This is a genomic window from Sinomonas sp. ASV486 (genome assembly GCF_030908215.1).
In the GTDB taxonomy this organism is placed as follows: domain Bacteria; phylum Actinomycetota; class Actinomycetes; order Actinomycetales; family Micrococcaceae; genus Sinomonas; species Sinomonas puerhi.
Window position 1 is genome coordinate 55,918 of sequence record NZ_JAVFJK010000015.1, and the last position, 53,667, is coordinate 109,584.

Below are 53,667 nucleotides of genomic sequence, written 5' to 3' on the forward strand. Positions count from 1 at the left end.
GCCCCACGAGGTGTGGATTGGTGCGGGCCAGCCACCCCATGAACCAGTCGCGGGTTCCTGGCCGCAGGTGCAGCGCCCCGGTCGTCACCCCGGTTGCCCCCGCCGCAGCCAGCTTTCCCATGAGAGCGTCCAGATGCTCCTCCGAGTCCGTGAGCCAGGGCAGGATCGGCATCACCATGACGCCGCAGGGCAGGCCGGCCTCGCGGAGGCGCGAGATGAGCGTGAGGCGCGCGGCGGGGGACGGCGTTCCCGGCTCGATGGCCGCTTGGAGCTCGGGGTCCAGCACTGCGAGGGAGATCCCCGCACCGATCGGCACGTTGGCCCCTGCGGCCTTGAGCAGCGGGATGTCACGTGCGAGGAGGGTGCCCTTGGTCAGGATGGAGAACGGTGTGCCGGAGCCTGCCAATGCCCTGATGATCCCCGGCATGAGTGCGTAGCGGCCCTCGGCCCGCTGGTACGGGTCCGTGTTGGTGCCCAGGGCCACGTGCTCTCGGTCCCACGAGGGCTTCGAAACTTCCGCTCGGAGGACCTCCGCGACGTTGACCTTGACGACGAGCTGCCGGTCGAAGTCGAGGCCGGCGTCGAGGTCGAGATACGTATGGGTATTGCGGGCGAAGCAGTACACGCAGGCGTGGCTGCAGCCACGGTATGGATTGACCGTCCAGCGGAACGGCATCGAGGACGCCGGCGGGACCTTGTTGAGCGCCGATTTCGCGGCGACCTCGTGGAAGGTGATTCCCTGGAACTCCGGCGTCCTCACCGTGCGCAGCGCGCCCGCAAGGGACAGGAGGGGCGGCTGGGCCGGGAGGCCGCTGTCCGACCCGGGGAGCGGTTCGGCCACCGTTTGCGTGTTCCATCGCATAGCGTACATTCGAATCTATCTTCGAATTGATGTCAAGCGCCCTGCGCGGGGATGTCGGGTGCGGGGCCCCAGACGCTGCATCCAGACTCAGGTCTAGGCGAGCGCCCACGCGACGATGAGCGAGGCCGAGACCTCGGTCTCGCCCGCCTCAAGGGGCGCGCTGGCCTCGGCCGCCGCGAAGGCCACCCTGCGCATCGGCACCGGCTGGCCGGGCATGCCCCCCTGGGGCCCCGCGTCGATGCGGACCACGGCGCCGAGCCCGCGTCCTGCGAGCTGTGCGAGCCGCTCGGCGCACGCCTTGGCATCGAGGAAGGCAGCCTCCTGCGCCGAAGCCCGGGCCGCGGATTCATCGGAGATCCCGAGTGCGAGCCCATTGATCCGCACGGCGTCACCGCCCGCCGTCACGACGGCGTCGAGCAGGTCTCCGGTGCGCGCGAGGTCCCTCGCCCGCACGGTCAGCCCGCGGCCCGCCGCGTATCCGACCAACCGCTGCCCGCGCCCCTCCTCCCAGGTCATCTCGGGGGTGACGGTGAGCGAGGTCGAGGCGATGTCGTTGCGGGCGACGCCGGCCCGCAGCGCTGCGGCGACGATCGCCTCGGAGGCGCGCGACGCGCCGTCGTACGCATCCTTCAGGCGCTGCGAGCGGACCTCGGAGCCGAGACGGAGGATCGCGAGGTCCGGCACTGCGATGACGGAACCTGTCCCGGTGACGGTGATGGTGTCGGGGTGGCTCATGGTCTCAGATCCTTACGTGGCAGGTAGCCGCCGTCCTCGAGGCCGGCGAGGCGTTCGAACGGGTTGAAGGAGGCCGGGTCGCCGGGCCGTGCGAGCGTGACGGCGGCGCCAGCGAGGTGGCCGGCGAAGTACAGGGGGAGGAACGGCAGCCCGAGGCAGACCGCGTACTGGGTCGCGTGGCGGGCCTCGTGGGCGAAGAGCTCGCGACGCGAGACGAGCTCGGCGGCGCTGCCTCTCGTGAAGACCACGTTCCCCACCGTGAAGGCGCCAGCCACGGGGAGCCTCGGACGGTAGGACTCGGCGACGAACAGCCCGCCGGGGCCGCGGCGCAGGGGCGTCCGTGCCACTGCGGCCATGAGGAGGCCGAGCAGCGTCGAGAGGTTCAGCGTGTTGAGCACAGCCCGTGCCCGGGTCCCAGCGCGCACAGGTGCATAGTAGCCCGTGAATTAGACTTGGCGGGTGCCCGAGACAACGCCCTCATCAGCCGAGATCGAAGACCCTGTGACTGCCCCGAGCGTCCCTGACCCCGTTGACGAGCGGGCGGTCGGCGCCGCCGTGGACAAGGCGATTGCGGCGGTCGCGGCGGCTGCGGACCTCGACGCCCTCAAGGCCGCCCGCATTGCGCACACCGGTGAGAAGTCGCCGCTTGCGCTCGCGAACCGCGCCATCGGGGCCCTGCCGAAGGAAGCCAAGGCGGCCGCGGGCAAGATCGTGGGGGGCGCCCGCGGGCGGGTCAACAAGGCCATCGCCGAGCGCCAGATGGTGCTCGAAGAGGAGAACGACGCCCGCATCCTCCTCGAGGAGACGGTCGACGTCACGGCGGCCCCGCGCCGTCGTCGTGCAGGAGCCCGGCACCCGCTCTCGACCCTCCAGGAGCGCGTGAGCGAGATCTTCGTGGGCATGGGCTGGGAGATCGCAGAAGGCCCCGAGCTCGAGTCCGAGTGGTTCAACTTCGATGCCCTCAACTTCAAGCCGGACCACCCCGCGCGCGAGATGCAGGACACCTTCTTCATCGACCCCCCCGAGGCACATCTGCTCCTGCGCACGCACACGTCCCCGGTCCAGGTCCGCTCGATGCTCGAGCGCGAGGTGCCGATCTATGTGCTGTGCCCCGGCAAGGTCTTCCGCACCGACGAGCTCGACGCGACCCACACGCCCGTGTTCCACCAGTTCGAGGGCCTCGCCATCGACAAGGGCCTGTCGATGGCAGACCTGCGCGGCACGCTCGAGCACTTCGCCCGGCTGATGTTCGGTGCCGACGCCAAGATCCGCCTGCGCCCCAACTACTTTCCCTTCACCGAGCCCAGCGCTGAGCTGGACATCTGGCACCCGGGCGCCAAGGGTGGCCCGGCGTGGATCGAATGGGGCGGCTGCGGCATGGTCAACCCCAATGTCCTCCGCGCCGCGGGTATCGACCCCGACCAGTACTCAGGCTTCGCGTTCGGCATGGGCATCGAGCGCACCCTCATGTTCCGCAACGACGTCACCGACATGCACGACATGATCGAGGGCGACGTCCGGTTCAGCCAGCACTTCGGGATGGAGATCTAGTCACATGCGAATCCCCCTTTCGTGGCTGCGCGAGTACACGCAGCTTCCTGCCGACGCGACGGCAGAAGACCTCATGGCCGACCTGGTGAGGGTTGGCCTCGAGGAAGAAGACGTCCACCGCCCCTCGGACTCGATCCGCGGGCCGATCGTCGTCGGGCAGGTGCTCAGCGCCGAGAAGGAGCCGCAGAGCAACGGCAAGACGATCAACTGGTGTCAGGTCCGGGTAGTCCCGGAGGGCCAGGAGCAGACGCTCACGGGCAAGGGCATCGAGCCCTCCGGCGTCCAGGGCATCGTGTGCGGCGCGCACAACTTCGAAGCGGGGGACAAGGTCGTCGTGACCCTCCCCGGCGCGACGCTGCCCGGGGACTTCCACATTGCGGCCCGCAAGACGTACGGCCACGTCTCCGCGGGCATGATCGCGTCCGTCCGAGAGCTCGGGATCGGTGACGACCACGACGGCATCCTCGTGCTCTCGCGCATCGGGCTCGACCCCGAGATCGGCACGGACGCGCTCGAGCTCCTCGGCCTGACCGACGAGGCCGCCGAGATCAACGTGACCCCCGACCGGGCCTACTGCTTCTCGATCCGAGGTATCGCCCGCGAGTACTCGCACGCGACGGGCACCGCGTTCACCGATCCGGCCGAGCTCGTCAAGGCGCCCGAGACGCTCGGGGGCGGCTACGGCGTCGTGCTCGACGACCAGACGCCCATCTACGGCGTCCCCGGCTGTGACCGCTTCGTGGCGCGCACCGTGCGCGGCATCGACCCGACGCGCCCCACGCCGCCGTGGATGGTCTCGCGCCTGCGTCTGGCGGGCGTGCGCTCGATCTCGCTGCCCGTGGACATCTCGAACTACGTCATGTTCGAGCTCGGCCAGCCGACCCACTGCTACGACCTCGACAAGCTCACGGGACCCATCACGGTTCGCCGAGCCGCCGCGGGGGAGAGGATCACGACCCTCGACGAGAAGGTCCGCTCCCTCGATCCCGAGGACCTCCTCATCACCGACGAGTCGGGTCCGATCGGCATCGCCGGCGTCATGGGCGGTGCCTCGACCGAGTGCTCCGATGACACAGTGAACGTCCTCGTCGAGGCCGCGCACTTCGATACCGTGAGCATCGCCCGCTCGCGCCGACGCCACAGGCTCCCGTCCGAGGCGTCCAAGCGCTTCGAGCGCGGCGTCGACTGGAATGTCGCGCACGTCGCAGCGCAGCGCGTCGTCGACCTCCTGGTCGAACTGGGCGGCGGCACCGCCGACGAGTCCGGGACCGACGTCGGGACGGCGCCGGAGCCCGTGCGGATCGAGCTGCCCGCTGGATTCGCGTCGGGGCGGATCGGCATGGAGTTCAGCGACGAGCTCATCACGCGCAGCCTCGGCGACCTCGGCGCCGACGTTGAGCGGGCCGGCGCAGACTTCGTCGTCACTCCGCCGAGCTGGCGCAATGACCTGGAGACGAAGGAGGACCTGTCCGAGGAGATCGCACGCCTCGTCGGCTACGACAAGATCCCCTCGAGACTTCCGACCGCGCCTCCGGGCCGCGGCTTCACGCGTACGCAGCAGCAGCGCCGGCGCCTCGTCCAGGGGCTCGCCGATGCGGGCCTCACCGAAATCCTCGCGTACCCGTTCGCCACGAAGGTGCAGAATGAGACGTTCGGCGTCGCCGAGGCCGGCGCGCCGCGCAGGGCGGTCAAGCTCGCGAACCCGCTGAGCGAGGAGCACGGCTGGCTCCGCACGTCGCTGCTCCCGGGCCTCATCGACACGGCCAAGCGCAATCACTCCCGCGGCTTCCGCGACCTCGCGATCTACGAGGCGGGCCTGGTGTTCCTGCCCGGCGACGGGGTGCTCGGCACCCCGAGCATCCCGCCGCTCGGCGTCCGCCCGCCCGAGGACGTCCTCGACGCGCTCTACGACGGGCTCCCGGACCAGCCGCTGCACATCGGTGCGGTGTTCACGGGCAGGGAGACCCCGGAGTCGCCCGGCAACGCTCCCCGCGCTTGGGACTGGGCTGACGCGCTCGACGTCGCCCGGCTCGCCGGCGAGGTTCTCGGCGTCGAGCTCGTGGTCGCGCAGGGATCGCATCAGGCGTTCCACCCCGGCCGCGCTGCCCAGCTCTCGCTCTTCTCCGGCGAGGTCGTCGGATACGCGGGCGAGCTGCACCCCAAGCTGCTCGCGGAGCTCGACATGCCGGCGCGCTCCGCCGCGTTCGAGCTTGACGCCGACGTGCTCTTCGAGGCGGCCCCGGACGTTGTCGTGGCGAAGCACCTCTCTGCGTTCCCGGTCGCGACGCAGGACGTCGCCCTCATCGTCGACGCCTCCGTGCCCGCTGACGAGATCCTGGGGTCGCTGCGGGAGGGCGCTGGCGAGCTCCTCGAGGATATCCACCTGTTCGACGTCTACACGGGCAAGGGCATCGACGAGGGCAAGAAGTCGCTTGCCTTCGGGCTCCGCTTCCGCGCCGCCGACCGCACCCTCACCGCCGACGAGGCATCCGAGGCGCGCGCCGCTGCCGTGGCGCTCGCGGCCGAGCGGTTCGGCGCGGTCCAGCGCTGACGGCGTCCCGTCCGCTCGGGAGGTGAGCCTCGGTGCCGGGGATCTCGTGCTGAGGGCCGTGCCCCTCGGCCCCCCGGGCTCGCCGCTTCCGGACGGCGCTCCGACCCTCGGTGAGCTCGAGCGAGCCGCTGCACTGGTCGACGCCGTGCAGCGGCACCGCTTCCTCGCCGGGCGTCTCGCGCTCCGGGCGCTCGTCGCGGGCCTTCTCGGGGTTGACCCGTACGAGGTGCGGCCCGCGTACATGTGCCTCGAGTGCGGGGTCGGTGAGCACGGTCGGCCGGGCTTCGTCCTCGCGCACGACGGCGCCCCGCTTGGTGCGCTGGGCAGGTCCCGTCGGCTTCCCATCGCCGCGAGCATGTCCCGCGCTGGGGGGTGGGCCCTCGTCGCGGCCGACACCTCCCGCTCTGAGCGCACGCTCGTTCCCTTGGACCTCGAGATAAGGCCCGGCGACGCGGAGGTCGGGCGGGGGATGGGGATCGGCGTCGATCTGGTCCGTGTCGCCGACGTCCGCGGCGCGATCCCGGATGCCGCCCTCACCCCGGCCGAGCGGCGTCGGGTGTCGGCGGCCGCTGACCCCGCGGCGGAGGCGGCGCGGCTCTGGGCCCGCAAAGAGGCCCTCCTCAAGGCACTCGGCACAGGACTGCGGACCGATCCGGCATCTGTCGAGGCCCTCGGCGACTGCCGCGTGAGCGACATCGACGCCCGCTCTCTCAAGCTCCCGGAGGGCTTTGTCGCGGCCCTCGCCAGACCCACGCTCTGAGGGTCGCGTTCTGGCTCCCAGAACGGGCGCGGGGGCTAGGTCGGCATGGCAGGGAGCTTGCGCTCGAAGAGCCAGGGGCGCAGGAGCTCGGCGGGCCGGAACCTCCGAGCGCCGGCCCCGACGCGTTCCAGGAGCTCCACGAAATCAGAGGTCGAGGCGTTCCCGTGGCGGTTCTCCTCGCCGAAGGCCTTGAGGGCACGGAGGAACCGGTCGTCGCCGACGGCGCACCGCACGGCATGCAGGGCGAGGGCCCCGCGCTTGTACACGCGGTCATCGAACATGAGGTCGGGCCCCGGATCGCCGATGAGGAAGTCCTGCTTCTGTGCGGCGACGAGCTTCCAGGCGGAGGCCGCCCGGGAGCGCACCGAGCCCTGCCCGGCGTGCTCGCTCCATAGCCACTCGGCGTAGCACGCGAATCCCTCATGCAGCCAGATGTCCTCCCACCGCCGCACCGTCACGGAGTTGCCGAACCACTGGTGCGCGAGCTCGTGGGCGATGAGCCGCTGGGACTCCCAGGACCGGGTGATGTGGTTGCGCCCCAGGATCGAGAGTGTCTGCGCCTCGAGTGGAATCTCGAGGGGGTCCTCGGTGACCACGACCGTGTAGTCGCGGAACGGATACGGACCGAACAGGTCCGAGAACAGCTCGACCATGGCCCGCTGGTCCCGAAGTCCCGCCAGGGCCGCCTGCTTCAGATCGGGAGGAACCGCCGCATACACGCCGACGCCGGGCGAGGCCCGGTGAGGGATGTGCCCGAGCTCGAGGAGCTGGTATCGGCCGATGAGGAGCGTCGCAAGGTAGGGCGCCATGGGCTCGTGGACCTCGTACACCCACGTCTCCCGGCTCGCCTTGCGGCGGTGGCCCACAAGGAGGCCGTTCGAGACGACTCGGTAGCCGGCGTCCGCGGTGGCGGAGATGCGGAACGTGGCCTTCTGGCTCGGATGGTCGTTGCAGGGGAACCAGGTGGGCGCACCGACCGGCTGACCCGCTACGATCACGCCGTCCGAAAGCTCCTCCCAGCCCACCTCGCCCCACTGCCCGTCCGCGGGCCCCGGATTGCCCTCGTAGCGCACCTCGAGGGTGAAGTCCTTGCCCTTCGCGAGCGGGGACGCGGGGGTGATGCGGAGTTCGTTGCCGCGTTGGACCGTCCGTGCGGGCTTGGCGCCGTCCACCTGGGCCTTGAGCGCGCGCATGCCGGTGAGGCTCAGGGTGATCGTCTCCAGCCGCTCCTTCGCGGTGGCGCGGATCCGTGCGCGCCCGGCGAGGCGGTTGCTCGCGAGGCGGATGTCGAGCTCGAGGTCGTAGTGCCGCACGCGGTAGGCGCCGCTCCCGTGGCCGGGCGTGTACTGGTCCGGGAGGGCGCCGTTCTTGGACTTCTTCTTCGGCAGGATGTGCTTGTAGGGGCTCACCGGATGGGTGCCTCCGGCTCCTTCCACGGCACCACGGGATTGCCTCGCCAGTATGAGGCAGCAGGAACATGCTCGCCGCGCATGACGAGCGACGCCGGGCCGACCGTCGCGCCGTCGGAGATCTCCGCGCCGGGCAGGACCACGCCGTGCGGACCGAGGGTGGCACCCTCGCCGAGCACCACAGTATCGATGCTCATGATGCGGTCGTGGAAGAGGTGGGTCTGCACGACGCAGCCCCGGTTGACGGTTGAGCTGGGGCCGAGCGTCACGAGGTCGGCCTCGGGCAGCCAGTAGCTCTCGCACCATGCTCCCGAACCGATCTTCGCGCCCAGGGACCTCAGCCACCACACGAGAGCGGGGGTGCCGGCCGCCGCGCGCGCGAACCACGGCGCCGCGACCATCTCCACGAACGTGTCCTGGACCTCGTTGCGCCAGACGAACGAGCTCCACAGTGGATGCTCGCCGGCGCGGATCCGCCCCACGAACAGCCACTTCGCCACGGTCGCGGACGCCGCCGCGACGCCGCCGGCCACGAGCATGACGGCCCCGCACACGAGGGCGGCAGCCAGATAGCCCCAGGCGGCGGCGAGCCAGTCGAGGGACACGAGGACAGCGACGGCGATCGCCACAGTGAGCACGACCGGCAGCGCACGGCACAGCTCCCACAACGCTCGCGCGACCTTGAGCCGCGACGTCGGGCGGAAGGTCCGCTCGGTGTCGACCGTGATAGCGGTGCGCCGGAGGCGGACGGGCGGGCTCCCGAGCCACGACGAGCCGGACTTGGCCTTCTTGGGGGTGGCGGAGAGGACCGCGACGAGGCCGTCCTTCGGCACCGAGCGGCCCGCCGCGGTCATGCCCGAGTTGCCCAGGAAGGCGCGCTTGCCCACCTTGGCCGGCGCGATTCTCACCCAGCCGCCGCCGAGCTCGTAGCTGGCGACCATCGTGTCGTCGGCGAGGAACGCGCCGTCGGCCACCGTGGTCATCTTGGGCAGGAGCAGCACCGTTGACGCCTCGACGTCCTTGCCGATCTTCGCGCCCAGGATCCTCAGCCACACCGGCGTGAAGAGGCTCGCGTAGATCGGGAAGAGGACGTCGCGGGCCATGTCCAGCACCCGTTCTGTGGCCCAGACCTGCCAGCCTGTGCGGGACCGGATGCGGTGGTAGCCCTCCGTCAGGCCGAGGCCGAGCAGGCGGGTGACCCCGGCGATGAGCAGAAGGTTGAGCGCGAACCACGCGGCGGCCGCGAGGGGCGTCGCCGCGAGGAGCGGCCCCACGGCCTCGTGGAGTGAATGGTGCCCACGGGCCAAACCCACGAGGACGAGAGCGGCCGCTGCGGCCGAGACGAACGGAATGAGGGCCAGGAGCGTCGAGCCCGCGGCGAACGCGCCGATCCACGCACCCTCCCGCATCCGGGACCGCCTCACGGTGGCCTCGGGCCAGCTCGGTTTCGCCTTGCCCACGCGGGTCGCGGGCGACCCGGCGACGCGCAGGCCCTCCTTGACCCTCCCCGAGACGGCCGAGCCGGGGTCGACGACGGCTCCCGCGCCGATGCGCGCCCCGGGCAGGAGTGTGCTGCGGGCGCCGATCGTCGCGCCGGAGCCGATGCTGATGCCCCCGATGTGGACCCAGTCGCCGTCGATCCACCAGCCCGAGAGGTCAACTTCGGGCTCCACCGACGCGCCGGATCCGACGGACAGCATGCCGGTGACCGGCGGTACGGAATGGAGCACGGCGTCCCGGCCGATCTTCGCGCCCAGGGCCCGTGCGTAGTAGGGGACCCACGGCGCGCTCGCGAGGCTCACGGCCTGCGCGAGATCCGCGATCTGCTCTGCGAGCCACAGCCTCAGGTGCACGCTGCCCGAGCGCGGGTAGCGCCCGGGAGCGACTCCCCGCAGCAGCAGGCGCGCGGCCACCACCGAGATGCCCATGCGGCCCCACGGACTCACGAACACGATCCATGACGCCGCGACCCACCACCACGAGAGCGTCGGGGCTGCGGAGAACCCGGAGCCGGTGGCAATCGCGGCGGCTCCCGACAGCAGATTGTTCCCGGCCGCGAGGTACGTGAGCCAGCGCATGCCGACGAGGATGAAGAGTGGGATCCCCATGAGCGTCTGGACCAGCTGGGTCCTGCGGGACGTGGGCCGCACGGTGCGCTCGCGGGGTTCCGTGGACCCCGCTGGCGCGGAGCCGAGCACCGCCTCGACGAGGGCGCCGACGCGGGGGTGGGCGTAGATGTCGGCGACCGTCACCGTGGGGTAGCGCCGCCGCAGCGCCGAGACGAGCTGGGCCGCGGCGAGGGACCCGCCGCCGTGGGCGAAGAAGTCGGCGTCGAGCCCAGGCGCCCTCGTGCCGAGGACAGCGCCCCACTGCTCGACGATCCACGCGGCGTCCTCGGGAAGCTCGAGGTCCGGGCCCTCGTCGTTGTCCTGGCCGGGCAGCGGCCAGGGGAGCGCGTTGCGGTCCACCTTGCCGCTCGTCTTGGTCGGGAGGGTGTCGACGACGGCGAGCACCGGCACGAGCGCCGCCGGCAGCTCGCGCCTGAGGTGCCTGCGGGACGCGGCGAGGTCCGGTGCAGTGCCCTCGACCGGCGCAAGGTAGCCGACGAGGATCTGGTTCCCGGCCGCCGTCGTGCGCACGGCGGCAGCCGCGCCGGCGATGCCGGGGAGCGACTGGAGTGCGGCGTCGACCTCTCCGAGCTCGATCCGGCGGCCGCCGAGCTTGACCTGCTCGTCGGCGCGGCCCTGGAAGAGGAGGCCCGCGGACTCGAACTTGACGAGGTCGCCCGAGCGGTAGGCGCGCTCCCAGCCGAGCGTGGGCATGGGGGCGTACTTCTCGGCGTCCTTGGCCGGGTCGAGGTAACGGGCCAGACCGATGCCGCCGATGATGAGCTCGCCGATGCCGCCCTCCGCGACGGGCAAGCCTGCGGCGTCGACGATCGCGAGGTCCCAACCGTCGAGGGGGAGCCCGATCCGCACGGGGCCGACGCCGTCCATCGGCGCAGCGCACGCCACGACGGTCGCCTCGGTGGGTCCGTAGGTGTTCCAGACCTCGCGGCCGTCCACGGCGAGCCGCGCCGCAAGCTCCGGCGGGCAGGCCTCGCCGCCGAAGATGAGCAGGCGGACGTTCTCGAGCGCCTCGGCGGGCCAGAGCGCGGCGAGGGTCGGAACCGTCGAGACGATCGTGATGCCCCGCTGCACGAGCCACGGGCCCAGATCCATCCCGGTCCGCACGAGGGCCCGCGGTGCCGGCACGAGGCATGCGCCGTGGCGCCAGGCAAGCCACATCTCCTCGCACGAGGCGTCGAAGGCGACTGAGAGCCCGGCGAGGACCCGGTCCTCGGGGCCGATCGGCTCGTCCTGGAGGAACAGCCTGGCCTCGGCATCCACGAATGCAGCGGCAGAGCGGTGCGCCACGGCCACGCCCTTGGGCGTCCCGGTGGACCCCGACGTGAAGATGATCCAGCAGTCGTCCTCGGGGGCCGCCGGGCGCGGTGCGGGGAACGGCTTGGGTCGCTTCTGGTCCACGACCATCGTCCCGCCGCCCCGCAGGATCCCGGCAACCGTCGCCTCGCTGAACACGAGCTTGGCACGCTCGTCCGGGTCGTCGGCGTCCACCGGGACGTACGCGGCCCCCACGAGCATGGTTGCGAGGATGGCCACGTACAGCTCGGTGGTTCCGGAGGGGATGCGGATCCCCAGACGGTCCCCGGCCCCGAGGCCCGCGGCGTGCAGCCTGCGGCCCATCGCACGGACCTCCTCGAGGAGCTCCGTGTAGGAGAGCGCGCGCGTTCCGTCGTCGAGAGCGGGCGCCTCGGGAAAGGCCTCGGCGGTCGCGGTCAGGACGTCGATGAGGGTCCGCGGGTCCGGGGTGCGGTCGGACCCCGGCAGCTGGGGCGGATACGGCTGCCCGGTCTCGAGGGGGCGCGGGGTCTCTGAGGCCTGATCGTCGAGTGGTTCACTCACAGCCGTGCCTTCAGGCTCGTTGGTCGATGTCATCGTGCGGCCATTCTTCCACCGGTGCCTCGGCTCCGGAGGGATCTCGGGGCCGAGGCGCTGGTCACGGCCGGGCATCGCCGGCTGTCAGTGACGACGGCGCGTCAGGGAACGGCAGCCTGTCAGGGAACGAGAAGGACCTTGCCCGTCGTGGCGCGGCCCTCGAGCGCCCGGTGGGCGTCGGCGGCCTGGCTCAGGGGGAACTGGGCCCCGATGCGGACATTGAGCGTCCCGTCCGCTACGGCGCCGAAGACCTCGGACGACCGCCAACGGCGCTCGGCGGCGTTGAGGAGGTGGTGGCCGAGGGTGGGGCGGGTGAGGAACAGCGAGCCGCCGGCATTGAGCCGCTGGGGGTCGACCGGCTCCACCGGACCGGAGGCAGCGCCGAACAGTACGAGCATGCCGCGGATGCGCAGGCACTCGAGCGAGCCGTCGAACGTGTCCCGCCCCACGCCGTCGTACACGACATCGACCCCCGTGCCGTTGGTGAGCTCGCGGACCTGCTTGGGGAACTCGTGGTAGCGGATCACATGGTCAGCCCCAGCGCCCGCAGCGAGTTCGGCCTTGCTGTCCGTGGACACGGTGGTGATGACCCGGGCGCCGCGCGCTTTGAGCATCTGGATGAGCAGGAGCCCCACGCCGCCGGCGCCCGCGTGGAGGAGGACCGTCTGGCCCGGCTCGACGCGGAAGGTCGAGTTGATGAGGTAGTGGGCCGTCATGCCCTGGAGCGGCAGCGCGGCCGCCGTCAGGAGGTCTACGCCCTCGGGGACGGGGAGCGCCCGGTCCGCCGCGATGAGCGTGTACTGCGCATACGTGGCACTGCCTTCGGCCGTGGCGACGCGGTCCCCCTTCGCGAAGTCGGTCACCCCCTCTCCGACGGCGGTGACGACGCCGGAGGCCTCGGAACCCGGGGTGAAGGGCAGCGGGACCTTGTACAGTCCCTGCCGCTGGTACGTCTCGATGAAGTTCACGCCCGCGGCGGCGACGCGGACGAGGAGCTGGCCGGGGCCCGGCTCGGGCATGCCGACCTCAGCGGGGGCGAGGACCTCGGGCCCTCCCGGGACTGTGGCGACGATGGCGTTGATCATGGGATTCTCTCCTGCTTCTCGTTTCGCGTCCGGACCCATCCTAAGGACACGCACTCGATCCCCCTATGTATAAATATTGACTACCATGCATAAACTTGCCTACAGTGGGCGCGTGACCATTACTGCAGCTGTCTCCGGAGCCAGCGGCTACGCCGGGGGAGAGGTCCTCCGGCTGCTGGCCAACCACCCCGACGTTGAGATCGGGGCGATCACGGCCCACTCGAGCGCCGGCAGCCGGCTGGGCGAGCTCCAGCCGCATCTCCTCCCGCTCGCCGACCGCGTCATCGTCGAGACGACGACCGAGAACCTCGCGGGGCACGACGTCGTCTTCCTCGCCCTCCCGCACGGCGCGTCCGCCGAGGTGGCCGCGGCCCTGCCGGAGAGCACGCTCGTGATCGACGCGGGCGCCGACCATCGTCTCGAGGACCCCGAGGCCTGGTTCCGGTTCTACCGCTCCGAGCACGCGGGCACGTGGCCGTACGGCCTTCCCGAGCTCCCGCTGGGCGAGAGCGGAGGAGCCGGCCGCAAGCAGCGCGAGAAGCTCCTCGGTGCGCGTCGCATCGCCGTCCCTGGCTGCTACCCGACGTCGGCACTCCTGGCCCTCACGCCCGGCTTTGCCGCAGGGCTCCTCGAGCCCGACGACGTCGTGATCGTCTCCGCGTCCGGCACCTCCGGTGCGGGCAAGAGCGTCAAGGCGCATCTCCTCGGTTCCGAGGTCATGGGGTCGATGAGCCCGTACGGTGTGGGCGGCGGGCACCGCCACACTCCCGAGATCGAGCAGGGACTCTCCAACGCCGCGGGCGAGCCGGTCACCGTGTCCTTCACGCCCACCCTTGCACCCATGAGCCGCGGAATCCTCACGACGGCGACCGCCCGCGTCAAGGCGGACGTGGGTGTCGCTTCGTTGCGGGCTGCGTGGGAGTCCGCCTATGGGGACGAGCAGTTCGTCCACGTCTTGCCGTCGGGCCAGTGGCCCGCGACGCAGATGGTCATCGGCTCCAACAATGCGGTGATCCAGCTCGCGTTCGATGAGCACGCCGGCCGGGTGATCGTGAGCTCGGCGATCGACAACCTCACCAAGGGCACCGCGGGTGGAGCCATCCAATCCATGAATATCGCGCTGGGCCTGAACGAGGGCGCCGGCCTCAACCAGCTGGGAGTCGCACCGTGACCGTCACCGCACCGAAGGGCTTCCGGGCCGCCGGTATCACCGCCGGGCTCAAGGCCTCCGGCAAGCCGGACATGGCCCTCGTCGTCAACGATGGGCCGGACAAGCACGGCGCTGCCGTGTTCACGTCAAACCGAGTCATGGCCGCGCCCGTTCGCTGGTCAAAGCAGGTCGTCACGGACGGCCGGGTCGACGCCGTCGTGCTCAATTCCGGCGGGGCCAACGCCTGCACCGGCCCCGAGGGCTTCCAGAACACCCATCGCACGGCCGAGAAGACCGCGGACGCGCTCGGCATCTCCGCGGGCGACGTCGTGGTCTGCTCGACGGGCCTGATCGGCGAGCAGCTGCCGATGGACAAGATCATCCCGGGCGTCGACGCCCTCGCGGCCGCCCTCGCGGACAACGGCGGCCATTCGGCGGCCGTGGCGATCATGACGACGGACACCGTGGCGAAGGAGGCCGTGTTCACTGGCGCGGACGGGGGTGGGGTCGCGTACACGATCGGTGGCATCGCCAAGGGTGCCGGCATGCTCGCCCCGGGCCTCGCGACGATGCTGGTGGTCCTCACGACCGATGCCGAGATCCATCCCGAGATGCTCGACGCCGCGCTCCGTGACGCAACCCGGGTCACGTTTGACCGCGCCGACTCCGACGGCTGCATGTCCACGAACGATTCCGTGGTGCTGCTCGCCTCCGGCGCGTCCGGAGCCGTTCCGGACGCGGCGGCGTTCACCGCTGGCCTCACCCAGGTATGCGCCGAGCTGGCCCGCAAGCTGATCGGCGACGCGGAGGGCGCGGCCCATGACATCGCGATCCGCACCTTCAACGCCGCGAGCGAGCGTGACGCGGAAGTCGTGGCACGGGCCGTTGCCCGATCGAACCTCTTCAAGACCGCCATCTTCGGCAAGGACCCCAATTGGGGCCGCGTGCTCTCCGCCGTGGGCACGACGGACGCGGCCTTCGAGCCCGACTCCATCAACGTGTCCATCAACGGCGTCGAGATCTGCCAGAACGGCGGGATCGGCAAGGACCGCTCCCTCGTGGACCTCGAGCCGCGCGAGGTGGTCGTGGAGATCGACCTCGCCACGGGCAGCGCCGAGGCGACCATCTGGACCAACGACCTCACGCACGACTACGTGCACGAGAACTCCGCGTACTCGAGCTGAGGCCCGCATGACAGAGAGCAGCAGCGCTGACGTGAGCGCGGCGCGCAGGAACATCCGTCTGGCGATGGACAAGGCCGAAACCCTCATCGAGGCCCTGCCGTGGATCCAGAAGTTCGCCGGCACCACGATGGTGGTGAAGTACGGCGGCAACGCCATGGTCAACGACGAGCTGCGCCGCGCCTTCGCTGAGGACATCGTGTTCCTCCACCACGTGGGCATCCACCCGGTCGTTGTCCATGGAGGCGGCCCGCAGATCAGCGCCATGCTGAACCGCGTGGGGATCGAGAGCGAGTTCAAGGGCGGCCTGCGCGTCACGACGCCCGAGGCGATGGAAGTGGTCCGGATGGTCCTCACGGGCCAGGTCAGCCGAGAGCTCGTGGGCCTCATCAACTCCCACGGGCCGTACGCCGTGGGCCTGTCGGGCGAGGATGCCGGCCTGCTCCGCGCGGTGCGCACGGGCGCCGTCGTGGACGGCGAGGAGGTGGACCTCGGCCTCGTCGGCGAGGTCGTCGGCGTCGAGCCTGGCGCGGTGCTGGACATCCTCGAGGCCGGGCGGATCCCGGTCATCTCGGGGATTGCCCCCGAGGTCGTCCTCCCGGAGACCGCCGGGGCCGCGCCTGCCTTCCAGCCCACCGGCCAGGTGCTCAACGTCAACGCGGACACTGCCGCCGCCGCGGTCGCCGTTGCCCTCGGGGCCTCGCGTCTCGTGATCCTGACCGACGTCGAGGGCCTGTACCGAAACTGGCCGGACAGGGATTCGCTCGTCTCCCAGATCTCGGCCTCGGAGCTCCGCGAGATGCTCCCGGAGCTCGCCTCAGGCATGATCCCCAAGATGGCCGCGTGCCTCAAGGCGGTCACCGAGGGCGTGGACCGTGCCGCGATCGTCGACGGGCGCAGCCCCCACACGATGCTCCTCGAGATCTTCACGAACGCCGGAGTCGGCACCCAGGTGGTGCCCGACGGGGAAGGAACGGGTACACCAGCATGACCAGCGAGAACCTCCAGGGGCACCGCCCCCTCTCCGAGCTTGTCGGTGCCTCGTCGGGTGCGTCCTGGCTTGCGAGGTATTCGGACTCGCTCATGGGCGTGTTCGGCACGCCGCAGCGCGTGCTCGTCCGCGGCCAGGGCTGCTACGTGTGGGACGCCGACGGCAAGCAGTACCTCGACCTGCTCGGCGGCATCGCGGTCAACGCGCTCGGCCACGCGCACCCGTTCGTCACCTCGGTCATCTCGTCCCAGCTCTCCACGCTCGGGCACGTCTCGAACTTCTTCACGAGCCCCACGCAGGTGGCCCTCGCGGAGAAGCTCCTGCAGCTCACCGGCGCACCCGCGGGGTCGAAGGTGTTCTTCGCGAACTCGGGCACCGAGGCCAACGAGGCGGCGTTCAAGCTCGCGAGGCGGAACGCCACCAACGCGGCCGGGGGGAAGCGCACCAAGGTCGTCGCCCTCGAGGGCGCGTTCCACGGCCGCACGATGGGCGCCCTCGCGCTCACCGCCAAGAAGGCCTACCGCGAGCCGTTCGAGCCGCTGCCCGGCGGCGTCGTGCACGTGCCGTTCGGTGACATCGACGCCCTCGCCGATGCCGTGGACGAGACCACGCAGGCCGTCTTCCTCGAGCCGATTCAGGGCGAGGCCGGCGTCGTGCCGCTTCCGCCGGGCTACCTCGCCGCGGCTCGAAAGCTCACGCACGACGCCGGCGCCCTCCTGATCGTCGACGAGGTCCAGACCGGGATGGGCCGCACCGGAACCTGGCTCGCGATCGAGGGCTCGGGGATCGTGCCCGACGCCGTGACGCTCGCGAAGGGACTCGGCGGGGGCTTCCCGATCGGTGCCCTCGTGACGTTCGGCGCCGAGAACAGCGCGCGCCTCTCGGCCGGTCAGCACGGAACCACGTTCGGCGGAAACCCGGTCGCCACGGCCGCGGCGCTCGCCACGGTCCATGCCATCGAGACCCAGGGCGTCCTCGCGAACGTCCGGGCCGTGGGGGAGCGGCTTCGCACCGCCCTCGCCGCGCTTCCCGAGGTCGCCGAGGTCCGCGGTCGCGGCCTGCTCCTCGGAATCGATCTGACCGGTCCTGGCGGGGACGCCGCGCAGGTGCCGGACGGCGCGAACCTGGCGGCCGCCGTCGTGAACCAGGCGCTCGAGGCGGGCTTCATCATCAACGCGCCGGGTCCGCGGACCATCCGCCTCGCCCCGCCGCTCATCCTCACGGCAGCGCAGGCGGACACCTTCGTCGCCGCGCTGCCCGCCCTCGTTGCCGCCGCCACCGACCATCTGGCCCAGACCGCGAAGGAGACCAAGTGAACGCCGCCGCCGGAACAGTACGGCACTTCCTCAAGGACACCGACCTCAGCCCCGCCGAACAGGCCGAGGTACTCGATCTCGCCGTGCGCATGAAGGCAGCGCCCTACTCGGTCCAGCCGCTCGCCGCCGATGGCTCCGCCCGCAAGACCGTCGCGGTCATCTTCGACAAGACCTCGACCCGTACCCGCGTTTCCTTCGCCACGGGAGTCTCGGACCTGGGCGGGACGCCGCTGGTCATCAACCCGGGTGAGGCCCAGATCGGCCACAAGGAGTCTGTCGAGGACACCGCGAAGGTCCTCGAGCGGATGGTCGCCGCGATCGTGTGGCGCACGGGCGCCCATCAGGGACTCGTGGACATGGCCGCGAACTCGCGCGTGCCCGTGGTCAACGCCCTGTGCGACGACTACCACCCCTGCCAGCTGCTTGCGGATCTCCTGACGGTCAAGGAGCACAAGGGCACGCTCGCCGGGCTGTCCATGGCGTACCTCGGCGACGCGGCGAACAACATGGCCAACTCGTACCTCCTCGCCGGTGTCACGGCCGGCATGCACGTGCGCGTCGCTGGGCCCGAAGGCTACCTTCCCTCACCGGAGGTCGTCGCCGAGGCCGAGGACGTTGCTGCCAAGACCGGCGGGTCCGTCCTCGTGACGATCGACCCCGCGGCCGCGCTTGAGGGCGCCGACGTGGTCACCACCGACACCTGGGTCTCGATGGGCCAGGAGGCCGAGAAGGCGGAGCGCATGACGCTCTTCCGCGACTACTCTGTCGATGCCGAGGCGATGGCCAAGGCCTCGCCCGACGCCGTGTTCCTCCACTGCCTCCCGGCATACCGCGGGTACGAGGTCGCCGCCGAGGTCATCGACGGGCCGCAGTCCGTGGTGTGGGACGAGGCCGAGAATCGCCTGCACGCGCAGAAGGCCCTCCTCGCGTGGGTGCTGCACTATTCGGGGCAAGCCGTCGTCGAGGGCCTCCCGGCGGTGCCCTGAGGGGATGACGGTGACCTCGATCCCGGGCTCTGCTCCGCAGACCAAGGCGGCCCGCCAGGCGCGTATCCGCGCACTCCTGGCGGGGGCCTCGGTGCGCTCGCAGGCGGAGCTCGCAACGCTCCTCGCGGACGACGGCGTGCAGGTCACCCAGGCGACCCTCTCCCGTGACCTTGTGGAGATCGGGGCGGTGCGCGTGCGCGGCGCGGACGGCGGCCTCGTGTACGCGATCAGGGGAGAGGGCGGCGACCGGAGCCCCCGGACCGGCCAGGCCCCTGAGGTGCTCGATGCCCGGCTCGCGAAGCTCTGCGCCGATCTGCTGGTCACGGCCGAGGCCTCGGCGAATATCGTGGTGCTGCGCACCCCGCCGGGTGCGGCCAATTTCCTGGCTCTCGCGATCGACCACTCGGTGATCCCCTCGATCCTCGGCACGATCGCCGGGGACGACACGGTCATGATCATCACGCGCGACGCCGCCGGGGGCGAGGCCGTCGCGGCCCGGTTCCTCGAGCTCGCGTCTCAGGGGGCCTGAGCCGGGTAGCACCAATCACAACAGGCCCTGGCCGGCATGGCAGGCCTGCAGCAGCGCCTGTTATGCCGATGAGGGCCTCTCATGCGGAATGAGGTGCGACCATGCCCGGCGACGCCCGCGAGGGGCACACGCCCACGCGCGGCGGCGGGTGACCGCGTCAACCCTGTCAGAAGCGATTCGCCAGCTCGGTGAGCTTCTGCACGTAGGCCGGCCAGTCCAGGTCCGGGAGGTTGCCGGTGCCCGCACGGAGCCCGGCCGCGCCGTCGATCGACTCGCGGAGGATGTCGGCGTGCCCAGCATGCCGGGCGAGGTCTGAGAGCACATGCACCATGACTTGGCCCAAAGTGACCTGCGCCCGCTCCTCGGGCCACCACGGGACGCATCCGACCGTGTCGAGGGGGAGGGTATCGACAGTCGCGTCAGCGAACGCCCAGACCCGCCGGTAGAGGTCGACGATCCCCTCCGCGGTCTCATTCTCGGTCGCGAACCAGTCGGCCTGCGGGTCGGCGTCGGTCTCCTCGTCGGACACGCGCTCCTCGGGCGAGGGCCACGAACGCCCGAAGACGTCCCCGAAGTACCCGATCTCCACGTTCGCCGCGTGCTTGACGATGCCGAGCAGGCTCGTGCCCGTGGGCGTGCGGGGGAGCCGGAGGTCGCGTTCGCTGAGCCCCTCGAGCTTCCACACGAGCGCGTCCCGGGTGCTCTGGAGGTAGCGCCGTAGCGCGTCTTTGGGGTCGCTGGGGCCTGTCATGCCAGCATTCTACGAATCGCCATTCTTCTACGAATCGCCCGGCGATCGATCAGGAATCGAGAAGGCCTCCGGAAACGCCAGACGTAGGCTGGGCAGCATGTCATACACCGTAGATTTCAAGGACGTCTCGAGGGTCGGCCTCGAGTCGTCCCCCGTCGTGGAGGCCCTCGCCGGACTCCGGGCCAACGAGTCCCGCTACTTCAAGAACAAGTACGATCACGACTTCACCGTTACGCCGGCCAGCGAGGCGCCCGAGACCCTCGAGTGGGTCAACCGGATCCTCGCCGAGGAGCGCAACCTCACCATCGCCTCCCGCCCGCTCGAGGTGACAGCCTTCGAGGTGGACGGCATCAAGATGGCCTACGTGTTCTACGAGTCCGGCCTATCGATCAACGTCATGTACACGCTCGAGGACGGCGGCAAGCGCGCCGTGGGCTTCAAGCTCTCCCAGGGCATGGAGGTCCCCGAGGAACTTGCCGGCACCTTCAAGTTCGCGCGGCAGAAGTCCAAGCTCGCCGGAGAGATCCGCGGCTCGTACTTCGTGATCAAGGGCCAATACTGACCGAGTGTCACACTGCGCGGGCCGGCGGTGTCTTCTGGCCGGAATCCCGATAGGCGGGATCCGGAAACCCCAGGAGGGACTGTGGCTGAGAACACCGGCGCCGCGAACACGCGCGTCGTCGTCATCGGGGGCGGCTACGCCGGCACGATGGCGGCCAATCGGCTGACGCGGCGGGAGGGCGCCGCCGTGACGCTCATCAACCCCCGTCCGCAGTTCGTCGAGCGGATCCGCCTGCACCAGCTTGTAGGCGGGACGCACGACGCCGTCCACGACTTCCGCGACGTCCTCGCCAAGGGCGTCCGGCTGGTTCTCGACTCGGCGTCGCGGATCGACGCTGCCGAGCGCGCCGTCCTGCTCGAATCGGGCGAGACCGTCGAGTACGACTACCTCGTGTACGCCGTCGGCAGCGCGGGCGCGCGGCCCACGGTGCCCGGGGCGGTCGATTTCGCCCATCCGCTCTCGACCCTCGAGGACGCCCGTCGCGCGCGCGCAGCGGTCGACGCCGCACCCGCGGCCGCCGCTGTGACGGTCGTGGGGGCCGGGCCCACCGGCATCGAGACCGCCGCCGAGCTCGCCGAGCGGGGACGCACAGTCACGCTCGTGACCGGCGGGGTCCTGGCCCCGTACTTCCACCCGGGGGCCCGCCGCGCGCTCTGCGCCCGCCTGTCGAGGCTGGGCGTGGAGGTGCTCGACGGCGCCGGCAGTCGGGCTGCCGAGGTGAGCCGCGCCGTCGTGCGCCTCGAGGATGGCCGCGAGGTGCGCAGCGATGTGACCCTCTGGACTGCGGGCTTCGCCGTTCCGGACCTTGCCGTCCGCAGCGGCCTGCGTACGGACGCGGCAGGTCGCCTCCTCACGGACGAGACACTCACGAGCGCGGACAGCCCGCGGATCGTGGCCGCCGGAGACTCGGCCGCGCCCTCGGGCGTGGCGTACAGGATGAGCTGCCAGGCCGCGCTTCCGCTGGGATCGCACGCCGCGGACACCGTGCTCGCGCGGATCGCGGGAGCGACACCGCGCGAGGTCGCCGTCGGGTTCGTCGCCCAATGCGTGAGCACGGGGCGGCGCACCGGCCTCCTCCAGCTCGCGTCGAGCGACGACCATGCGAAGAAGTCCTTCGTCGGCGGGCGGAGCGGGGCCGCGCTCAAGGAGGCGATCTGCTGGTCGACCTACCAGGCGCTCCTCTTGGAGGCGAAGCACCCGGGGTCGGTCAACTGGGCCTTCATCAGGGACGGCCACCGCGCGGGTCTGCTCGAGGCATCCCACCGTCGGTACGTCGCGCGTACCGCGTAGCGTAGGCGGGGGAGAGGGGAGGAACGATGGGCGACAGCGTCGTCGAGGGGGCCACCTTGGCGTTCACGCGCCATCGGAACCTGCTGTTCACGGTCGCCTACGAGATGCTCGGCTCGGCCGCGGACGCCGAGGATGTCCTCCAGGAGACCTGGCTGCGGTGGGTCAAGGCTCATCTTGACGAGGTACGGGACGAGCGGGCGTACCTGGTCCGGATCACCACCCGCCAGGCACTCAACCGACTGCGCACCCTGAGCCGGCGTAGGGAAACCTACGTCGGGCCGTGGCTGCCCGAGCCCCTCCTGACCTCACCGGACGTGGCGGAAGACGTCGAGCTCGCCGAGAGCCTCTCCATGGCCCTCATGCTCGTCCTCGAGACGCTCACCCCGACCGAACGGGCGGTGTTCGTGCTGCGGGAGGTCTTCGACGTCGGCTACGACGAGATCGCAGCCGCCGTCGACAAGAGCCCCGCGGCCGTGCGGCAGATCGCGCACCGGGCCAGGCAGAGCGTCGAGGCCCGGAGGCCCCGCGAGACGGCTGCCCCGGCAGAGGTCCGGGCGGCGCTTGTGTCCTTCCAGCGCGCCGTGGAGACCGGGGACATCCAAGGGCTGCTCGATGTGCTGGCACCGGATGTGGTCCTCATCTCCGACGGCGGCGGGCTCCGGCAGGCGGCTCTGAGGCCCATCCTCGGGGTCGAGAAGGTGCTCCGGTTCTTCGCCGGGATCATGGCCAAGGCGCCTGGCCCAGTCACCGGCGAGCCCGCGCAGGTCAACGGCACGCCCGGCCTGCTCATGTCCGTCGGCGGCGAGGTCGACGGCGTCATGGCAGTCCGCATCGAGGGCTCCCGGGTCACGGCGATCTACTACGTCCGCAACCCCGAGAAGCTCTCGGGACTGGACCGCAGGAGAAGGCTCGCCCGATAGCGCCGTCAGAACGGATCGGGCGGACCGCCCTCTACGCGCCCGGAGAGGCCGGTCACTTCCGGGACGCACCGGCGGTCCACCAGCACAAGGCGACTACGGCGCCGTCGTGGGCTCGAAACTCTGCAGCCAGCGCGCCGTCGCAGCCGAGCCTCTCGCCGAGGACGACCCCGGCCGACCCCACGTCCCAGTTGGTCGCGAGCCTGGCGTCGGGCCAGTCCATCGGCACCCTGAGGACCGGGAAGACGCACTTGTAGACGGCCTCGCGGAGGGCGAAGCAGACAGTTGCGACGTACTCTGCGGGTGCGCCCGGCGGAGCCGCTTGGGCGTCGTCGGGCATCACGACACGTTCCCACAGCGCGGCGTGCCGCGGTCGCACAACCTCGACGTCCACGCCGACGCCGCGCACCCCGGAACGCGTCCACGCGGCAGCGGCGGCCGCCCACGGCGCGGAATGGGAGATGCTCCCCGCAACGCCGGCGGGCCACACCGGGCAGCCATCTGCATCGGCGCCGATGGGAACGCGCTCGAGCCCCGGGCCGCCGAGGAGTCCGAGGGCGGCCCGGGCCGCGGCCCTGCCGTGCTCGTGTTCCGCGCTGCGGTGGCGGCGCCCCCGACCGTCTCCGCCGTGGGCCCGCAGCACGGCGATCCGGCCGGGAAAGCCCTCCGAGGCGGCGGCGGTGAAGCCGTCCCCGCCCTCAGCCGCGGCCGACACGGAGTCGTCCGACGGCGCGAGCGCGCCGCAGCGTCGTTGCCCCACCCACTGCGATGAAGAATGCAGTCGCCGCCGCACTCACGCTCCAGACCCCGGCCGGAGTCCACGGCGCGGCGCCGGGCAGGGCAGGGAGATAGGCGTAGCCAAGTGGGGGAGGGCCGGACCACGGCGGGTACCCGAGGAGCGCGAAGTACACGACGTCCTCCACGAAACACGCGTGGAGCCCGATCACCGCGAGGAAGAGCAGCCGCGCATCGAGCTGGCCCGCGGCGCCGTTCCGGAGCATTGCGAGCGTGCGCTGCGGGACGGCGACACCCCACAGCGCCACCCAGTACGCGATCACCCAGCCCTGACCGTCCTCGAACCGCCAGGGGAGGATCCCGTGGGTGCCGGGAGCCAGATGTTCGCCCATCGCGAGTACGTCCAGGCCCGCGTCGGCGACGAGAAGGGCGATGTTGACGATGGTGAACGACGCCGGCCCTCGCGTCCAGCGCGCCGCGGCGAGGCTCGCGGCGGCCCAGACGACGGCCGCGGGCACAAAGAGGTCCAGCCCGGCCTTCGCGTGCAGTACGAGAACCGAGGCGACCCCGGCCGCGACGAGGAAGGCCCTCGCATGGCCGGGGTCGCCCCGCGGAGCGGCGATGTGCTGGCTGCTCACCGCGCGGCCGCGGAAGGGACCTCGCCGCCGCGGAGTTCCGCGAGCAGCTCCCTGCCGCGTTGGATCCGCAGGCGGTCGGCGGCCGCGCGATCGAGCTGGAGGAACAGCTCGAGCCAACGTGCCGCCTCCTGCGGCCGGCCGGCGTCCCGGAAGACGAGCGCGGTGTGGAGCGCGTTGCGGTGGTCCTGAGTGAGCGAGACCGCCACTCGATGTCCCATGGCTGCAGCGACGCGGTCGCCGCCGAGCCACCCGGGGAGGCGCTCCATGAGCGATGCCCAGACGTGCCACGCGAGAGCATTGCCCGGTAGCCGCCGCACGGACCGCCAGATGAGACGCCTGCTCCGCAGGGCCCACGCGAGCTGCGCGAACGGGTTGCGGGTGAACCCCGCCATCTGCCCCGCGGCCCGGCCCCGCTCGAGGTCCGCATAGTCGCAGCGCACCCCTCGCGTCACGAGTAGCGCACGCCTGAACAGCTCCTCGGCCTCGCCGCTCTGTGCCCGGAACGCGCGCTCCACGAGGGCGTGGGCCGCGGCAGCACGCGAACCCCGGCGGGCGGGCCCGGGGGCCGGGGCGAACTCGGGGGCCACAAACGCCGGCCACTGCCCGGTCTGCCCCGCGATGCGGGCGAATACGCGCAGGATGAACTCCTGGCCCGCGGCCCGCCCCGCCTCGGGGGGAGCCAGCGGGGAGGCCACGTTGACCGCGATCCGACGGCGCCTGCGCGGCCAGCGCGAGCCGACCGGCAGAACCTCGTTGACACCGAAGAGGCCCACCGGGACCACCGGTACTCCGGCCTCGGCGGCGAGCGTCGCGAGACCGCGCCGCGGTGCGCGGAGCCAGCCGTCACGGCTGCGCGTGCCCTCGGCGTACATGACCAGCACGCCGCCGTCCGCGAGGACCTTCCGAGCGGCCTCAAATGCGTCCATGTCCGCCCCGCCCCGCTCCACCGGAATCCCGCCGCCCCGGCGGTTGAACCAGGCCGAAAGCGGAGAGTCGAAGAGCTCGGACTTCGAGAGGAACTTCGGGTACGGAAGGCCGTTGCATAGGAGCCACCACGCGAGGACCACGTGGTCGAAGTAGCTCGTGTGGTTAGCCGTGACGATGAACGGCGCTGCAGGCGGCTTCTCGCCGAGGACTCCGATCACCCGACGGTCCACCCAGGCCTTGAGGACGAGGAGCAGGAGCCTCTTGAGGTAGCTCACTCGGCCACTGCCAACTCGAGCTCGTCGGTGACCCGGGCGAGCCGGGCCTGGACGACGTCTTCGACCGTCACAGTGGTAAGGGAGTGGACGCGGGCGAATTCGGCGAGCTCGGCATCCCGGGCCATGTGCCCGTCGTCCGCGATGATCTCGACGATCACCGCCGCCTTGCGCAGGCCCGCGAGGGCACACAGGTCAGTGGAGGCCTCTGTGTGGCCGCGCCGGGCCAGCACGCCGGCCGGCCGTGCGACGAGCGGGAAGATGTGGCCGGGGCGCCGCAGCGTGTCGGGCGCGAGGTTCTCGTCCAGGATGACGCGGATCGTCTCGGCCCGGTCGAAGGCGGAGATGCCGGTCGTGACCCCGAAGTGGGGGGCGGCGTCGACTGACACCGTGAAGGCCGTCCCCAGATGATCCTCGTTGCGCTGGACCATGGGGGCCAGCTCCTTGGCCTCGGCGATGGACCGATCGACAGCGACGCAGATGAGTCCGCCGGCTTCGCGTGCCATGAAGTTGATCTGCTCCCCGGTCACGAGCTCAGCGGCGGCAACGAGGTCTCCCTCGTTCTCCCGGTCGGCGTCGTCAACGACCAGGATCATGTGGCCGCGGCGGAGATCGTCGAGGGCCCGTTCGAAATTCTCGGCATCAAACATGGTGTGCTCCCTGGAAGTAGTTCTAGCTGAAACTGAGGATGTCCGGAGATGTCCAGTCGACGAATGACTGCTCGTCGAACAATTCCGCAGCGTGTCCGCGCTCGACCGCCATTTCGACATATTTCACGAGGGTCTTGATGCCCTTGCTTTCGGGATGGATCTCGGCGAGCCTCCGGAAATTCTCAAGGCCCTTGGTGAATTTCGCGCCAGAATCCGTCGAGTGCTCGAGGTGGAGGTTCTTCGCCGCGGTGGTGAGGCGGATGCCGACGCCCGCGAGCTGCGCGCGGTAACCGAATTCCGTGTCCTCGGCGCCCCAGCGGGTGCCGAAGGATTCGTCGAACCCGCCGACCCGCTCGAACGACGAGCGGCGCAGCGCGAGGTTGCTCGTGCAGGTCTGGAGGAAGCGGTAGTGGTGGTCGGGGCTCGCGGCGAGAGCGTCGAGCGTCCACTTTTCGGCCACGGTCATCCGGGCGCTCGACCAGACCTCGGCATAGAGTGCAGCGTCGGCGCGCCGACCGAGGAAGGAGGGCACGACGTCGACCGGTACCGCCCAGCGCTCCCCGCGGGAGAGGACGTCCCCCGCCGCGCACGCCTCGACATGGCGGGCGACGAAGCCCGGGGCGGGCACCATGTCGTCATCGTTGAAGATCAGGACATCGCCGCGGGCCGCGGCGGCGGCGCGGTTCCGTGCCGCGCCGGCCCCGCCCCGAGGGCCCGACACGTACACCAGCCGGTAGGGGACCTCGGCCTCCAGTGAGGCGAGGGCCTCCGCTGTGCCGTCCGTCGAGCCGTCGTCGCACACGACGACCTCGAAGTCGGGGACAGCCTGGTGCGCGAAGGTCTCGAGCATGAGCACGAGGCGCTCTCGCTTGTTGTGGGTTGGAACGATCACGGAGGCCTGAGGAGTCATGCCGACGTCCCCCCGTCCACCGTGACGACCGTCCCATGGAGGTACTCGGCGTTCTCGCCCGCGAGGAAGCCCACGACACGGGCCACCTCCTCGGCGGTCGCGAAGCGGCCCAGCGGGACCTGATCGGTGAAGGCCTTGCGCGTCGTCTCGTCGAAGTCCTCGATCATGGGGGTCTCGACGAATCCCGGCGCCACAGCATTGACCCGGATCCCGAACCGCCCGACTTCGACCGCGAAGGACTTCGTGAGCGAGACGATGGCGGCCTTGGTGCTCGCGTAGACGCTCCGGCCGGGGGAGTTGACCGTTGCGGCGATCGACGCGACGTTGATGATCCGCCCTCGGCGGTGGTACGCCATATCGCGGGCCAGGACGCGCATGGCGATCCACGGCGCCGTGACGTTGACTTGGTACTGCCGCGCGAAGCGCTCGGTGTCCACGTCGATGCACAGCGCATCGTCGCTGACTCCGGCCGCGTTGACGAGTAGGTCGATCGGCTCGCTCTCGACGAGCGATCCGAGAGTTGCCTCCCAAGCGGCCGAGTCGGTGAGGTCGGCCCGTATGGTACGCACGCTCGCTCCCGCGCCGTCGAGCTCACGCTCGAGGTCGCGGGCGGCGTCGGCCTGGCTCCCGTAGGTGAAGATGATCCGCTCGCACGAAGGCGCGAGCTCCCGGATGACGGCGGCGCCGATCCCGCCCGTGCCGCCCACGACGAGCGCCGTGCGTGGTGGCCCGAGCGGGGCGGCCGGGCGGCGCGTCACTGGACGCCGGCGAGAGACTGCTCGCTGCAGAAGTCGAAGAGCGACTGCAGGGACTCGAACGCGGCAGTGTCATTCTGGGTGATCTTGACCCGGTATGTCCGCTCGATGCCGATGGCTACCTCGAGAAGGTCAACCGAATCGAGGCCAAGGTCATTCTGGAGCGAATCCTCGGGCTGGATATCGCCCGGCTCCATATCCAGGCCGAGTCGGGAGATCATGAGGTCCTTGAGGCCGTCGATCGTGATTTCCATGATGAATTTCGCCTTTCCCGCTAATCCGTCGGGACGCTGTTCTGTCGGGGAGTTCCGCGAGGAGTTGTCCGCGGTGCGCTCTGGACTCTACCCACGGTCCCGGCTGATGGTCACCCCGCAGAAACACCGGGTTCTGACCTGCAGTTTCTGCGGTGCCGCGGCGTGTTTGCCCGCGGATACCGTGAGTCGACAACGTGCAGTTCCAATACGAGAGGGAACCAGTGACAACTGTTGAGGAAGCCGCTCCCCGCCATGCGGCCCGGGACGAGGCCCTCGCGGCGCTCGAGCTCGCGGGCGTCGTCAAGAGTTTCGGCTCCCAGCGGGCCGTGGACGCGATTTCGTGGTCCGTGCGCCGTGGCGACTTCGTCGGCCTGCTCGGCCCGAACGGCGCCGGCAAGACGACCCTGATCTCGATGATCTCCGGGCTCGTGAAGATCGACGAGGGCAAATGCCGCGTGTTCGGGATCGACACGGCCAAGGATCTCGGGAAGGTCAAACGAGTGCTCGGCGTCGTGCCACAGGACCTCGCCATCTACCCGGAGCTGAGCGCTCGGGACAACCTGCGCTTCTTCGGGGCGATGTACGGCCTCGGGGGCGCCGAACTCAAGGACCGGACCGAGGACGCGCTGCGGCGCGTCGGCCTCGAAGACCGTGCGGTGCGCCCCGCCGCCGGAAAGTTCAGCGGCGGCCAGAAGCGCCGGTTGAACATCGCGGCGGCCCTCCTGCACCGGCCCGAGATCCTCATCCTCGACGAGCCGACCGTCGGCATCGACCCTCAGTCGCGCAACTTCGTCTTCGAAACCCTCCGCGAGCTCAACCGGGAGGGCATGACCATCGTCTACGTCACGCACTACATGGAAGAGGTCGAGGCCCTCTGCCGCACCGTGGCGATCGTGGACCACGGCCGCCTCATCGAGGAGGGGCCGCTCGAGCGGGTGCTCGAGCGGCACGGCTCCTCCCTCGTGCGCCTCGGCCTGAGCGCCGAGGAGCGGCAGCTCGCCGTCGAACTCCTCGAGCAGCACCCGGAGGTCTCCCACCGCGTTCTCGAGGACGGCGACCTCCAGATCGCGGCGAAGGCGCTGCCCGACGCCGTGGCCCTGGTGACGCGAATCCTCACCGACATCGCCCCGAGCCCCGAGACCTGCAAGATCCTCCCCCCGTCCCTCGAGACGGTCTTCATCGAGCTGACCGGCAATCAGCTCCGCGACTCCTGACCTGGCCCGAGACGAAAGGCACTCTGACGTGAAAACCCTTCACGTGTTCTGGAAGGACCTCCTGATCCTCTCCAAGGACCGCGGCACCTACATCAACCTCTTTGTCCTGCCCCTCATGTTCAGCGTCGTGCTGACGATCGCCCTCGGGGGCGCGTTCGGCGGCGGGGCCTCGAGCTCTCCCGTGACCATCCCCGTCACGGCGTCCGGCGCCCAGGCCGAGGCCGTCGCGAAGGACATCACCTCTATCCCCGGGATCACCTGGCAGGAGGCCGGGGTCGACGACGCGAAGTCCGCTGTGGACCAGGGCAAGTCGATCGGGGCCGTCCTCATCGCCCCCGACGGCGCCTCCCTCGACTTCTACGAGGACCCGTCTCAGGCGAACAATGCGCAGCTGCTCTTCGGACAGATCTCGGCCGCGCTCGCCGCCAAGCACGCGGCGACCCAGGCCTCCGAGCTCGGGGCCGTCGCGGCGTCGGGCAGCCAGACGGAGCAGGTCAAGGCGGCCACGATCGCCGCGCAGCCGCAGGTCACGCTCACCACGAGCCAGTCGGGCAACCGCAGCACCGATGTCAAGCCGACGGCCGCGCAGCAGTACATCCCCGGCTTCACGGTTGCGTTCCTGTTCTTCATTGCTTCGACGATCGCGCAGTACATCTTCATGGAGCGCGACCGCGGCACCCTCCGCCGCCTGCTTGTCAGCCCGGTGGGCCGCGCGTCGATCCTCGCAGGCAAGCTGCTTCCGACGGTCGTCATCGGCTTCGTCCAGGTTGTCGTGATCTTCACCGTCGGCCGGCTCCTGTTCGGCATGACTCTGGGAGACCCGGTGGCGCTTCTCCTCGTCACGTGCGCCGCGGTGGCTGCGGCGAACGGCTTCGGGCTCATGATCACCTCGCTGAGCAAGACCCAGGCCCAAGCCACCGGCATGGCCACGCTGCTCGTCTTCACCCTCGCGACGGTTGCGGGATGCTACGTCCCCCTCTCGTTCATGCCGGGATTCATGCAGGGCATAGCCCTAGCCACACCGCAGGGCTGGGCCATGCAGGCCTACCAGAACATCATCATGAAGGGGTCTGACATTGCCCAGGTCCTCCCCGCCGTAGGCGCGCTCGCCGCCTTCGCGGTGGTCTTCTTCGGGATCGGCCTCTTCCGCTTCAAGTTCGAGGAGCGCTGACGTGAGCGAGGCCCTCATCAGCGCCAGGACGACTCAGACGATCGCCCACTTCTACCCCCATCGCCACCCGTTCCTCCTCGTGGACCGGATCGAGGAGGCCGGCCCGGACCAGGCCGTCGGCATCAAAGCCGTCACGGCGACCGAGCCGTGGTTCACGGGGCACTTCCCGGAGCGTCCCGTGCTGCCGGGCGTCATCCTCCTCGAGGCCATGGCCCAGGTCGGGCGCTTCCTCAAACCGCTCGACCGCGAGCTCCTCTCGTCACGGCTCGCGCGGATCGACGCGGTGAAGTTCCTTCGCGAGGCGGTGCCGGGCGACGTCGTGCGCATGGTGGCCACGTCCGAGGGTGAGCTCGGGGATGTCAGCAAGTACAAGGTCGTCGCGAGTGTCGACGACGAACCGTGTGCGTCGGCCCAGTTCACGGTGCACTCCGTCCTGGCCCCGGTGGCCGGTACCCCTGCGGGGGCCCGCGCATGAGCGTCGTCGTCACCGGCTACGGGCTCTGTACGGGAGTCCGCTCGGATCTCGCAGGCGTGCTCGGCGGAACCCTCGAGCCGCCGGCCGAGGTCTCGGCGGGTGCTGGGCTCCCCGTCCGCCGCGTGGACGACGCCGAGACTGCTCCGTGGGTGCCCAGGCGGCTGGCCCGCAAGATGGACAGGATCAGCCGGATCACGACCGCGGCCGTCGGCCAGGCGATCCAGCACGCGCGCCTCGACGAGCCCGATCTCGTGAGGGGTACCGGGCTCGTGCTCTCGACCGCGTTCGGCTCGGCTGGCGTGGTCAGCAGGGTCCTCGCCGACGTGCTCTCGGACGACCCCGTCATCTCGCCGCTCCTGTTCCCCAACGTCGTGGCCAATGCGGCGGCGGGCCAGGCCTCGATCGCGTTCGGGCTGCGGGGACCGAACTCCGTCCTCGGCGGCGTGGGCGGGCTCATGTACGCCTTCGACATGCTCGCCTCGGGCCGAGCGGAACGCCTCCTAGTCGGCGGCTTCGACGAGATGACGGATGTCTACGAGCGCGCGCTCGCGGCCACCGACTTCTCCGTGCCCGTGCGCGCGATCGGTGAGGGGGCCGCCGTCGTGGTCCTCGAGACGGACGACGCCGCACGGGGCCGTGGCGCTGAGCCGCTCGCCGAGCTGGTCGCTGCCTCGGTGGCCTCTGACCTCGAGTTCACGCTCGACGGCGCGTCCGCCTACGCGGGCGACGGCATGGCACGCTCGCTTGCCGCGGTCGCGGCCCAGGCCCCCGTGCCGGAGCTGTTCCTCGGTTCCGGCTGGCCGGACACGCTCCTGCGGGATTCCGAGGAGCGGTATGTCCGTCGCGCCGTCGTGGACGCCGCGCAGTGGCCCAAGGACGCGACGGGCGAGATGTTCGCATGCTCGGCAGCCCTCAACGCGGTCCTCGCGGCGGCCGCGATCTCGGGGGACCCTGACGCGGGCAGGCCGGCGCCACGCTCAGTGGTCGTCACGGCGCATGACAGCTCGCGGGGACAATCCGAGGCGGCCTACTTCCGCGCTCCGGCAGCCGCTGGGGCCGTCGGTGGCGGCGAAAACGCCGGTAACCGAGCAGTTCAACCGTCAGGGAGAGTCGCATGAGACGAGTCGTCATCACAGGGGTGGGGTGCGTGTCCCCCTTCGGGGCTGGCGTCGAGGCGTTGCGCGAGGGGATCCTCTCGTCGCGGACTGTCTTCGCTCCCGTGCGTAAGTTCGACGGATCGCAGTACGGCATCGACGCTGCGGCGGAGATCCCGGAGGACGTCGACCTGAGCGGAGTCGACGGCAGCCGCCCGTCGCAGCTGATCCAGCTGGCCGCCGAGGAGGCGCTGCGGGACGCGCGGCTCGGGGCGCGCGATCTCGCGGACGCGGCGGTGGTGCTCGGCACCACGCTCGGCTCGGACGAGATCAGCTCGGCCCTGTGGCACGAAACCCAGGGACTCGAGCCGGATTACGTGGCCGTGATGGGCTCGATGGCCGAGTGCGGGGGTCGGGCGCTCGTGGACCGCTGGAGGATCGGCGGGCCGTGCCTCACGGTCATCACCGCTTGTGCCGCGGGCACCAACGCGATCGGCCTTGGGCTCGACCTGATCCGCATCGGCCGTGCGGACCGGGTCGTCGTCGGGGGGCTCGACACTCTCACGCAGCTCATCTATGGCGGCTTCGCGAGCATCGGTGCGCTCGGGACCGTGTGCCTGCCGTTCGCCGAGGCGGGACGCCGCCAGGGCACGGTGCTCGGCGAGAACGCTGCAGTCCTCGTCCTGGAGTCGGCCGAATCGGCTGCCCAGCGCGGTGCCGAGCCGTACGCGGAGGTCCTCGGCTACGGTCTGTCCAACGACGCGCACCACATGACCGCACCCGAGCCCGAGGGACTCGGGGCCACGCTCGCCATGCAGCGCTGCCTCGAGCACGCGGGCCTGACTCCCGACGACGTGGACTACGTCAACGCGCATGGGACCGGCACGCGGCTCAACGACCCTGTCGAGGTCGCGGCCCTCCGCCGCGTGTTCGGCGAGCGGCTCGCGCAGGTACCCGTGAGCTCGCTCAAGTCCCAGATCGGCCACGGACTCAGCAGCGGCGGCGCCATCGAGGCGATCGCCACGGTCCTCGCGCTCAAGGAGCGCTTCCTGCCGCCGACGGCGCACGCGGAGCCGTCGCTCGATGCTGCCCTCGACTTCGTGCGGGAGCCCCGGCCGACCTCCGGAGTCCGGACGGCGATGTCGAACTCGTTCGCGTTCGGGGGGCACAACGCGAGCGTCGCCTTCTCCGTGTGGGACGAAGGGCCCTCAACGGCTCCCGCGCCCGCCTGAGCGGCGGCGCGGCAAACCGTCAGTCGTTGAGCCAGCCGAGTTCCCGGGCGCGGGCCACCGCCTGCGTCCGGGAGTTCGCCTGCATCTTGGCGAGAAGGTTTCCGACGTGGAAATGTACGGTGCGCTCGCTGACCACGAGGGTCGCCGCGATCTCCTTGTTGCTGAGGCCGTCGCCGATGTGCCGGAGCACCTCGAGTTCACGGCGCGTGGGGGCAGGGATGCTGGGTCCCCGTCCGCGCTCGGCCATGACCTCGGGAGTGAATGAGAGGCGCCCCGCCCGCACCGTCAGAATCGCGTCCCGCAGTTCGGCCCGTGTGCAGGCCTTGGAGAGGTAGCCGTGGGCCCCGATCTGGAAGGCAGTCCGCTGGTACGGGACTTCGTCGTGGCCGCTGAGCATGAGGACCTTGACCTCGGATCCTCCGGCGACGAGCGCCTTCGCGAGGGCGAATCCGTTCTCACCGGGGAGGCTGACGTCGAGGATCGCCACGTCGGGGGCGGCCCCTTCAAGGAGCTGCGTGGCGTCCTCCGCCGTGGTGGCGGTTCCGGCGAGCGTGAGCCCCGGCTCCGCCTCGATCAGCTGGGCGATGCCCGCGAGGAAGAGCGGATGGTCGTCGACGAGCACAATCCGCAGGGGCGCACAGGAACCTCGAGCAGGTGCAGCCGTCATGCGCTGGCCTCCGGTGCCGGGCGTCGTGCTTCCATGGTTCCCCCTCTCGTGTACGGAATGCTGACGCGGACGTCGGTGCCGCCGCCATCGCGCCGGGCGATGCTCGTGGTCCCGTCGAGTTCGCGGATCCGCTCGAACATCCCTGCGAGGCCGAGGTGGCCTTCTTCGGTCAGCGCCAGGAGGTCGCCTGCCTCGGCGGCGAAACCGCGGCCGTCGTCCCTGACGGTGAACCAGACGCGATCGCAGCCGAACTCGAGCTCGAGCTCGACCTCGTCGGCCTGTGCGTGCCGGAGCACGTTGGAGAGCGCTTCGCTGGCGACCCGGTACAGCGTGCTCGAGAGGTGGCCGCCGGACGGGAGGGCGTCGGGTTCGCCCTTGACGGCGAGGCCCGCGTGGAGCCCGAACGTCGTGCGGTACCGGGCCACGAGGGCCTCAAGCGCGAGCGGGAGGGAGAGCTGGTCGAGCATGGGAGGCCGCAGATCCTCGCACACCTGGCGGAGCTCGAACGCGATGTCGCGCCCCAGATCCGCGATCTGGTCGAGGTGCGGCTGGTCGACGTGCGGCTTGGCGCCGGCACCCGCGGCGTCCGTGCGTGAGGACCCCTCGGCGACCCGCACGAGGTGGAAGAGGGACTGGAGCGCGCCGTCGTGGAGGTCCCGCGAGAGCCGTGCGCGCGTGCGCTCCTCGCTTTCGGCGAGGCGCCGATGGAGGATCCGCGTGGTGACCTCGGCGTCCTCGAGGCCGCGGATCCGCTGGTCGAGGGAATCGATGAGCCGGTAGTTCTCGAGCACGATCCCGGCTTGGTAGGCCATGGTTCGCAGGAGGTCCTCGTCCACTGCGCGGAGGCGGGCGTTGCGGTTTCGAAGGGCGACGACGAGCTGGCCCCCGTCGCTGCCGGGCACGCCGAGGGTGAACCGCCTCAGGCCCGCCGATTCCTGTTCGCCCACGTGGACCGACACCTCGGCGGCCAGCGGGTCGGTCGCGTAGACGAGGACGCGCGCGGCACCCGCCCCGGCATAGATTGCGCACCACGAGAGGTTGAGCGCCTCCATGATCTCCGAGCACAGGTACGCGCCGAGGTCCTCGGCATAGCGGAAGCCCGGGGCCGCCGTGGCGAGGTGGCTCAGGACCGTGCGGTAGTCGTACCCGTCGCGGTAGAACCAGCGGTCGATGGCGCGGTGCACGTAACGGACCGTGGGCACGAAGAGGATCGAGATACCGGCGATGGCGACCGCCGCGGCGAGCCCGCGGAGATGCAGCCCGCGGGAGAGCGCCGCGAGCGCGGCCGCGTAGGCACCGGCGGTAGTCCCCGTCAGGAGCACATAGACCAGCTCGCGGCGCAGCCTCAGGTCCACGAACTTGCCCCGCAGCGCGGACAGCGAGACCGTGAGCGGAAGGGGGATGCTCGAGAGGACCCACAGCCAGGCGAAAGGTGCGCCCGGGTCAGGCGGGCCGAAGAGTGCAAGGGCAGCCGCCTGGAGCGCGCCGGCCGCGAGGATCATGAGGAGCCCGGCGCGCGCGTCGCGGTCGCGGGCGGTGCTTGCGAGCCAGACGAGGGTTGCTGCCGCCGCCAGGACCGCAGCGAGGAAGACACCCTCGCTCGCGAGCCGGATGACCTCGTCGTCGAGGCGCGCGGCAGGGCCGACGATCAGGAACGCCTCCGTGAATACGGCGACCACGTCGAACGCGCGCAGGATCGCCCTACGCGACGGCGCCCTGGGGACGACTTCGAAGAACGAGCGCACGAGCAGCGTGGGGAGGACGCCGGCCGCAGCCCGCGCGATCCCGACCGTCCAGACGACCCCGGCGTCCTCCGAGAACAGCACCGAGTAGACGAGCACCAGACCGACCACATTGAGTGCGAGGCAGCCGAGCGATTCGTGGAGCCTCGAGTAGAGGTATACGGAAGCTCCGGCCACGAGGAACACGGCGCCGACGACCCCCACAGCAAGACGCAGGAGCCACGGCGAGTCCGCGGGGAGCGCAACCTCTGCGAGCACGACGACCGCGACCACGACCGCCGTCGCGGCGTGGAAGACCCTGGTCTTGACCGCTCCGTCCGCCCGCGCTGTCCCCGGCATCGCACCTCCGCCTGCAGAACGGGAGTTCCCCCGCTGCCACGCCGCACAGTAGCAAACCGCGAATAACAAACGTGCCTGGGTTACGGCCGACAGGCCCTGAGGAGCGATGTCGGCGGCCACGACGGCGCATGGCAGGGATACGATGTGAGGCTCGCCGATGCGGTGGATCGGCATTGCATATCTATGTAGACTGATGCATAACAATACGACTTGCTCGTGCCCCTGCTCTGCTGTGGATGTCTTGAAGGAGAACACCATGAAGGATCGCATCGTCCTCGCCTATTCGGGCGGCCTGGACACGTCCGTCGCCATCGGCTGGATCGCCGACGCTACCGGCGCCGAGGTCGTCGCCGTCGCCGTCGACGTCGGGCAGGGCGGCGAGGACATGGAGACCATCCGCCAGCGTGCGCTCGGGTGCGGCGCCGTCGAGGCCTATGTCGCGGACGCACGCGACGAGTTCGCTGACGAGTACTGCATGCCCACCCTCAAGGCCAACGCGCTCTACCAGGGGCACTACCCGCTCGTCTCCGCGATCTCCCGCCCGGTGATCGTCAAGCACCTCGTCAAGGCGGCCCGCGAGTTCGGCGGGACCACCGTGGCGCACGGCTGCACGGGCAAGGGCAACGACCAGGTCCGCTTCGAGGTCGGCATCCAGACCCTCGGCCCTGACCTCAAGTGCATCGCGCCGGTCCGCGACCTCGCGCTCACGCGCGACAAGGCCATCGCCTACGCGGAGGAGAAGCACCTCCCGATCGTCACGACCAAGAAGAACCCCTACTCGATCGACCAGAACGTGTGGGGCCGCGCCGTCGAGACGGGCTACCTCGAGGACATCTGGAACGCCCCGACCAAGGACATCTACGACTACACCGCGACCCCGGAGTTCCCTCCGGCGCCGGACGAGGTGACGATCACCTTCAAGGAGGGTGTCCCCGTGGCCCTCGACGGCGTCGCGAAGACCCCGCTGCAGGTCATCCAGGAGCTCAACCGCCGTGCCGGCGCCCAGGGCGTGGGCCGCATCGACGTCGTCGAGGACCGCCTTGTCGGCATCAAGAGCCGCGAGATCTACGAGGCCCCGGGCGCCATGGCGCTCATCACCGCGCACAAGCACCTCGAAGACGTCACGATCGAACGTGAGCACGCCCGCTTCAAGGCCATGGTGGGCCAGCGCTGGAGCGAGCTCGTCTACGACGGCCAGTGGTTCTCCCCGCTCAAGCGTGCCCTGGACGTGTTCATCGAGGATTCCCAGAAGTACGTCTCGGGCGATATCCGGATGGTCCTGCACGGCGGCAGCGCAGTCGTCAACGGCCGCCGCTCGGATACGTCGCTCTACGACTTCAGCCTCGCGACCTACGACACGGGCGACACGTTCGACCAGTCCAGCGCCAAGGGCTTCATCGACCTCTGGGGCATGTCGTCCAAGGTCGCCTCGGGCCGTGACCAGCGCGTGAACGGTGGCTGAGCGCAGCGGCGCGGGGTCGAGGCCCGGTGAGGCTTCGACTGCGCTGAACCAGCCGTCGTCCACGAACGAGGGCGCGCTCTGGGGCGGCCGCTTCGCCGGGGGACCGGCGGACGCGCTCGCCGCGCTGAGCAAGTCGACCCACTTCGACTGGCGCCTGGCCCGCTACGACATCGCAGGCTCGCGCGCCCACGCGCGCGTCCTGCACGGTGCTGGCCTGCTCGACGACGCCGAGCTCGCCGGGATGCTCGACGCGCTCGACCGCCTCGATGCGGACGTCGCCTCCGGCGCCTATGTCGCGGCGGAGTCCGACGAGGACGTGCACGGCTCCCTAGAGCGCGGCCTGATCGAGCGCGCGGGGGCGCATCTGGGCGGCAAGCTCCGCGCCGGCCGTTCGCGCAACGACCAGGTCGCGACCTTGGGGCGCATGTTCCTGAGGGACCACGCGCGCCTCATCGCCCGCGGTGTCCTCGCGACGGTCGACGCGCTCGTGGCCCAGGCCGAGGCGCATCCGAACGCGGCGATGCCGGGGCGGACACACCTCCAGCATGCCCAGCCCGTGCTGCTCAGCCACCACCTGCTCGCCCACGCGTGGGCCCTGACGCGTGACGTCCAGCGGCTCGCTGACTGGGACAAGCGCGCGGCGGTCTCTCCCTATGGCTCGGGCGCGCTCGCGGGCTCGTCCCTCGGACTCGATCCAGAGGCCGTCGCGGCGGACCTCGGTTTCGACTCGGCCGTGCACAACTCGATCGACGGCACCGCCTCGCGCGACGTCTTCGCCGAGTTCGCGTGGGTCGCGGCAATGATCGGCGTCGACCTCTCCCGCGTCTCGGAAGAGGTCATCCTGTGGGCCACGAAGGAATTCTCCTTCGTGGCACTTGACGACGCCTATTCGACCGGCTCGAGCATCATGCCGCAGAAGAAGAACCCGGACGTCGCGGAGCTCGCGCGCGGCAAGGCGGGCCGCCTCATCGGCGACCTCACCGGTCTCCTCGCGACGCTCAAGGGCCTCCCGCTCGCGTACAACCGCGACCTGCAGGAGGACAAGGAGCCGGTCTTCGACGCGGCGGACACCCTCGAGCTCCTGCTCCCGGCTGTCTCGGGCATGATCGCGACGCTCACGTTCAATACCGAGCGGATGGCGGCCCTCGCCCCGCAGGGCTTCGCCCTCGCGACCGACATCGCCGAGTGGCTCGTCCGCCAGGGAGTGCCATTCCGCGAGGCCCACGAGCTCTCGGGTGCCGCGGTGAAGCAGGCCGAGTCCCGTGGCGTCGAGCTCTGGGACCTCACCGACGAGGAGTACGCGGCGATCAGCCCCGCGCTCACGCCCGAGGTCCGCAGCGTGCTGTCCACGGAGGGCTCGCTCGCGAGCCGCGACGCGCAGGGCGGCACCGCGCCGTCCGCCGTCGCCCGCCAGTTGGCGGCGCTCAAGGCGCAGCTCGAGGACGCCCGGGGCTTCGCGGGCTGAGTCCTTCCCGCTGGGGTGCGTGGGGGAGCATGATCGATGTGTGCTTCCCCAGCGCACGCTCATGCTCGTCGTCGCCCACCCCGACGACGACAGCTTCGGTGTCGCCGGCTCCGTCGCCCTCCACGGCGATGAGCCGGCGTTCCGCTTTGTGCTCGTCCTCGCGACCGACGGGTCCGCCGGCCAGATCGCGCCGGGTGTCGCCGCGACGCCCGAGACGCTCGGATCCGTACGCCGGGCCGAGGACCACCTGGCGTGGGTCGCCCACGGGCGTGTCCCGGACCGTCGCGAGTGGCTCGACTACGACGACGGCCGCGTCGCCGACGTCGGCCATCCCGAGCTCACGGGCCGCATCCTCGAGATCATGGCCGAGGAGCGCCCGGACGTCGTGTGCACCTTCGGCCCCGACGGGCTCACGGGCCACCCCGACCACATCGCGGTGGGCCGCGCGACCGATGCCGCCTTCGCGGCCCTGGCAGGAAACGGTGCCGGGTGCCGCAGGCTCCTCCACTGGGGCATGAAGCTGTCCACATGGGAGTCCATCAACCGGGCGCGGGCGCGGGCCGGGATACCGCCATGGGACCCGACGCAGGTGTACCACTTCCGAGGCATCGCGGACGAGCTCATCGACATGCGCGTCGATACACGCACGGTCGCTGGCCGCGTTGTCGACGGGATCGAACAGCACCGGAGCCAGCGGCTGGCGCTCTTCCAAGAGCACATGACCCGCGAGGCATGGCTGTCCGCGGCGTCCCGTGAGTACTTCGTCCAGGCCTGGCCGCCCCGGGAGCGCGGACTCCCGCTCCTGACCGACCTCTTCGAGGGGCTTGATTAGCTACGCTGAATCCCATGGGAACCGACGCCGCTGGGCAGACCGACGAACAGTTCCTCGACGCGCTCCGCGGCGCGGCCGAGGGTATCCACACCGAGCTCGCCCGGCTCAGCGACGATTCCGTCGCCGCTCCGTCCGAGCTGGCTGGCTGGACCCGCGGCCACGTGCTCGCGCATGTCGAGGGGATCGCCTCCGCGCTTGCACGCCAGGCCGAACTCGCCCGCCGCCGCGAGCAGGCGGATCTGTACGACGGTGGCATGGCTGCCCGGGATGAGGCCATCGAGGCCCATGCGGGGGCGGCCGCGGTCACCCACCGCGAGCGCACCGGCTCCGCAGTCGACCGGGCGGTCGCGGCCTTCGCGGACCTCGAACCGGCAGATTGGGACACGCCAGTGAAGTTCCGCCGTGGCGTGGCACGGGACGCCGCGCTGGCGCTGTGGCGCGAGCTCGTCATCCACCGCAGCGATCTCGGCACGGGCTGCACCCAGCAGGAGTGGTCTGAGGCGTTCTGCCGGCACCTTGTGGGCTTCCTCGAGCCGCGCGTGCCCGAGGCGCGGGAATTCGTCCTGCGCCCGGCGTCCGGGGAGGAGATACGCCTCGGGGGCGGCAGCGACGCCGTCGTGCTCGAGGGTCGGCTCCAAGACCTCGCGGCGTGGCTCGCCGGTCGGCCGGTCTCGCACGGCGCCGTCCGCGCCGAGCAGGACGGCGAGGCGGTGCCCCTGCCCGGGATCGGGCCCTGGCCGTCTGCCATGGCCATCCAGTAGAGCATGGATTTCGAAACCCTCGTCCGATGGCTCCTGCGCGACCCAGTCGCCGTGGCACCGGACCTCCTCGGCGCCGTCCTCACGCATACGACGCCGGAGGGCACCGTGGGCGTTCGACTCACCGAGGTTGAGGCGTACCGCGGGCACCGCGACTCCGACCACCCCGACCCGGGCTCGCATTCGTACAACGGCCGCACGCCGCGCAACGAGGTGATGTGGGGCCCGCCCGGCCACCTCTATGTCTACTTCACGTACGGCATGCACTTCTGCGCCAATGTGGTCTGCGGCCCGGCGGGGAGCTCGTCGGGGTGCCTCCTGCGCGCCGGGGAGATCGTGGAGGGCATCGATCTCGCGCGCTCCCGCCGTTCGGCGGCTCGCAGGGACGCCGACCTTGCCCGGGGCCCAGCGCGCCTCGCGCAGGCGCTGTCGATCGGCCGCGACGACAACGGGGCGACACTCGACGGCGCGTCCTTCCGCCTTGAACCACCGGCCCACCGGGCCGCCGGGGTGCTGTCAGGCCCCCGGGTGGGTGTGGCGGGCGAGGGAGGCTCGGCGGACTACCTCTGGCGCTTCTGGCTCCCGGGCGAGCCGAGCGTCTCGACATACCGCGCAGCCAAGCCGCGCCCCGCCCGCGGGTAGGCATCACAGGCGTTGCGTTGTCAGGTCGGCGGGGTGTGGGCGGTGGGGCATTGCGGACGTGGCCCCACCGGGGGCGCCTACGCGGCGTCGCCCGGCGCGAGCTCTCCAGGGCAATCCCGCGGGGCGAGACGGGTCAGGAGCCGGGCGCGCACCATCGGCCATTCTGCCGTGAGCACGGAGAAGACATCGGTGTCCACCCGCGCGCCGTCGTGCCCCGGGCGGTACGCGCGCAGTGTCCCCTCGTGGACGGCTCCCAGCTTGAGGAGGGCCTGGGCACTGCGGCCGTTCCGGCTGTCCACTCGGAAGGCGACGCGGCTCAGGCCCAGATCCTCGAACGCGTGGGAGAGGACGAGGAACTTCGTCGCCGCATTGATCCCCGTTCCCCAATAGGGGCGGGCAAAGAACGTGCCGCCCACCTCGGCGCGGCCGAGGCGCACATCGACGTCGTAGAGCCCCGTGGTGCCCACGAGGGAACCGGTGAGCTCGTCCGCCGCGGCGAACGGCAGCGTGGAAGGATCCTCGAGGCGCGCGGCGAAGAGCTCGGCGAGGTCCTCGATCGAGTCGGGGCGGCGTGCGGCCATGCCGGACCACAGCCCTTCATCGATGTGGTGGAAGAGATGCTCCGCGTGCAGTGGCGAAAGCGGAAGCAGACGGACGCCGTTCCCGGCGAGCGTGAGCTCATGATGCATGCGGATATTGAAGCACCCCGAAGCCCGTCTGAATACGCCCTCGCGGCCTATGTGGACGTGAACTTTCGGTAACGTGGACCTGTGAATGAACCGAGCCCCGAAACGACGCCCCTCAGCCCCGCCCGAGCGGGCACCCCAGCACCCGAGAAGCAGGCTGTGGAGGACGTTCTGGACCGGTTGTGCGCCACGGTGCCGGACTATCCCAAACCGGGGATCACGTTCAAGGACCTCACCCCCGTCTTCGCGGATCCGGAGGGGTTCCGGACCATCGTGGACGCGATCATCGCTCCCTTCCTCGGCCGGTTCGACCTCGTGGCCGGGATCGAGGCGCGCGGGTTCCTCCTGGCCGCTGCGGCCGCCTACGCGGCTGGCACCGGCGTCCTGACGGTCCGCAAGGCCGGCAAGCTTCCCCGCACCACCTTCACCGAGGAATACGCCCTCGAATACGGCACAGCCGCCCTCGAGGTCCACACGACCGATATCCCGCAGGGCGCACGGGTCCTGGTCCTGGATGATGTCCTCGCCACGGGCGGCACGGTGGGTGCGGCGGTGCGGCTCGTCAACCGCAGCGGAGGGACCGTGGTCGGCGTCGGGGTCGTGCTCGAACTCGACGGGCTCGGGGGTCGGGCTGCGCTCGCGGGGCAGGAGATCCACTCGCTCCAGTGCGTCGGCGCCTGATCCACTGTCGTGTTCCCTGCAGGGTTTCCGTCTGTTCACCGGAATCGCTGTAGAATGGACGGTCAATCTTTTCTGACAGGGGAAGGCAAGGATGCTCGACGCCGATCTCGCCCATGAACGGGTCTACGTCAAGGGTCTCTACACGAGACTCGACGAACTGCGCGAGGAAAAGCGCACTCAGCTCGCGGCGGTCCGGAAAGCCGGCGCGATCGGCTCGATCCAGAACATTTCGGAGCGTGACGCGTTCGCTGCGATGTATGAGGACCGGCTCGCCCAGCTCGATGCCGTCGAGGACCGGCTGGTCTTCGGCCGGCTCGACCTCGACGGCGGCGAGTCCCAGTACATCGGGCGCATCGGGCTCAGCACGGAGGATCTGCGCCGTCTCATGGTGGATTGGCGCGCCCCCGAGGCGAGCCACTTCTACCAGGCCACGGCGTTCGACCGCCAAGGGGTGCGGCGCCGCCGGCACCTGATTCTGCAGGGCCGGGATGTGAAGGCCATCGAGGACGACGTCCTCGATGCGGAGATGCTCGCCGACGGCGGGGCGCACCATCAGGGCGAGGGTGCGCTGCTCGCGGCGCTGAACTCGAAGCGCACGGGCCGCATGGCGGATATCGTGAGCACGATCCAGGCCGAGCAGGACCGGATCATCCGCGCACCTATGTCCGGGGCCCTCGTGGTCCAGGGCGGACCGGGCACCGGCAAGACCGCCGTCGCCCTCCATCGGGCCGCCTACCTTCTGTACTCGCACCGCGACCGCCTCAAGAGCGCCGGTGTGCTGCTCGTGGGCCCGTCGTCGTCCTTCATGAAGTACATCGAGCGGGTCCTGCCCTCGCTCGGCGAGACCGGTGTTGTCATGTCGAGCGTCGGCCGCCTCATGCCCGGGATCACCGGCGTCCCCGAGACGGACGCACGCGTCGCCGCACTCAAGGGCAGCCAGCGCATGGTGGGTCTCATCGCGGCCGCCGTCGCGAACCGGCAGCGCATCCCGGCCACCGAGCGCATCCTCGACGTCGAGGGATACAAGATCCTCCTCTCGCCCCGCCAGGTGCGGCGCGCCCGGGACAAGGCCCGGGCAACCGGCAAGCCGTACAACGAGGCGCGCAACACGTTCGTCAAGATCCTGCTGCGCGAGCTCACGGAGCAGCTCCAGTCAAAGGTCGAGGCGAGCGGCTCGGGCAACACGACCGATCGGTCCTACCTTGCCGAGGACGTACGCCAGTCCCGCGACGTGCGCGTCGCCGTGAACCTGTGCTGGATGCCGATGACGGCGGAGAAGCTCGTCTCGGAGCTCTTCGGCCGGCGCAGCATCCTGGACTCTGTGGCGGCCGGCTTCACCGAAGAGGAGCGCGAGCTCCTGCGCCGCCCCGTCGATGCGCCCTGGACCGAGGCGGACGTCCCGCTCCTCGATGAGGCCGCTGAGCTCCTCGGCGAGCTTGACGCCAGCACAGGGCACGAGGCGGCCCGGCGCGAGTCGGAGCGTCGCCGGGACCTCGAGAACGCCCAGCAAACCCTCGCGAACATCGACGCTTCCCTGCGCGACCAGGGCATCGACGGAGTGGTGGGTGCGGAGGAACTGGTCGCGTTCCAGCAGGAGCAGGAAACGCGCATGACGGCGGCCGAGCGCGCCGTCGGCGACCGCACCTGGGCGTACGGGCACATCATCGTCGACGAGGCGCAGGAACTGTCCTACATGCAGTGGCGCCTGCTCGTGCGCCGCTGCCCGGTCAAGTCCTTCACGATCGTGGGCGACATCGCCCAGACGTCCGCGGCGGCCGGAGCGTCGTCGTGGGGGAGGGCACTGCGTCCGTTCTTCGGCGACCGCTGGACGCTTGAGGAGCTCACCGTCAACTACCGCACGCCGAGCCAGATCACGGAGGCCGCGACGCGCATGGCGGCTGCCGCCGGACTCGTCGTGTCGACACCCAAGGCCGTTCGCGAGGGCCGCTGGGATCCGATCGTCGAACGCGTGACCCCCGCCGCGGACGGCACTGCCGGGCACGGCGACGGCAGCAGCGCTGTGGTCCGGCGCCTCCTCGAGGTGCTCCCGGGAGAGCTCGAGGCGGCCGACGGCGGACTGGTCGCCGTCATCGCGAACGGTCCCCTCGTGCGCACGGCCCGCGAGGCCCTCCGCGCGGCGTACGGGAAGCGCGTGGGCGGCGGCGCCGGAAGCTTCGAGCAGGACATCGTGGTGCTCGATCCCCGGGAGGCGAAGGGCCTCGAGTTCGACGTCGTCGTGGTCCTCGAACCATCGGCCCTGCTGGACCATGAGCACGGCAAGGTGGGTGACCTGTACGTGGCGATGACGCGCCCCACACAGCGCCTCAGACTGATCTCCGAGGGGCCCCTCCCCGCCGGGATCGGGCAGGTGGCGGCGGGCGCGTGACTGATACCGTAGAAGCCGTGCCGCAGACAGCAATCCTCGACGCCCAGAAGAACGATCCGAGCTTCCCCAACATCTGGCAGGAACTCGTGTGGCGTGGACTCGTCCACGTCTCGACGGACGAGACGGAGCTCGAGGAGCTTCTCGCTGGAGACCCGATCACCTATTACTGCGGCTTCGACCCGACTGCCCCGAGCCTCCACCTCGGCAATCTGGTCCAGCTCCTCGTGCTGCGTAGGCTCCAGCTCGCGGGCCACAGGCCGCTCGGACTCGTCGGCGGCTCCACTGGGCTCATCGGCGATCCCCGCCCCACGGCGGAGCGCACCCTCAATACGAAGGACACGGTTGCCGAATGGGTCGGCTACCTGAGGGCTCAAGTGAGCCGTTTCCTCTCGTTCGAGGGCGAGAACACCGCCCGGATCGTGAACAATCTCGACTGGACCGCGCCGATGTCCGCGATCGACTTCCTCCGCGAGGTCGGCAAGCACTTCCGCGTCGGAACGATGCTGAGGAAGGACGCCGTGGCCTCGCGGCTGAACTCGGACGAGGGTATCTCGTACACTGAATTCAGCTACCAGATCCTCCAGGGCATGGACTACCTCGAGCTGTACCGCCAGTACGGCTGCGTGCTCGAGACAGGCGGCTCCGACCAGTGGGGCAACCTCACGAGCGGCACCGAGCTGATCCGCAAGGTCGAGGGGAAGACCGTCCACGCGCTCGGCACACCGCTCATCACGAACTCCGATGGCACCAAGTTCGGAAAGAGCGAAGGCAACGCCATCTGGCTCGACGCCGCGATGTGCTCGCCGTACTCGTTCTACCAGTTCTGGCTCAACGCCACGGACGCCGATGTGGTCGACCGGCTCAAGGTCTTCACGTTCCTCACGCGCGCCGAGATCGAGGAGCTTGAGACCGCCGTCAGGGAACGTCCCTTCGCCCGAGAGGCGCAGCGTCGTCTCGCATTCGAGGTGACATCCCTCGTGCACGGCGTCGAGGCAACGGAAAAGGTCATCGCAGCCTCGGCCGCACTCTTCGGCAACGGCGACCTCGACGTCCTCGACGAGGGCACGCTCTCCGCCGCGACCGCAGAGCTCACGACGGCGGCCGTGACCCCAGCGCAGCTCGGAATAGTCGAGCTTCTGGTCGCCACGGGCCTCGCTGAGAGCAAGTCCGCCGCGCGTCGCACCGTGGGCGAAGGCGGCGCCTACGTGAACAATGCGAAGATCACTGACCCAGAGGCGATCGTCGCCGCTGAGGATGCCCTGCATGGGAAGTACTTCCTCGTCCGCCGGGGCAAGAAGAACCTCGCGACCGCTGTCCTCGAGGGCTGAGGCCGCCTGCCGGGTGACCGGCAGATGAACTCTTGCTCACATCAGCAGCCTCCGTCCTCCAAGACGGAGGCTGCGTGGCATGGTAGACACATGACCGAGCGGGTGCAGGAAGGCGACTCGGGGCCTTCGACGGCCTCGGACGGGCCCGCTCCACGCCTGTCACCCGAGATCCTCTCAGAACTCGGCCTCCTGCTCGACGAGGTCCTCGGGCTTCTGGGCGTGGCGCGCGCAGCCGAAGCAGCGCATGCGTCCGTGATCGCCTCGGTACACCCGCGCCACCGGGACAGCGCCGCCAACCTCGTCCAGTACGTCGCCCTGAGAGGCCGCGACATCAGAGACCTCCAGATGCGCCTCGCGTCGTTCGGCCTCTCCTCGATGGGCCGTATTGAAGCACGTGTCGAGGCCAACCTCGAAGCAGTGTCCATCGCGCTCGCGCTCCTGTGCGGCCGGCGCGACGTGCCGATACAGCGCCGCCCGGACCTGACCGCGGGCCCACGCCGGCTTGATGCCAACGCTGCCTCCCTTCTCGGCCCCCAGCCCGGGCATCGAGTCTCGCGCATCATGGTCACCTTCCCGTCCGAGGCGGCGACGGACGCGGGCCTTGTGGCGCGCATGATGGACGCAGGCATGGATGTCGCCCGGATCAACTGTGCCCACGACGGCCCGCGGGCCTGGGCAGCGATGGCAGCGAATGTCCGGACCGCAGCCGGGGGCGGGGACTGCCGCATCTCCATGGACCTCGCCGGGCCCAAGCTGCGCACGGGCCCGGTGGCCCCGGGTCCCGAAGTGCTGAAGGTCCGGCCGAAGCGCTCGGCGACAGGCGTCGTCGTCGAGCCGTCCCGCCTCGCGCTGGTGCCTGCCGCGCAGGGCGGCGTCGACGTGCCCGAGGGCCTCCCGCGCCTACCGATCGACGACGCGGACTGGCTCGCTTCCCTGCGAACGGGCGGTTCGGTCAGCCTCATCGACGCGAGTGGTGCGCGCAGGCGCCTGTCGGTGGTCCACGGACGCGACGGGTGGGTAGAGGCCATGACGCACAAGACCGTCTACTTCGCCACTGGCCTCCGTCTGCGGAGCCATGGTCACCGCTCGGCCCGCATTGGGACGATTCCTGCACTGCCCGGCGCCCATCTTGTGCGGGCGGGGGAGCAGGTCGTGCTCACGCGATCCATGGAGCCGGGTCCCGTGGTCCCCGGTGGACCCCACCGCATCGGCTGCTCCCTTCCGCAGGCCTTCGACGACGTCCGGCCGGGCGATCGGGTGTGGCTCGATGATGGCAAGATCGGCGGCGTCGTCCGCACCGTCACCGCCGAGGCGATGACGGTTGATGTGCTCACTGCCGGCGTCAACGGCGTGCGTCTGCGTGCCGAAAAGGGCATCAACTTCCCGGACAGCGAACTGAGCGTGCGCGCCCTCACGACGGACGATCTTGCCGCGCTGGATCACGTGGTTCGCCACGCGGACATGGTCAATGCCTCATTCGTCCGCACCGCGGGGGACGTGATCGCGCTCCTCGACGCCGTGCGGGCCCGCGGCCGTCAGGACCTCGGTATCGTGCTGAAGATCGAGACCGTCGAGGCCTTCGAGAACCTTCCCCAGATCCTCCTCGCAGCCATGCAGACGCCGGACCTCGGCGTGATGATTGCGAGAGGCGACCTCGCCGTCGAGGCAGGCTTTGAGCGCCTGGCCGAGGTTCAAGAACAGATCCTGTGGATCTGCGAGGCCGCGCACGTGCCTGTCATCTGGGCCACCCAGGTCCTGGACACCATGGCGCGGACTGGGCTTCCGAGTCGTGCAGAGGTGACTGACGCCGCGATGGCCGACCGGGCCGAATGCGTCATGCTCAACAAGGGACCCTTCATTGTCGAAGCCATCGGCTTCCTCGCGGGGATCCTCACGCGGATGCAGGCGCACATGAGCAAGAAGCGCACACTCCTGCGACGCCTGCGCAGCTGGTCACTCGACGCCGAAGACTGACCGCGCCCCCGCCCCTTGCGCCCACTTGGTACGGCCGGCCGGGCACCGGTGAGGTCAACTTGCACGCACGCGGAGCAGGGGGTAATGTAGTCCGAGTCGCCGCCGCAGGGCGGGGACAGAATCCCCAACAACTTAGCCGAGAAATGCTCGGATCGCCGGAATTCCGGCGCTTCTGCAGCGCCTCGGGGCAGGTTTCGGATAAAACGCGGATTTGCTTCTGCGGTCGGAAATCGGTAAAGTTGTGGATCGTGCTTCAGGGAAGTGCGCGGCTGAAATGGCCTAGCGCGTTACCTGGGGGCCTGTTGTTTGAGAACTCAATAGTGTGCCAAGTTTTGTTGATGCCGTTTTTTTGGTGTCTTTTGCCCGGTGCTGTGCCGCCCCTGTGGTGTGGTGCCGGGTGTTGATGCCGGATCATTTTCTGTCGGCCTGGCTGCCTTATTTTCCTGGGGTGCCGGGTCGGCGTTGTTTTTGACGGAGAGTTTGATCCTGGCTCAGGATGAACGCTGGCGGCGTGCTTAACACATGCAAGTCGAACGATGATGCCCAGCTTGCTGGGCTGATTAGTGGCGAACGGGTGAGTAACACGTGAGCAACCTGCCCTTGACTCTGGGATAAGCCTGGGAAACTGGGTCTAATACCGGATATGACCCCTTTGCCGCATGGTGGGGGGTGGAAAGCCTTGTGCGGTCTTGGATGGGCTCGCGGCCTATCAGCTTGTTGGTGGGGTGATGGCCTACCAAGGCGACGACGGGTAGCCGGCCTGAGAGGGTGACCGGCCACACTGGGACTGAGACACGGCCCAGACTCCTACGGGAGGCAGCAGTGGGGAATATTGCACAATGGGCGGAAGCCTGATGCAGCGACGCCGCGTGGGGGATGACGGCCTTCGGGTTGTAAACCCCTTTCAGCAGGGAAGAAGCGCGAGTGACGGTACCTGCAGAAGAAGCGCCGGCTAACTACGTGCCAGCAGCCGCGGTAATACGTAGGGCGCGAGCGTTATCCGGAATTATTGGGCGTAAAGAGCTCGTAGGCGGCTTGTCGCGTCTGCTGTGAAAGCCCGGGGCTCAACCCCGGGTCTGCAGTGGGTACGGGCAGGCTGGAGTGCAGTAGGGGAGACTGGAATTCCTGGTGTAGCGGTGAAATGCGCAGATATCAGGAGGAACACCGATGGCGAAGGCAGGTCTCTGGGCTGTTACTGACGCTGAGGAGCGAAAGCATGGGGAGCGAACAGGATTAGATACCCTGGTAGTCCATGCCGTAAACGTTGGGCACTAGGTGTGGGGGCCATTCCACGGTTTCCGCGCCGCAGCTAACGCATTAAGTGCCCCGCCTGGGGAGTACGGCCGCAAGGCTAAAACTCAAAGGAATTGACGGGGGCCCGCACAAGCGGCGGAGCATGCGGATTAATTCGATGCAACGCGAAGAACCTTACCAAGGCTTGACATGTGCCGGACGGTCCCAGAGATGGGGCTTCCCTTCGGGGCCGGTTCACAGGTGGTGCATGGTTGTCGTCAGCTCGTGTCGTGAGATGTTGGGTTAAGTCCCGCAACGAGCGCAACCCTCGTTCCATGTTGCCAGCACTTCGGGTGGGGACTCATGGGAGACTGCCGGGGTCAACTCGGAGGAAGGTGGGGACGACGTCAAATCATCATGCCCCTTATGTCTTGGGCTTCACGCATGCTACAATGGCCGGTACAAAGGGTTGCGATACTGTGAGGTGGAGCCAATCCCAGAAAGCCGGTCTCAGTTCGGATTGGGGTCTGCAACTCGACCCCATGAAGTCGGAGTCGCTAGTAATCGCAGATCAGCAACGCTGCGGTGAATACGTTCCCGGGCCTTGTACACACCGCCCGTCAAGTCACGAAAGTCGGTAACACCCGAAGCCGGTGGCCCAACCCCTTGTGGGGGGGAGCCGTCGAAGGTGGGACTGGCGATTGGGACTAAGTCGTAACAAGGTAGCCGTACCGGAAGGTGCGGCTGGATCACCTCCTTTCTAAGGAGCCCCTCGCGCTGTTCGGTGCCGGCCTGCATGGGCTGGTGCCGGTGGTGCCAGGCGAGAGCCCGTTTCGTGCCCGTTCGTGGTGCGGCGGGTGCTCATGGGTGGAACATCGGCAGGATTCGTGGCCCGTGCCCTGTGCGCGGTGCCCCGGGCAAGTACGCTCCGGCCCCCTTGGGGGGGCTGGTGCTGGAACGCCGGGGGTGCTGTTGCGCAGGGGTGGGGTCCTTGGCACACTGTTGGGTCCTGGGACAGCAGTCCCCGCGCCCTCCTTCACGGCCCTTGCCGTCCTCTCCTTCCCCCCCTTTGTTGTGGGGTGGCTGGTGGGGGCGGGGTGCCGGGTGTGGGGGGTGTGTGGTGCCCGCCTTCCCCTGTCTGCCGCCTCCGGCGGTGTGTGGGGGTTGTGGGGGTTGTTGTTTGAGAACTGTATAGTGGACGCGAGCATCTAGCAATTTCGTCTTTGAGACGATTTATTTTTTTGCTGTAGGACAGCGTGCGCGCCGTTTGTGGCGTGTGTGTGTGTCCTTGGTTTCTTTGCGTGTTGAAGTTTCCAAGGGCGCACGGTGGATGCCTTGGCATCGGGAGCCGATGAAGGACGTGGGAATCCGCGATAGGCCTGGGGGAGTCGATAACCGGACTTTGATCCCAGGGTCTCCGAATGGGGGAACCCCGCCGCACTTGATGCGGTGACCCGCCGTTGAACGCATAGACGGTGTGGAGGGAACGCGGGGAAGTGAAACATCTCAGTACCCGCAGGAAGAGAAAACAACAGTGATTCCGTCAGTAGTGGCGAGCGAACGCGGATGGGGCCAAACCGTGCGTGTGTGATACCCGGCAGGGGTTGCGCGCATGGGGTTGTGGGGCCTTGCTTCGACTGTCTGCCGGCGGTCGGGGGTGTGGTGCAGTGGTGTAGGCGAACGGTCTTGAACGGCCGGCCGGAGAGGGTGTGAGTCCCGTAGCCGCAATGCCAGCTGCCGCCCTTGCGAGTGTCCCCAAGTAGCACGGGGCCCGAGGAATCCCGTGTGAATCTGTCAGGACCACCTGATAAGCCTGAATACTACCCGATGACCGATAGCGGACTAGTACCGTGAGGGAAAGGTGAAAAGTACCCCGGGAGGGGAGTGAAACAGTACCTGAAACCGTGCGCCTACAAACCGTCAGAGCGGGCTTGCTCCCGTGATGGCGTGCCTTTTGAAGAATGAGCCTGCGAGTCAGTGCCACGTCGCGAGGTTAACCCGTGTGGGGGAGCCGTAGCGAAAGCGAGTCTGAACAGGGCGTTCAGTGGCGTGGTCTGGACCCGAAGCGGAGTGATCTACCCATGGCCAGGTTGAAGCGACGGTAAGACGTCGTGGAGGACCGAACCCACTTCAGTTGAAAATGGAGGGGATGAGCTGTGGGTAGGGGTGAAAGGCCAATCAAACTCCGTGATAGCTGGTTCTCCCCGAAATGCATTTAGGTGCAGCGTTGCGTGTTTCTTGCCGGAGGTAGAGCTACTGGATGGCCGATGGGCCCCACAAGGTTACTGACGTCAGCCAAACTCCGAATGCCGGCAAGTGAGAGCGCAGCAGTGAGACTGCGGGGGATAAGCTTCGTAGTCGAGAGGGAAACAGCCCAGACCACCGGTTAAGGCCCCCAAGCGTGTGCTAAGTGGGAAAGGATGTGGAGTTGCGAAGACAACCAGGAGGTTGGCTTAGAAGCAGCCACCCTTGAAAGAGTGCGTAATAGCTCACTGGTCAAGTGATTCCGCGCCGACAATGTAGCGGGGCTCAAGCACACCGCCGAAGCCGTGGCAGTCCCACGATACCCAAGCCGTCATGGTTCAGGGGTGGGGCTGGGTAGGGGAGCGTCGTGCGGGCAGTGAAGCCCCGGAGTGATCCAGGGGTGGAGGCCGCACGAGTGAGAATGCAGGCATGAGTAGCGAAAGACGGGTGGGAAACCCGTCCGCCGGATGATCAAGGGTTCCAGGGTCAAGCTCATCTGCCCTGGGTAAGTCGGGACCTAAGGCGAGGCCGACAGGCGTAGTCGATGGACAACGGGTCGATATTCCCGTACCGGCGAAGGACCGCCCATGCCGGACAGCCGATGCTGACCGCCCGAGCCCCACGCCGTGCCTCCTTCGGGAGGCGCACTGTGGGGGGAGCGCGGGGACCAGAGCTGCGAGGCAAGCGTATTAACAGGTGTGACGCAGGAAGGCAGCCCGGCCAGGCGATGGTAGACCTGGTCCAAGGATGTAGGGCGCGCGGCCGGCAAATCCGCCGCGCACGAAGCCTGAGATCCGACGGGACCCCCTCACGGGGGGATCGGGTGATCCTATGCTGCCTAGAAAAGCATCGACGCGAGGTCCCAGCCGCCCGTACCCCAAACCGACACAGGTGATCAGGTAGAGAATACCAAGGCGATCGAGAGAATCACGGTCAAGGAACTCGGCAAAATGCCCCCGTAACTTCGGGAGAAGGGGGACCCGGGCCCACATCCGCACGCGCTGCGGGGAAGGGGCCTGGGTCGCAGAGACCAGGGGGAAGCGACTGTTTACTAAAAACACAGGTCCGTGCGAAGTCGCAAGACGATGTATACGGACTGACTCCTGCCCGGTGCTGGAAGGTTAAGAGGACCCGTCAGCCGCGAGGCGAAGCGGAGAATTCAAGCCCCAGTAAACGGCGGTGGTAACTATAACCATCCTAAGGTAGCGAAATTCCTTGTCGGGTAAGTTCCGACCTGCACGAATGGAGTAACGACTTCCCCGCTGTCTCGACCGTGAACTCGGCGAAATTGCACTACGAGTAAAGATGCTCGTTACGCGCAGCAGGACGGAAAGACCCCGAGACCTTCACTATAGTTTGGTATTGGTGTTCGGAGCGGCTTGTGTAGGATAGGTGGGAGACTGTGAAGGGGGCACGCCAGTGCCCGTGGAGTCATCGTTGAAATACCACTCTGGTCGCTTTGGACACCTGAACCTCGGCCCGTGATCCGGGCCAGGGACAGTGCCTGACGGGTAGTTTAACTGGGGCGGTTGCCTCCCAAAGAGTAACGGAGGCGCCCAAAGGTCCCCTCAGCCTGGTCGGCAACCAGGTGGCGAGTGCAAGTGCACAAGGGGGCTTGACTGTGAGACAGACATGTCGAGCAGGGACGAAAGTCGGGACTAGTGATCCGGCGGCACCTCGTGGAAGGGCCGTCGCTCAACGGATAAAAGGTACCTCGGGGATAACAGGCTGATCTTGCCCAAGAGTCCATATCGACGGCATGGTTTGGCACCTCGATGTCGGCTCGTCGCATCCTGGGGCTGGAGTAGGTCCCAAGGGTTGGGCTGTTCGCCCATTAAAGCGGTACGCGAGCTGGGTTTAGAACGTCGTGAGACAGTTCGGTCCCTATCCGCTGCGCGCGCAGGAGATCTGAGAAGGGCTGTCCTCAGTACGAGAGGACCGGGACGGACGAACCTCTGGTGTGCCAGTTGTACCGCCAGGTGCACGGCTGGTTGGCTACGTTCGGATGGGATAACCGCTGAAAGCATCTAAGCGGGAAGCCCGCTTCAAGATGAGATCTCCATCCACCGCAAGGTGGGAGAGGCCCCCAGCAGACCACTGGGTTGATAGGCCGGACGTGGAAGACAGGACTGAAGACTGTCGAAGCCGACCGGTACTAATAGGCCGACAACCTCAACACACCACACCCACCACCCCACACACGGGGCGGCCCGGGTGCGGAAACGGAACCATGCTACGCGTCCACCATACGGTCCCCAGACAACAAACCCCAGGGAA

Annotated in this window: 43 protein-coding genes and 2 rRNA genes (1 of these 45 only partly in view); 28 read left to right on the top strand and 17 right to left on the bottom strand. The window is 69.4% G+C overall.

Features of this window, described 5'->3' with window-relative positions; translation table 11 throughout:
• The 3 genes from RBS60_RS18390 to RBS60_RS18400 form a co-directional block, all read right to left on the bottom strand.
• A protein-coding gene (locus RBS60_RS18390) for an Rv2578c family radical SAM protein (protein WP_307958989.1) crosses the window boundary here: on the bottom strand, positions 1-862 show its 5' portion. 269 nt of this gene lie to the left of the window's left edge; only the first 862 of its 1,131 coding nucleotides appear in the window; the start codon lies at positions 860-862; its stop codon lies off the left edge, out of view.
• Positions 863-955: 93 nt separating this feature from the next.
• Positions 956-1,597, bottom strand: a complete 642-nt coding sequence (locus RBS60_RS18395; protein WP_307958990.1) for an SIMPL domain-containing protein — start codon at positions 1,595-1,597, stop codon at positions 956-958.
• The gene (locus tag RBS60_RS18400; RefSeq protein WP_307958991.1) at positions 1,594-2,022 is read right to left on the bottom strand and encodes a hypothetical protein; all 429 of its coding nucleotides are present in this window, start codon (positions 2,020-2,022) and stop codon (positions 1,594-1,596) included. The genes RBS60_RS18395 and RBS60_RS18400 overlap by 4 nt, the downstream gene beginning before the upstream one ends.
• 34 nt (positions 2,023-2,056) lie before the next feature.
• On the opposite strand from RBS60_RS18400, the gene pheS reads away from it, so the two are divergent.
• From pheS to RBS60_RS18415, 3 genes are read left to right on the top strand one after another with little or no spacing between them, the layout of a single operon-like run.
• Positions 2,057-3,148, top strand: a complete 1,092-nt coding sequence (gene pheS, locus RBS60_RS18405; RefSeq protein WP_374049312.1) for a phenylalanine--tRNA ligase subunit alpha — start codon at positions 2,057-2,059, stop codon at positions 3,146-3,148.
• Positions 3,149-3,152: 4 nt separating this feature from the next.
• Positions 3,153-5,699, top strand: a complete 2,547-nt coding sequence (gene pheT / locus RBS60_RS18410; protein WP_307958992.1) for a phenylalanine--tRNA ligase subunit beta — start codon at positions 3,153-3,155, stop codon at positions 5,697-5,699.
• Between the two features lie 22 nt (positions 5,700-5,721).
• Entirely contained in the window at positions 5,722-6,459 is a 738-nt protein-coding gene (locus RBS60_RS18415; protein WP_307958993.1) for a 4'-phosphopantetheinyl transferase superfamily protein, read from the top strand.
• Between the two features lie 35 nt (positions 6,460-6,494).
• Here RBS60_RS18415 and RBS60_RS18420 read toward each other — a convergent pair whose 3' ends face one another.
• The 3 genes from RBS60_RS18420 to RBS60_RS18430 all read right to left on the bottom strand — a co-directional run bounded on the left by RBS60_RS18420 (position 6,495) and on the right by RBS60_RS18430 (position 12,951).
• The gene (locus RBS60_RS18420; RefSeq protein WP_307958994.1) at positions 6,495-7,868 is read right to left on the bottom strand and encodes a M1 family metallopeptidase; all 1,374 of its coding nucleotides are present in this window, start codon (positions 7,866-7,868) and stop codon (positions 6,495-6,497) included.
• A complete protein-coding gene (locus RBS60_RS18425) occupies positions 7,865-11,866 on the bottom strand; it encodes a Pls/PosA family non-ribosomal peptide synthetase (protein WP_307958995.1) in 4,002 nt (1,333 codons plus the stop codon). The genes RBS60_RS18420 and RBS60_RS18425 overlap by 4 nt, the downstream gene beginning before the upstream one ends.
• 119 nt (positions 11,867-11,985) lie before the next feature.
• Positions 11,986-12,951, bottom strand: a complete 966-nt coding sequence (locus RBS60_RS18430; protein WP_307958996.1) for a quinone oxidoreductase — start codon at positions 12,949-12,951, stop codon at positions 11,986-11,988.
• A 112-nt stretch (positions 12,952-13,063) separates the two neighbouring features.
• Between RBS60_RS18430 and argC the strand changes: the two genes are divergently transcribed.
• From argC to RBS60_RS18460, 6 genes are read left to right on the top strand one after another with little or no spacing between them, the layout of a single operon-like run.
• Positions 13,064-14,122 carry an N-acetyl-gamma-glutamyl-phosphate reductase gene (argC, locus tag RBS60_RS18435; RefSeq protein WP_307958997.1) on the top strand — a complete coding sequence of 353 codons (1,059 nt, stop codon included), beginning with the start codon at positions 13,064-13,066 and terminating at the stop codon, positions 14,120-14,122.
• Positions 14,119-15,285 carry a bifunctional glutamate N-acetyltransferase/amino-acid acetyltransferase ArgJ gene (gene argJ, locus RBS60_RS18440; protein WP_307958998.1) on the top strand — a complete coding sequence of 389 codons (1,167 nt, stop codon included), beginning with the start codon at positions 14,119-14,121 and terminating at the stop codon, positions 15,283-15,285. Before argC ends, argJ begins: the two co-directional genes overlap by 4 nt.
• Before the next feature lie 7 nt (positions 15,286-15,292).
• Positions 15,293-16,273 carry an acetylglutamate kinase gene (argB, locus tag RBS60_RS18445; protein WP_374049313.1) on the top strand — a complete coding sequence of 327 codons (981 nt, stop codon included), beginning with the start codon at positions 15,293-15,295 and terminating at the stop codon, positions 16,271-16,273.
• Entirely contained in the window at positions 16,270-17,589 is a 1,320-nt protein-coding gene (locus tag RBS60_RS18450) for an acetylornithine transaminase (protein ID WP_307958999.1), read from the top strand. The genes argB and RBS60_RS18450 overlap by 4 nt, the downstream gene beginning before the upstream one ends.
• The gene (argF, locus tag RBS60_RS18455) at positions 17,586-18,575 is read left to right on the top strand and encodes an ornithine carbamoyltransferase (RefSeq protein WP_307959000.1); all 990 of its coding nucleotides are present in this window, start codon (positions 17,586-17,588) and stop codon (positions 18,573-18,575) included. Before RBS60_RS18450 ends, argF begins: the two co-directional genes overlap by 4 nt.
• Before the next feature lie 4 nt (positions 18,576-18,579).
• Positions 18,580-19,104, top strand: coding sequence for an arginine repressor (locus RBS60_RS18460; protein WP_307959001.1), 525 nt, complete (start codon positions 18,580-18,582; stop codon positions 19,102-19,104).
• A gap of 166 nt (positions 19,105-19,270) precedes the next feature.
• Here the strand turns inward: RBS60_RS18460 and RBS60_RS18465 are convergent, their stop codons facing one another.
• Positions 19,271-19,855, bottom strand: a complete 585-nt coding sequence (locus RBS60_RS18465) for a DinB family protein (protein ID WP_307959002.1) — start codon at positions 19,853-19,855, stop codon at positions 19,271-19,273.
• A 97-nt stretch (positions 19,856-19,952) separates the two neighbouring features.
• Here RBS60_RS18465 and RBS60_RS18470 point away from each other — a divergent pair, with 97 nt between their 5' ends.
• The 3 genes from RBS60_RS18470 to RBS60_RS18480 all read left to right on the top strand — a co-directional run bounded on the left by RBS60_RS18470 (position 19,953) and on the right by RBS60_RS18480 (position 22,627).
• A complete protein-coding gene (locus tag RBS60_RS18470) occupies positions 19,953-20,417 on the top strand; it encodes a phage tail protein (protein WP_307959003.1) in 465 nt (154 codons plus the stop codon).
• Between the two features lie 81 nt (positions 20,418-20,498).
• Positions 20,499-21,707, top strand: a complete 1,209-nt coding sequence (locus tag RBS60_RS18475; RefSeq protein ID WP_307959004.1) for an FAD-dependent oxidoreductase — start codon at positions 20,499-20,501, stop codon at positions 21,705-21,707.
• A 26-nt stretch (positions 21,708-21,733) separates the two neighbouring features.
• Positions 21,734-22,627, top strand: coding sequence for an RNA polymerase sigma-70 factor (locus RBS60_RS18480; protein ID WP_307959005.1), 894 nt, complete (start codon positions 21,734-21,736; stop codon positions 22,625-22,627).
• 52 nt (positions 22,628-22,679) lie between these two features.
• Here RBS60_RS18480 and RBS60_RS18485 read toward each other — a convergent pair whose 3' ends face one another.
• Genes RBS60_RS18485 through RBS60_RS18515 form a run of 7 tightly spaced genes read right to left on the bottom strand, consistent with a single transcriptional unit; the run spans position 22,680 to position 27,765 of the window.
• Positions 22,680-23,339 (bottom strand): 4'-phosphopantetheinyl transferase superfamily protein, encoded by a 660-nt coding sequence (locus RBS60_RS18485; protein WP_307959006.1) that lies wholly within the window; start codon positions 23,337-23,339, stop codon positions 22,680-22,682.
• Positions 23,323-23,997, bottom strand: a complete 675-nt coding sequence (locus RBS60_RS18490; RefSeq protein ID WP_307959007.1) for a hypothetical protein — start codon at positions 23,995-23,997, stop codon at positions 23,323-23,325. The genes RBS60_RS18485 and RBS60_RS18490 overlap by 17 nt, the downstream gene beginning before the upstream one ends.
• The gene (locus tag RBS60_RS18495; RefSeq protein WP_307959008.1) at positions 23,994-25,199 is read right to left on the bottom strand and encodes a lysophospholipid acyltransferase family protein; all 1,206 of its coding nucleotides are present in this window, start codon (positions 25,197-25,199) and stop codon (positions 23,994-23,996) included. The genes RBS60_RS18490 and RBS60_RS18495 overlap by 4 nt, the downstream gene beginning before the upstream one ends.
• Positions 25,196-25,846 (bottom strand): 3,4-dihydroxy-2-butanone-4-phosphate synthase, encoded by a 651-nt coding sequence (gene ribB / locus RBS60_RS18500; protein WP_307959009.1) that lies wholly within the window; start codon positions 25,844-25,846, stop codon positions 25,196-25,198. Before ribB ends, RBS60_RS18495 begins: the two co-directional genes overlap by 4 nt.
• A gap of 22 nt (positions 25,847-25,868) precedes the next feature.
• Complete coding sequence (locus tag RBS60_RS18505) at positions 25,869-26,756, bottom strand: glycosyltransferase (protein ID WP_307959010.1); 888 nt, start codon at positions 26,754-26,756, stop codon at positions 25,869-25,871.
• Positions 26,753-27,514, bottom strand: coding sequence for an SDR family NAD(P)-dependent oxidoreductase (locus RBS60_RS18510; RefSeq protein ID WP_307959011.1), 762 nt, complete (start codon positions 27,512-27,514; stop codon positions 26,753-26,755). The genes RBS60_RS18505 and RBS60_RS18510 overlap by 4 nt, the downstream gene beginning before the upstream one ends.
• Positions 27,511-27,765 carry a phosphopantetheine-binding protein gene (locus RBS60_RS18515; protein ID WP_307959012.1) on the bottom strand — a complete coding sequence of 85 codons (255 nt, stop codon included), beginning with the start codon at positions 27,763-27,765 and terminating at the stop codon, positions 27,511-27,513. The genes RBS60_RS18510 and RBS60_RS18515 overlap by 4 nt, the downstream gene beginning before the upstream one ends.
• Positions 27,766-27,986: 221 nt before the next feature.
• On the opposite strand from RBS60_RS18515, the gene RBS60_RS18520 reads away from it, so the two are divergent.
• Genes RBS60_RS18520 through RBS60_RS18540 form a run of 5 tightly spaced genes read left to right on the top strand, consistent with a single transcriptional unit; the run spans position 27,987 to position 32,951 of the window.
• Positions 27,987-28,979: an ABC transporter ATP-binding protein gene (locus RBS60_RS18520; RefSeq protein WP_307959013.1), complete on the top strand. Its 993-nt coding sequence runs from the start codon at positions 27,987-27,989 to the stop codon at positions 28,977-28,979.
• A gap of 28 nt (positions 28,980-29,007) precedes the next feature.
• Positions 29,008-30,150 carry an ABC transporter permease gene (locus RBS60_RS18525; protein WP_307959014.1) on the top strand — a complete coding sequence of 381 codons (1,143 nt, stop codon included), beginning with the start codon at positions 29,008-29,010 and terminating at the stop codon, positions 30,148-30,150.
• A 1-nt stretch (position 30,151) separates the two neighbouring features.
• Positions 30,152-30,625: a 3-hydroxyacyl-ACP dehydratase FabZ gene (gene fabZ, locus RBS60_RS18530; protein ID WP_307959015.1), complete on the top strand. Its 474-nt coding sequence runs from the start codon at positions 30,152-30,154 to the stop codon at positions 30,623-30,625.
• Complete coding sequence (locus RBS60_RS18535; protein ID WP_307959016.1) at positions 30,622-31,743, top strand: beta-ketoacyl synthase N-terminal-like domain-containing protein; 1,122 nt, start codon at positions 30,622-30,624, stop codon at positions 31,741-31,743. Before fabZ ends, RBS60_RS18535 begins: the two co-directional genes overlap by 4 nt.
• Positions 31,740-32,951 carry a beta-ketoacyl-[acyl-carrier-protein] synthase family protein gene (locus RBS60_RS18540; RefSeq protein WP_307959017.1) on the top strand — a complete coding sequence of 404 codons (1,212 nt, stop codon included), beginning with the start codon at positions 31,740-31,742 and terminating at the stop codon, positions 32,949-32,951. Before RBS60_RS18535 ends, RBS60_RS18540 begins: the two co-directional genes overlap by 4 nt.
• A gap of 19 nt (positions 32,952-32,970) precedes the next feature.
• Here RBS60_RS18540 and RBS60_RS18545 read toward each other — a convergent pair whose 3' ends face one another.
• Both RBS60_RS18545 and RBS60_RS18550 read right to left on the bottom strand, forming a co-directional pair.
• Positions 32,971-33,618, bottom strand: a complete 648-nt coding sequence (locus tag RBS60_RS18545) for a response regulator transcription factor (RefSeq protein WP_307959018.1) — start codon at positions 33,616-33,618, stop codon at positions 32,971-32,973.
• Entirely contained in the window at positions 33,615-35,699 is a 2,085-nt protein-coding gene (locus RBS60_RS18550; protein ID WP_307959019.1) for a sensor histidine kinase, read from the bottom strand. The genes RBS60_RS18545 and RBS60_RS18550 overlap by 4 nt, the downstream gene beginning before the upstream one ends.
• 256 nt (positions 35,700-35,955) lie before the next feature.
• On the opposite strand from RBS60_RS18550, the gene RBS60_RS18555 reads away from it, so the two are divergent.
• The 5 genes from RBS60_RS18555 to RBS60_RS18575 are packed head-to-tail and all read left to right on the top strand — an operon-like array spanning position 35,956 to position 40,858.
• Positions 35,956-37,161, top strand: coding sequence for an argininosuccinate synthase (locus tag RBS60_RS18555; protein WP_307959020.1), 1,206 nt, complete (start codon positions 35,956-35,958; stop codon positions 37,159-37,161).
• A gap of 43 nt (positions 37,162-37,204) precedes the next feature.
• Positions 37,205-38,626, top strand: coding sequence for an argininosuccinate lyase (gene argH / locus RBS60_RS18560; protein ID WP_307959038.1), 1,422 nt, complete (start codon positions 37,205-37,207; stop codon positions 38,624-38,626).
• A gap of 40 nt (positions 38,627-38,666) precedes the next feature.
• Positions 38,667-39,458 carry a PIG-L family deacetylase gene (locus RBS60_RS18565; protein WP_307959021.1) on the top strand — a complete coding sequence of 264 codons (792 nt, stop codon included), beginning with the start codon at positions 38,667-38,669 and terminating at the stop codon, positions 39,456-39,458.
• A 14-nt stretch (positions 39,459-39,472) separates the two neighbouring features.
• Positions 39,473-40,219: a maleylpyruvate isomerase family mycothiol-dependent enzyme gene (locus RBS60_RS18570; RefSeq protein ID WP_307959022.1), complete on the top strand. Its 747-nt coding sequence runs from the start codon at positions 39,473-39,475 to the stop codon at positions 40,217-40,219.
• Positions 40,220-40,222: 3 nt separating this feature from the next.
• Positions 40,223-40,858: a DNA-3-methyladenine glycosylase gene (locus RBS60_RS18575; RefSeq protein ID WP_307959023.1), complete on the top strand. Its 636-nt coding sequence runs from the start codon at positions 40,223-40,225 to the stop codon at positions 40,856-40,858.
• 77 nt (positions 40,859-40,935) lie between these two features.
• On the opposite strand, the gene RBS60_RS18580 is transcribed toward RBS60_RS18575, so the two are convergent.
• The gene (locus RBS60_RS18580) at positions 40,936-41,547 is read right to left on the bottom strand and encodes a GNAT family protein (protein WP_307959024.1); all 612 of its coding nucleotides are present in this window, start codon (positions 41,545-41,547) and stop codon (positions 40,936-40,938) included.
• A 156-nt stretch (positions 41,548-41,703) separates the two neighbouring features.
• On the opposite strand from RBS60_RS18580, the gene RBS60_RS18585 reads away from it, so the two are divergent.
• The 6 genes from RBS60_RS18585 to RBS60_RS18610 all read left to right on the top strand — a co-directional run bounded on the left by RBS60_RS18585 (position 41,704) and on the right by RBS60_RS18610 (position 53,569).
• Positions 41,704-42,225 carry an adenine phosphoribosyltransferase gene (locus RBS60_RS18585; RefSeq protein ID WP_307959039.1) on the top strand — a complete coding sequence of 174 codons (522 nt, stop codon included), beginning with the start codon at positions 41,704-41,706 and terminating at the stop codon, positions 42,223-42,225.
• A 91-nt stretch (positions 42,226-42,316) separates the two neighbouring features.
• Positions 42,317-44,611, top strand: a complete 2,295-nt coding sequence (locus tag RBS60_RS18590; protein WP_307959025.1) for an AAA family ATPase — start codon at positions 42,317-42,319, stop codon at positions 44,609-44,611.
• A gap of 17 nt (positions 44,612-44,628) precedes the next feature.
• A complete protein-coding gene (gene tyrS, locus RBS60_RS18595) occupies positions 44,629-45,939 on the top strand; it encodes a tyrosine--tRNA ligase (RefSeq protein ID WP_307959026.1) in 1,311 nt (436 codons plus the stop codon).
• Positions 45,940-46,029: 90 nt separating this feature from the next.
• Positions 46,030-47,913 (top strand): pyruvate kinase, encoded by a 1,884-nt coding sequence (locus RBS60_RS18600; protein ID WP_307959027.1) that lies wholly within the window; start codon positions 46,030-46,032, stop codon positions 47,911-47,913.
• A gap of 468 nt (positions 47,914-48,381) precedes the next feature.
• Positions 48,382-49,906 (top strand): 16S ribosomal RNA (locus tag RBS60_RS18605).
• A 543-nt stretch (positions 49,907-50,449) separates the two neighbouring features.
• Positions 50,450-53,569 (top strand): 23S ribosomal RNA (locus tag RBS60_RS18610).
• The 16S and 23S rRNA genes sit together here, the layout of an rRNA operon.
• The last annotated feature ends 98 nt before the right edge of the window (positions 53,570-53,667 follow it).

Bases quoted from the DNA above. Each gene is read 5' to 3' on its own strand.
- RBS60_RS18395 (WP_307958990.1), bottom strand. From the start codon at position 1,597: ATGAGCCACCCCGACACCATCACCGTCACCGGGACAGGTTCCGTCATC.
- pheT (WP_307958992.1), top strand. From the start codon at position 3,153: ATGCGAATCCCCCTTTCGTGGCTGCGCGAGTACACGCAGCTTCCTGCC.
- RBS60_RS18425 (WP_307958995.1), bottom strand. From the start codon at position 11,866: ATGACATCGACCAACGAGCCTGAAGGCACGGCTGTGAGTGAACCACTC.
- RBS60_RS18430 (WP_307958996.1), bottom strand. From the start codon at position 12,951: ATGATCAACGCCATCGTCGCCACAGTCCCGGGAGGGCCCGAGGTCCTC.
- argB (WP_374049313.1), top strand. From the start codon at position 15,293: ATGACAGAGAGCAGCAGCGCTGACGTGAGCGCGGCGCGCAGGAACATC.
- RBS60_RS18450 (WP_307958999.1), top strand. From the start codon at position 16,270: ATGACCAGCGAGAACCTCCAGGGGCACCGCCCCCTCTCCGAGCTTGTC.
- RBS60_RS18460 (WP_307959001.1), top strand. From the start codon at position 18,580: ATGACGGTGACCTCGATCCCGGGCTCTGCTCCGCAGACCAAGGCGGCC.
- RBS60_RS18465 (WP_307959002.1), bottom strand. From the start codon at position 19,855: ATGACAGGCCCCAGCGACCCCAAAGACGCGCTACGGCGCTACCTCCAG.
- RBS60_RS18470 (WP_307959003.1), top strand. From the start codon at position 19,953: ATGTCATACACCGTAGATTTCAAGGACGTCTCGAGGGTCGGCCTCGAG.
- RBS60_RS18480 (WP_307959005.1), top strand. From the start codon at position 21,734: ATGGGCGACAGCGTCGTCGAGGGGGCCACCTTGGCGTTCACGCGCCAT.
- ribB (WP_307959009.1), bottom strand. From the start codon at position 25,846: ATGTTTGATGCCGAGAATTTCGAACGGGCCCTCGACGATCTCCGCCGC.
- RBS60_RS18505 (WP_307959010.1), bottom strand. From the start codon at position 26,756: ATGACTCCTCAGGCCTCCGTGATCGTTCCAACCCACAACAAGCGAGAG.
- RBS60_RS18515 (WP_307959012.1), bottom strand. From the start codon at position 27,765: ATGGAAATCACGATCGACGGCCTCAAGGACCTCATGATCTCCCGACTC.
- RBS60_RS18535 (WP_307959016.1), top strand. From the start codon at position 30,622: ATGAGCGTCGTCGTCACCGGCTACGGGCTCTGTACGGGAGTCCGCTCG.
- RBS60_RS18540 (WP_307959017.1), top strand. From the start codon at position 31,740: ATGAGACGAGTCGTCATCACAGGGGTGGGGTGCGTGTCCCCCTTCGGG.
- RBS60_RS18545 (WP_307959018.1), bottom strand. From the start codon at position 33,618: ATGACGGCTGCACCTGCTCGAGGTTCCTGTGCGCCCCTGCGGATTGTG.
- RBS60_RS18550 (WP_307959019.1), bottom strand. From the start codon at position 35,699: ATGCCGGGGACAGCGCGGGCGGACGGAGCGGTCAAGACCAGGGTCTTC.
- RBS60_RS18555 (WP_307959020.1), top strand. From the start codon at position 35,956: ATGAAGGATCGCATCGTCCTCGCCTATTCGGGCGGCCTGGACACGTCC.
- RBS60_RS18570 (WP_307959022.1), top strand. From the start codon at position 39,473: ATGGGAACCGACGCCGCTGGGCAGACCGACGAACAGTTCCTCGACGCG.
- RBS60_RS18575 (WP_307959023.1), top strand. From the start codon at position 40,223: ATGGATTTCGAAACCCTCGTCCGATGGCTCCTGCGCGACCCAGTCGCC.
- RBS60_RS18580 (WP_307959024.1), bottom strand. From the start codon at position 41,547: ATGCATCATGAGCTCACGCTCGCCGGGAACGGCGTCCGTCTGCTTCCG.
- RBS60_RS18590 (WP_307959025.1), top strand. From the start codon at position 42,317: ATGCTCGACGCCGATCTCGCCCATGAACGGGTCTACGTCAAGGGTCTC.
- RBS60_RS18600 (WP_307959027.1), top strand. From the start codon at position 46,030: ATGACCGAGCGGGTGCAGGAAGGCGACTCGGGGCCTTCGACGGCCTCG.